Here is a 55919-nt window from a genome sequence, read left to right as displayed (position 1 = left end):
TTCCCCGGTTAACACCCATTATATTTATGCCAATGAGTTTTATTCCCATTCGTATTATTAAATAAACATTTTTATATTTACTTTTTGCAAATAACTTAATAACAACTTATAGTTCCGCTGTAATTAACTATTAACGAATTTGGGGGAGCGACACGATGCTGAAAGCACCAATGATCGAGAAATTAAATGAACAGATGAATCTCGAACTTTATTCTTCGCTGCTGTATCAGCAGATGAGCGCCTGGTGCAGTTTTAACAGCTTTGAAGGTGCCGCCGCCTTTTTGCGCCGCCACGCCCAGGAAGAGATGACGCACATGCAGCGCCTGTTCGACTACCTGACCGATACCGGCAGCCTGCCACGCATCAACACCGTCTCCTCGCCGTTTGCTGAATATGCCTCACTGGACGAACTGTTCCGCGTCACCTACGAGCACGAGCAGCTTATCACCAGCAAAATCAACGAACTGGCACATGCCGCAATGACCAACCAGGATTATCCGACCTTTAATTTCCTGCAGTGGTATGTGGCTGAGCAGCACGAAGAAGAGAAGCTGTTCAAATCCGTTATTGATAAGCTGACGCTGGCGGGTAAAAGCGGTGAAGGGCTGTACTTTATCGATAAAGAGCTGGCAACGCTCGATACCCAGAATTAATTACCGCGCAGCGGCGTATAAACGCCGCTGCCCATTAATGGCGGCAAATTTTACTTTCTGCGGTAGTAAAACCAGATTCCAGTGGAATAAACTTGCCCTTCTTATGCAGAAAAGCCACCAGTTCCCTCGCGCTCATATTTTCCGCCGAGCAGGTATGAAATCGTGCCTGAGTACCAAAGCGCTCATGAATAGCCGCTTCTAGACTTTCCAGACTGTATTGTTCGCCTGATGCCATCATCATATTCAGGACTTCGTGACCGTGAATAGAATTCATTTTTCCTCCCAATAAAAACACCAGGATAAACTGCATTTGTATTGCATGTTTTGCGCTAGCGCAGCTTTCCCGCGCCTTCATTTTTCGTAAACTTAAATGTACAGTGATTGTATTTGATATTTGACGAAACTGCGGGTTTAACATACTCTGCGCGGCATCTTTGGTTATGAATACGTTGTAAAGCAGAGGAAAGCGTGAAGAACCGTACCCTGGGGAGTATTTTAATCGTAGCCGGCACCACGATCGGCGCGGGCATGCTAGCCATGCCGCTGGCATCGGCGGGCGTCGGTTTTGGCGTCACGATGGTGCTGCTGCTGGGGCTGTGGGCGTTGATGTGCTATACCGCCCTGCTGCTGCTGGAAGTGTATCAGCATGTCCCGGCCGACACCGGGCTGGGTACGCTGGCACTGCGCTACCTGGGGCGATACGGGCAATGGATAACCGGCTTTAGCATGATGTTCCTGATGTACGCGCTGACGGCAGCGTATATCAGCGGCGCGGGCGAGCTGCTGGCCTCCAGCCTCAGTCAGTGGTTCAACGTTGAGATACCGCCGGCCATCGGCGTGCTACTGTTCACCGCCATTGGTGGCATGGTTATCTGCGTCGGCACTTCATTGGTCGATCTGTTTAACCGCTTCCTGTTCAGCGCCAAAATTATCTTCCTGATCGTCATGCTGGCGCTGCTGCTACCGCATATTCACCAGATTAACCTGATGACGCTGCCGCTGGCTCAAGGGCTGGCGCTGTCGGCGATCCCGGTTATCTTTACCTCGTTTGGCTTCCACGGCAGCGTACCCAGTATTGTCAGCTACATGAACGGTGATGTACGTAAACTGCGCGGCATCTTTATCGTCGGCAGCGCGATCCCGCTGGTGGCCTATGTGTTCTGGCAGCTTGCCACGCTTGGCAGCATCGACTCACCGGTATTCAGCGCGCTGATGTCGCAGCATAGCGGGTTGAACGGGTTGCTGCTGGCCATTCGTGAAGTGGTGGCTTCACCGCACGTTGAGCTGGCGGTACATCTGTTTGCCGATCTGGCGCTGGCAACCTCATTCCTCGGCGTCGCGCTGGGTCTGTTTGATTATCTGGCGGATCTGTTCCAGCGTAAAAATACCGTCCGTGGACGCCTGCAAACCGGCGGCATTACCTTCCTGCCGCCGCTGGCCTTTGCGCTGTTCTACCCGCGCGGTTTCGTGATGGCACTGGGCTATGCGGGCGTCGCACTGGCGGTACTGGCGCTGATTATCCCCTCGCTGCTGACGCTGAAAAGCCGCCAGCAGCACCCGCAGGGAGGCTACCGCGTAGCGGGCGGCAAGCCGATGCTGTGGCTGGTATTTGCCTGCGGAATTGCGGTGATATTGATTCAGGCGGGGATTGCCACCGGCCTGCTGCCGTCGGTGGGTTAACCCCCGACAAGCCGGTCTTCATGCCAGAAAAAGGGGCCAATTGGCCCCTTTCTTTATTTTGCTAAACAGCACTGCTTGTATTTCTTACCGCTGCCGCACGGGCACGGGTCGTTGCGACCCACCTTGTTTTCATTTTTGATCGGCTGCTTTACCGGCGCGTCCTTTGGGTTGTCCATCCAGTAATCGAACAGCGCCAGCGCCGCCGGGCGGATTTTATCGACGCTTTCCAGATACTGGTCAGCGCTAAAGCCCTCCAGCGCGGCGCTTTTTTCTTCGTCGCCGTGCAGCGCGATGCAGCCCAGCGCCGTCTGCTGTTCCTGCGGTAATCCGCTCCAGTCGCTCAGACGCACGCCACGCAGGTAGCCATAGCACCACTCTTCAACGATGGTCAGCTCCTGGCCTTCTTCGTCACGGGTGCCGAACAGCGGTTCAAACTGATCGGGATAGTCGTTTAAGCGATCGGCAATATCGCTCATGTGCTGCAACGTAAGATTGACGAAACGGTCGCGCTCGCGGTCGGTTGCCCAGTGCGGTACATGATCGGCCCCGCCCCAGACGGCGAACATCCACTCGGCGGGTTCAATCTCCAGCGGTGAGGAGAGGATGGCGGTCAGCATACCGTCCAGTTCAGACACGTCGATAATTGACGCGTCGGAGGCATACTTCGCAATGGTCTCGTCCAGCCATTCCAGTTCGCTTTCGGTTAAAGGTCCCGTTTTCATACTCAATCTCTATCGTGGTTAATGAGGAAGCTCAGTTCAGGCGCAATGATGCAGCAGTTTAGCGTTGAACTCCAGCCCGGCGTTGCTACACGCCGCCCAGATAGGCCTTGCGCACCTCCTGATTTCCCAGCAGTTCCTCACCGCTGCCGCTCAGGCGGATCTGCCCGTTCACCATCACATAGCCGCGATCGGACAGCTTCAGCGCATGATGGGCATTCTGCTCCACCAGGAAAATCGTCATGCCATTGCGCGCCAGTTCACGCAGCGTCTGGAAAATCTGCTTCACCACGATCGGTGCCAGTCCCAGGCTCGGCTCATCGAGCAGCAGCAGCTTGGGGCGGCTCATCAGCGCGCGGGCAATCGCCAGCATCTGCTGTTCGCCGCCGGACATGGTCATCGCCCGCTGTTTGCGCCGCTCTTTAAGACGTGGAAACAGATCGAACATGCTTTGCAGATCCTGCGCCGCATACTGATTGCCGATCGGGATGGTGCCCATCAGCAGGTTTTCCTCAACGCTCATATCCGGGAAAATACGCCTGCCCTCCGGTGCCTGGGCAATGCCCGCCGACGCCACATAATGGGTGGTGCGATGGCTGATATCATCGCCGCAAAACAGAATCTGCCCGCTGCGCACGCGTGGCTGGCCGAATATCGACATCAGCAGCGTCGATTTCCCCGCGCCGTTAGCGCCGATCAGCGATACGGTTTCGCCTTTATTCACCTGGAGCGAAACCTGCTTTAACGCCTGGATAACGCCGTAGAACACATCAACATCACGAAATTCCAGCATTGGCTCGCTCATAGGCTCACCTCGTCTTCGCTGGCACCAAGATAAGCGGCAATGACTTTTTCATCATGCTGAATTTGCTCCGGCTTGCCCTGAGCAATGACGTCTCCGTGGTCCAGTACGATAATATTGTCGGAAATCTCCATCACCATCCCCATATCGTGTTCAATCAATAGCACGGTGATTGCATGGTGCTCGCGCAGGAAGCGGATAATTTTACTCAGCGCCCGCGTTTCTACCGGATTCAGCCCGGCGGCGGGTTCATCCAGGCAGATCATCTCCGGGCCGGTGCACATAGCGCGAGCAATTTCCAGACGCCGCTGTTGGCCGTAGGACATCTCCCCCGCCAGGCGGTTGGCGCACTCTACCAAATCCACCACCTCCAGCCAGTAAAAGGCGCGGTCCAGCGCGTCACTTTCCGCCCGGCGGTAGGCTGGCGTATTCAGAATGCCGCTCAACAGATTACGGTTAACCTGCATATGCTGCGCCACCAGCAGGTTCTCCACCACCGACATTTCGCGGAACAAGCGGATGTTCTGGAAGGTTCGCGCCAGCCCTGCCCGGTTAACCAGGTGGGTGCCGCCAAACATTTTATAGAACAGCCGCTGACCAAACTGCGCCGGATTCACCCAATCACCCGGCTGGAATTTCTGCCCGAGAATCTGAATCACATTGGTCGTTTTGTCGCGCGTATTGAACAGAATATTGCCACCAGAGGCCTTGTAGAAACCGGTCAGGCAGTTGAATACCGTGGTCTTTCCCGCACCGTTAGGGCCGATTAGCGCGGTTATCGACCCCCGCTGTACCTCCAGATTGACATCATTAAGGGCCTTAATGCCGCCAAAATGCATCATCAGATGCTCAACGCTTAAAATCATATCCTGGCTCATGGCGCCACCCCTTTGCGCACCGCAAAACCGCTGCGGTTGATACGAATCAGGCCGCGCGGCCGCCAGATCATCATCACCACCATCAGCACGCCAAACAGCAGCACGCGGTACTCGGCAAAGCTGCGCAGCAGTTCCGGCGTGACGGTCAAGACAAAGGCCGCCAGCACCACGCCGATGGTTGAGCCCATCCCGCCCAGCACCACGATGGCGAGTATCAGCGCCGACTCAAAGAAGGTGAAGGAGGTCGGGTTCACAAACCCCTGATAGGTTGCAAAAAACACCCCGGCAATCCCGGCGGTGGATGCGCCGAGCGTAAAGGCTGACAGCTTCACCAGGACGTGGTTGAGCCCCATTGAGCGGCAGGCGATTTCGTCCTCACGCAGCGCTTCCCATGCGCGGCCTATCGGCATCCGCGTCAGTCGATGCTTAATGTAGAGCACCAGCAGAACCACCAGCACCAGCACCGCGTAGATGAAAATAAACTTCAGATTTGGGTTGTAGGTTAAATGGAAGAACTCGTGGAACGGTATGCCTCCTTCTTTCGCCCGTCGACCAAATTCAAGACCGAAGAAGGTGGGCGGCGGCGCGGAAATACCGTTGGGCCCGCCGGTAAAGCTCAGCCAGTTATTGAGGATCAGACGAATAATTTCACCGAAGCCCAACGTGACGATCGCCAGGTAGTCGCCATGCATTCGCAGCACCGGAAAGCCGAGCAGCGCCCCGGCGGCCGCAGCCATCAACGCCGCCAGCGGCAGCATCGACCAGAAACCGAGGCCCAGATACTGATACCCTAGCGCCAGGCCGTACGCACCGATGGCGTAAAACGCCACGTAGCCCAGGTCCAGCAGCCCGGCAAGGCCCACCACGATATTCAGCCCCAATCCCAGCAGCACATAGATTAGGCCGAGGATCGCCACCGTCAGCACATATTTGGTGGCCACAAACGGGAAGCAGACCGCCAGCGCCAGCACCAGCGGAATCACCCACCGCAGCTGGCTTTTATAGCCCGGAGCGCGGACATAGACGCCCGCGCTATCGCCTTCAAACCGCGAGGCAAACCGTCTGCCGACGCGGGTGGTCGCCAATGCGCTCAGCGCAAAGCGGCCGACCATTACGGCAGCAACAATCCAGACCAACCGCTGGCCTTCAAAGTTAAAGCTGTAGCCATCGAGCACAACGCCGACGATGGGACCAAAAATAATCAGCGCCACCAGCCCTGAAAATATCGCATCCAGAATGCAGCGCTTGAGTGAAAACGCATCGTGTGAAGCCGTTGAATGGGTCATCGTCCGCTCCTACACCTTGGCCACAATCGGGCGGCCAAGCAGCCCCTGCGGACGGAAAATCAGGATAACCACCAGCAGCCCGAACGAGAACACGTCTTTATAGTCTGAGTTGACCATCCCCGATAACTGCGCTTCAGCCACGCCCAGCAACAGCCCGCCGAGCATCGCGCCTGGCAATGAACCAATACCGCCCAGCACCGCCGCGGTGAAGGCTTTGATGCCGATAATAAACCCGGCATAGAAATCAAACGTACCGTAGTTCATGGTAATTAATACCCCGGCAAGCCCTGCCATCGCCGCGCCAATAACGAACACCAGCGAGATGATGCGATCGGTATTGATCCCCAGAATGGAGGCCATTTTACGATCCTGCTGTACCGCACGGCACATTCGCCCAAGACGGGTGTGGCCGATTATCCAGGTCAGCAGCAGCATCCCGGCAAACGAGGCCAGCAGGATAAAGATTTTGGTGTAGGTTATCTGCACAAATCCTTCACCCAGATGCAGGCGCAGTACGCCGTCCAACATCGTCGGCACGCCCTGCTGACGCGGCCCCTGGCTGATTTGCGCGTAGTTCTGCAAAATGAGCGACATGCCGATCGCCGAAATTAGCGGCGCCAGGCGTGTGGAGTTACGCAGGGGCTTATAGGCGATACGCTCAATCGTCCAGCCGTATACCCCTGTCACCACGATGGTAAACACCAGCGTGCCGAGGATCAGCAGAGGAAAAGAGTGCAGGCCGAAGAAGGACAGCAGCGCAAGCCCGATGGCGCAGAGATAGGCGGAGATCATATACACTTCGCCGTGGGCGAAGTTAATCATACCGATAATACCGTAAACCATGGTGTAACCAATGGCGATAAGCCCGTAGACCGATCCTAGCGTCAAGCCATTGACTAACTGTTGTAAAAAGAATGTCTCCATCTTCGCGCGCTCGTGTTATTGGCCATGTTATAAAGCGCCGGTATGCTGCCATACCGGCGCTGAGCGTGACTCCATCCGGTTACTCAACTTCCTTATACTTGCCTTTGTCATCCCATTGATAAACGACATAGTCGGAGACTTTCAGATCGCCTTTGCTGTCCCAGGCTTTTTTACCCATCACGGTTTCCACCGGATTGGCCTTCAGCCAGGCGCTGGCTTTCGCCGAGTCGGGTCCTGCGGTTTTAAACGCCGCTGCGATAGCCTGAATAGAAGCATAGGAATAGAGGGTATAGCCTTCCGGCTCGAACTTATTGGCACGGAATTTCTCAATCACCGCTTTACCGTCCGGGATCAGGCGCGGATCTTTGCCGAAGGTCATGTAGATGCCATTGGTGTACTGTGGTCCGCCGGCAGCGGTCACCATCTCTTCGTTCACAATGCAGTCACCGGAGAAGAATTTCGCCTGCACGCCCTGCTCACGCATCTGGCGTACCAGCGGTCCGGCTTCCGGATGACAGCCGCCGAAGAACACCACGTCCGGCTTCTGCGCACCAATTTTGGTCACCAGCGCGTTGAAGTCTTTCTCGCCGCGCGACAGGCCTTCATACATCACCTCTTTCACGCCGCGTTTGGCCAGCGCTGCGCGGGTGGCATCCGCCAGGCCCTGACCGTAGGTATCTTTATCGTGAATGATAACCACCCGTTTCGCCTTCAGCTTATCAATGATGAAGTTGCTGGCAACGTCACCCTGCTGGTCATCGCGGCCGCACATACGGAACATGTCATTCATACCGCGTTCGGTAATAAGCGGGTTGGTTGACCCCGGGGTAATCGCCAGCACCCCGGCATCGTTATAGACCTCGGAAGCCGGCATAGTAGAAGATGAACAGAAGTGGCCGACAACGGCCTGAACTTTATCCTGATCGACCAGACGGTTCGCTACCGCTACGGCCTGTTTAGGTTCACAAGCGTCATCGCCCTGCACCAGCTTAATCTTTTCGCCGTTAATCCCACCGGCGGCGTTAATATCTTCCGCCGCTTGAGTCGCACCGTGCCAATATTGATCGCCATAGGTCGCGTTAGGCCCGGTAAAAGGCCCGGCAACGCCAATAACGATATCGGCCTGGGCGGAAAACGCCGTCACCAGACACCCTGCCAACACAATCGAAAGCGGACTTTTTATTAATTTCAGCGACATTATTATCTACCTTAGCAAAAGAGGTTTATGCATTACGGTGTGAAGCCGAACCACCGGCGCATTGCGCCGGACAAACGACATCCTGACAATATCCTGCTGATAACGGCGAGGTTTCCTTACGCTTCTCAGGCCAAATCATTAAGCAAAATGGTTGCCAACTTTGCACAACCCGCGCTCGGATTTTGACAATTCTGAGTATAGAGCGCCGTTGCAGGGCCTCTGCACCGGCGAAGTGAAATTACGGGAGGGATCACATCTGCTTAACAATAAAGTACATAAATATTGCAATAGTCACGGTTTGTGCATTTTTGTTGCAAATTGTGCAACTTATGTTAACTAATGGTGCAACGGCCTGCCGCTGAGGGTCTGACGCTAACGTAACGTCAGATCACGCGTTGTCCCTGAACGTTTCCAGACGCTGAATTTGCCGCCCATGCGCATCAAAGTTAGTTTCAGCCAGCCAGGCACAGATGACCGCTTCGCAGCGCGCCCATTCACCGTCGATGATAGACAGATAGTCGCTATCGCGGGTGCGACCTTTACGGATCATCCGCTGACGCAGGCGCCCTTCCCAGCTAAACCCCAGGCGCTCGGCGGCGCGGCGGGATTCGAGATTCATCGAATCACATTTCCACTCCAGCCGTCTGTAGCCCTGTTCAAACGCATTTTTCAGCAGCAGCCACACGGCTTCGGTTCCCAGCGGCGTTTGTTTCATCAACCGCGACCACGTCACGTGGCCAATTTCTACCGACCCCATCTGGCGATCGATGGCCATAAAACTGACCAGTCCGACTGCCCGCTCGGTGCGTCGGTCGATCACCGCATAAGGCACCAGCGCAGCGTCATCAACTTTGACCTGCACCCACCGTTCGGTGGCGGCAAGAGAGTCGGGGCGCGAACTGGCAAGCCACGTCCAGTCGCTCTCTTCGCCCTGCGCGTAGGCCTCGTACAGATCGGCGGCGTGACGCGCTGCATTGAGGGGTTCCAGCCAACAAAAGCGGCCGTACAGCGGCGCACGCGCCAGCGCCCCGGCCCCCTGCCAGTCGGGGATACGATCGTTTACCCACTGGCCAAACTCATTGATTTCCGGCATAAACATTTCCTGTCAAAACGGTAAACTAAGGGTTATAGCAGAAAGACCACAAATGTTACACATTTGTAAATTTCACTGTGCGCAATAAGAATAATATCGTCCATAACATCATGAATACCCGGCGCGATATTCTGTATCCGGCCTGACACTCCCCGCCCCAACGATTGACGTGTTCCCCTGGCCATTCTGGAGCCCTCTGGATTTTGTCGTTATACTGTTTAAATAAACAGATACCGGAGGCCACTTGCCCTCACGCCCAACGTACCGCCCACAATTTTCCCCCGCCGCAATATACGCGTACCCCGAGCACCTGCGCCCGTTTATTTCGGCGATCCCACCCTTGCCCGGCGTGTATGTCTTTCATGGCGAAAGTGAAACGTTGCCGCTCTATATTGGGAAAAGCATCAACCTGCGCAGCCGGGTGCTGTCACACCTGCGTACGCCCGATGAAGCCGCCATGCTCTATCAGGCGAAAAGAATAAGCTGGACGCGCACCGCGGGGGAAATCGGCGCACTGCTGCTGGAAGCTAAAATGATTAAAGCACAGCAGCCGCTGTTCAATAAGCGCCTGCGCCGCAGCCACCAGCTGTGCGCGTTGCATATGCAGAACAGAAAGCCTGAGGTAGTGTACGCAAAAGAAATCGACTTTTCTCATCACGCTGGCTTATACGGGCTGTTCGCCAATCGTCGCACTGCGCTGGAAGCGTTGCGGTCTATTGCCGACGCGCACCGGCTCTGTTACGGATTGCTCGGCCTCGAACCGCTGAATAAAGGGCGCGGCTGTTTTCGCTCGGCGCTTCACCGCTGCGCCGGTGCCTGCTGCGGTAAAGAGACCCTCGACGCACACCACCACAGGTTGCTTTGTGCACTTGAGCAGCTTCAGCTCATCTGCTGGCCGTGGCGTGGGGCGATCGCATTGCCAGAGGAGAGCGATGATCTCATTCAGTATCATATTATCCGCAACTGGATGTGGCTGGGCTCGGTTGGTTCGCTTGCCGAAGCTGCAACCCTATCGCGCCAGCAGGCCGGTTTCGATCACGATGGCTATAAGATTTTGTGTAAACCGCTGATGTCAGGCAGTGCGGCCGTTATCGATCTGAGTGGGGAAAGCGATGGCTGAGGCGCAGTGAACACAAGGGACAAAAACAAAAAAACCACCCGTAGGTGGTTTCACGACACTGCTTATTGCTTTGATTATTCTTTACTTTCCCATGGTACCCGGAGTGTGTAGTGATCAACTAAAACTCGCCACCGATTTAAAGTTTTTGCTGTATCGGTTTTCCGATTCGTTTGGGGATAACCCACCGTTATAGTCATCCGGCCTTTGCGGGCGGTAATATACGACGATATAGTCAGTGATCGTATGATCAGCTTCGCTAAAGCTTATAGAACCTGTCACGGGCACCCATCGTTTTTCAGACTTCGGCAGATGCAAATGGAGTACAGGAAGCTCACTCACTGGATGCAATGTAAAACTATGCGGCCCAGTGGCAATCGTTTTATAATCCCAAACACCTAAATATGGCACTGAATGGCTAAACACGATGCAGCATATTCAGCGAATGTCCCTATTCTACTTATCACCTCCATTAAAATTGGGGGGATTACCCTAACTGTCCTGTTAATTGACGTTTCTGCGAAACGCGAAGAAATACAAGCCCTGGCGTTTTCCGAGCATGAGAGTAAATGATGAGCAAAGCAGTTAAATCCCTAGCGCTGGCGCTGGGCAATTCAAACAAAGAAGAAGCTACTAACGCATTTCGTCAGGCATTCAGCTATGCAGAGCGTGAAGGTGTACGCCTGAGTTCTCTGCATGTTATCCGGGAAGAAACCGCGCCTATTAGGGCAGATCGAGAACGCGAGTTAGTTGACAAGTACAATGCTCTTCTGGTCGAAGCCCGCCGTATCCGCGAACGTGCAACCTCATTGCAGGATGAGAAGATAGTCCTGAATGAGTCATACCAAAATGCACTTTCTGAACTCAGCCAATGTCAGATTGAGCTGTCGGAGGCGCAAAAAGAGATCGCCCGGCTGCAAACTATAGTCCTCGCTCTGAGTGCCGATACAACGACACCCGCAGCCACCAGCACGCAGAGTGATTCAGCATCAATGATCCGTGATCGCCTGAATGCCAAGAAGGCAAAGGTTGTCGATTTATCTAAACATCCCATGACGCTTAAAACGCGTGAGATTTTCGACGCACTACTTACAGAGCTACAAGATTCAGCTCGAGGCTATTTCGATTACCGGGAACCAAAGGAAAACACCCCTTATGGGGAAATTCACTATTACTGGTCACCAGGGGATACCTACCACATCTGGTGCAAATACACCGGGGAAGGCTTCAAGATTTCGACAGCAACATTTGGCCCACGCGGAGGAGAGAAAGGGACAGACCAATATTTTGTGAAAGATGCTGATGCGCTTTTAGACTGGTTAATGAATCGATGGGAAGTAATGCTCTAAGTCACGTCATAGTGCCATTCTTATAATACTAATGCCCATAATTCACTCTTCGTCAATACTTGCCTTTAGCATTTCGAAAGGGGGTAACAACTTTTATTCAGATTCAGAATCTTCAAACGCATCTAAACAACATGACTCGAAATCAGACCAGAACTGTACGCCCTGTTCTCTGTGTTTGAGGGGAATGAAGTGAGATCGCATTAACGTGCGTGGGAAAACAATTCATTGCACTCAGTGAGTACAGGATATGTACAGAGCGTGAATTTCAGGCGCAAAAAAACCACCCGTAGGTGGTTTCACGACACTGCTTATTGCTTTGATTATTCTTTACTTTCCCATGGTACCCGGAGTGGGACTTGAACCCACACAGCGCGAACGCCGAGGGATTTTAAATCCCTTGTGTCTACCGATTCCACCATCCGGGCTCGGGAAGAAAGTGGAGGCGCGTTCCGGAGTCGAACCGGACTAGACGGATTTGCAATCCGCTACATAACCGCTTTGCTAACGCGCCTTTAAATCTTAAACACCCGCTATTGCCGATGCTTTTAATTTGGAGCGGGAAACGAGACTCGAACTCGCGACCCCGACCTTGGCAAGGTCGTGCTCTACCAACTGAGCTATTCCCGCATTATCAAGTTGATTCGTTAACCACTTGATTTTGCTATCGTCTGGCAATCTGTGCTGCCGTTCGATGCGTTGCATTCTACTTATCTGACGCGGTGAGTCAACGGTATTTTTCGCAACTTTGTATCGTTTGCTGAAAATTGCGTCGAAACGATCACTCTTGAAGCAAATCACCGCGCGCCGCGTTCAAATATTGCAGCATAGACCACAGCGTCAGCACGGCTGCCACCAAGAATAATGCAATACCCGCCCACTCAACCCAGATATTCGGACGCCACAGCATCCACACCAGCGCGGTCATCTGCGCGGTGGTCTTCACTTTACCAATCCAGGAGACGGCCACGCTGCTGCGTTTACCCAGCTCAGCCATCCACTCGCGCAGCGCGGAAATAATAATTTCACGGGCGATCATCGTTGCCGCCGGTAACGTAACCCACCAGGTGTGGTAGTGCTCGGCTACCAGCACCATGGCGATGGCGACCATGACTTTATCGGCGACCGGATCGAGGAAAGCGCCAAAGCGGGTGCTCTGGTTCCAGCGACGGGCAAGGTAGCCATCAAACCAGTCGGTCACGGCGGCGACAAAGAAGATCAGCGCGCACGCGAACGGCGCCCAGACAAAAGGAAGGTAGAACGCCAGCACGAAAAATGGAATCAGGATGACGCGGAACAACGTAAGCAATGTAGGGATATTATATTGCATGGCGCGGTAACTATCTGTTGTTAGTAAATATTAGCCCTATGTTGCTACAGAGCCCCTAATGTTTCAACGAGTAGAAGATCTTTTCTGCTAAGCCAAGCGAGATTCCGGGCACTTTGGCAATTTCTTCGACGCTGGCCTGCTGTAAACCCTGCAGGCCGCCCATGTATTTGAGCAGCATCTGGCGCCGCTTCGGCCCTACGCCTTCGATGGTCTCCAGCGAACTGGTGCTCTTGACCTTCGCGCGCTTTTTACGGTGGCCTGAAATGGCGTGATCGTGCGACTCATCACGAATATGCTGAATAACGTGCAGCGCCGGCGAGTCCGGAGGCAGACTAAACCCCTCGCCTTCCGGTTCAAAGAACAGCGTCTCGAGCCCCGCTTTGCGGTCGCTGCCTTTTGCCACCCCCAACAGCAGCGGGTGATGTTTATCCCACGGCACATCAAGTTCGGCAAACACGGCTTTCGCCTGCCCCAACTGCCCTTTCCCACCGTCAATCAGGATAACGTCAGGAATTTTACTCTCATCAATCGCTTTACCATAGCGGCGACGCAGCACCTGGTTCATGGCCGCATAGTCATCGCCCGGGGTAATGCCGGTAATATTATAGCGGCGATACTCGGCGCGCAGCGGGCCGTTGGCATCGAACACCACGCAGGACGCCACCGTCTGCTCGCCCATCGTATGGCTGATATCAAAACACTCCATCCGCTTAATCGCCGGCAGCTTCAGCTCGGCGGCCAGCGCCTGCAGGCGCTGATGGACGGTGGACTGTTGGGAAAGTTTAGTCGACAGCGCGGTCACCGCATTGGTACGCGCCAGCTTTAAATAGCGCGCGCGATCGCCGCGCGGTTTTGTCTGCACCTGAATGCGTCGCCCGGCCAGCTCTGATAAAGAATCGGCGAGTAGCGTTTTGTCCTGCAGCGTAAAGTCGAGCAGGATCTCACCCGGCAGCGTGCGCACCTGGCTGCCCTGGAAATAAAATTGACCGACGAAGGTTTCCACCACCTCGCCCAGTTCAGTATCGTTCGGCACCTTCGGGAAGTAGCTGCGGCTGCCGAGCACTTTGCCCTGGCGAATAAACAGCACGTGCACGCAGGCCATACCGGCTTCAAAGGCCACGCCGATCACGTCCAGATCGTCACCGTTGTTGGAGACAAACTGTTTCTCGGTAACCCGGCGCACCGCCTGAATCTGATCGCGAATACGCGCCGCTTCTTCAAAGGCCAATGCCTGGCTGGCTTTTTCCATACGCGCAATCAGCTGCGTCAGCACCTGATCATCTTTACCGGCAAGGAATAGCCGCACGTATTCCACCTGCTGCGCATACTCTTCTTCGCTCACCAACCCCTTCACGCACGGCCCGAGGCAGCGGCCGATTTGGTATTGCAGGCAGGGGCGCGAGCGGTTGCGGTACACGCTGTTTTCACACTGGCGGATGGGGAAAATCTTTTGCAGCAGCGCCAGGGTCTCCCGCACCGCATAGCCGTTCGGGAATGGCCCGAAGTATTCGCCTTTCGCATGCTTAGCGCCGCGATGGGTCGCCAGGCGCGGGTGGGTATCGCCGCTGAGAAAAATAAAAGGATACGATTTATCATCACGCAGCAGTACGTTATAGCGCGGCTGATAGAGCTTGATGTAGTTGTGTTCGAGCAGCAGCGCTTCCGTTTCGGTGTGGGTCACGGTGACGTCAATTTGCGCAATTTGCGCGACCAGCGCTTCCGTTTTGCGCGAAGCAACCTGAGCACGAAAATAGCTGGAAAGGCGTTTTTTGAGATCCTTGGCTTTGCCAACATAAATAACCGTGCCGCCGGCATCATACATACGATAAACGCCGGGTTGGCTGGTTACGGTTTTCAGAAAGGCTTTTGAATCAAAAACATCACTCACTGACTTGCTAACGACTCCGCATTGCACAGGCCATGGCGAATTGCCAGGTGCGTCAACTCAACGTCACCGTGTATGTTCAGCTTGCTAAACATACGATAACGGTAGCTGTTGACCGTCTTGGGACTCAGATTCAACTGTTCTGAAATCTCATTCACCTTCTGACCTTTTGTGATCATCAGCATAATCTGCAATTCACGTTCAGACAAACTGGAGAACGGCGATTCCGTTTTTTCTGGCTCGATCTGGCTTAAGGCCATCTGCTGAGCGATATCGGACGCAATATAACGCTGGCCGGAGAACACGGAGCGGATAGCATTAACCACTTCCTGCGGCGCGGCGCCTTTGCTGAGATAGCCTGCAGCCCCAGCCTGCATCACTTTCGCCGGTAGCGGATTTTCCGTGTGTACGGTCAGCATAATGACTTTGGTATCGACCGCAGACCGCGCAATTTTGCGCGTAGCTTCGAGGCCGCCGATGCCGGGCATGTTCATGTCCATCAGCACAACGTCGACAGGGTTAGCACGGCACCACTTCACCGCATCTTCCCCGCAGTTTGCCTCGCCGGTCACTCTAATACCTTTTATATCTTCCAGAATGCGTCGTATCCCTGCGCGCACCAGTTCGTGGTCATCAACAAGAAGGACGTTGATCAAAGGAATAATCTCCAGAATAGGGATAACGCTACTACTGCTTAATTCCCCCATACTACCGGGTTTTATATCATCTGTGAAAGTCTAAAAATGCCAGAGCTTCGATTTCGATCTCGTTTTTGGAAATATTCATGTACAGATGCTGGAAAGCTCTTAAAAACAGTAAGATGCCAAAGGCCGTTATCAGTATGCAGGCGGTGATTATCGGCGTAAACAGGCGCTTTATCGTATATTTGCTAAATAGCCCCTATAATATGTAACAACTATTAACGATGCAGGAACCGTATTTAAACAATTTGCGGCTAAGCCACTGCCCATGCAGTCGAAAATAATAATTAATATCAACTCTGAGCAGCGCGCAAAAAACAGGCACTCCTTTTTTTCTCTCCGCTTGTGGTATACTGCGCCGCTTTCATCATCCGCATCGCGCATAATGCGCAGAAATTGTACGAGGCAATAAATGAGCACACCTGATTTTTCCACCGCTGAAAATAATCAAAATCTGGCCCAGGAACTCTCCTGCCTGAAGGCCATGCTGACCCTGATGCTGCAAGCGATGGGGCAGGCTGACGCCGGTCGTGTGATTATTAAGATGGAAAAGCAAATTGCGCAGTTAGAAGATGAAGCTCAGGCTGCCGTATTTTCCAGTACCGTTAAGCAAATTAAACAAGCTTATCGCCAGTAATTAAAAACCGGCCGTCGGCATCGCTGCTGACGGTCGGTTTGCCGTCTGGCACGCAGAACGTGTGAATACAAGTCAGATCAAACCAATCGCCGCCGCATAGCAGGCAATCTGCGTTTTATTAGGCGCATTGAATTTCTTCTGCATATTCTTTTGATGGAAATTCACCGTATTCTCTGAAATAGACAGAATCATCGAAATTTCCGCCGATGTTTTTCCTTCCGCAGTCCATTTCAGAATTTCTAATTCCCGCTTACTGAATTTCATCTCGCGCGGCATCACCATTTCGTCTTCGACGCGTAATAATGCCAGCAGGCTCATTTCCAGCAGAATCTGTAAGCGCAGCGCCATTTCATCCTCATCCTGAGCAACGCGCAGCACGCGTGAACGCGACACCGATAAGAAACCGTGCGCATGATTCGGCAACATCAGGCACTGCGTGGCCCCCGTTTGCAAACCATGCTCGCGCGCAGCGTGCCACAGCTCCTGGGCGTCGCTAAAGAGTTCATCATCCCAGCGCAAATGGCCCAGTGAGAAATTATCCGGTTTCAGCACCGGATCGATAGCCATATAGTTTGCCGACTTATAGTGCGACATCCAGGCATCTGGATAGGTGGTATACACCGAAATGCGGGGCCGGGTAAACGGCACCGGGTGACGAACGCACAGGGCGAAGAAATCATATTCCAGATATTCGGTTTGCTGCTGAAGTAACGTGTATATCTGCGCGCTTGCTGTCGCCGCCTGGAAAAGATGCAGCACTTCCCGCCGCCAACTGAAAAAATCATCGTCTCTCATAACAAACGAGAAACCCCCTGATCAACAATCATTTTTATGAATACTGAAACCTAACACATAAATCTTATTTATATGTATAAAATATCACGCTATCGCAAAATAATCTTAAATTGCCGCATTTTTGCAACGTAACACGCGATATAGCTGCAATCAGGCCCTTTACGCGCGCCCGTAATGAAATAATGTCCACCTATTAATAAGGCGAACTTAAGTAAAATTTTTCATTGAAAAGAGGATGCCCGCACGTGGTCATCCTTTGCGATATAAATTAAGTAGCCGCCGCCGCGCGCCGGTTGGGCTACCCGGCGCGCATTAGCGCTATTGCATGAGGAATTTTTCGAGGAACTGACGCGTACGCGCCTGCTGCGGATTGGCAAACAGGGCTTTTGCCTCCGCTTGCTCGACGATTCTCCCCTGATCCATAAAAATAGCCCGATCGGCCACATCACGCGCGAAGCTCATCTCATGGGTAACGATAACCATCGTCCGCTTTTCCTGCGCCAGCGCGCGAATGGTATTCAATACCTCGCCGACCAGTTCCGGGTCCAGCGCGGAGGTGGGCTCATCGAAGAGAATGACGTCCGGACGCATCGCCAGCGCGCGGGCTATGGCTACGCGCTGCTGCTGGCCGCCGGAAAGACGTCGCGGATAGCTCGCTTCCTTGCCTGTCAGCCCGACCTTCGCTAACAGCTCGCGAGCGCGGGCGATCGCACCGGGTTTATCCTCGCCTTTCACAATCACCGGCCCTTCAATAATGTTTTCCAGCACGGTGCGGTGTGGAAACAGGTTAAAGCTCTGAAACACAAAACCAACGTGCTGTCGCAGGCGGCGAATCAGCCCCTTCTGCTGGCTCATTGGCCGCGCGGTATCAATGGTTATCTCCCCCACGCGAATGGTGCCACTCTCCGGCTGCTCCAACAGGTTAATACTGCGCAGCAGCGTGGTTTTACCAGAGCCGCTCGGCCCGATAATCGCCACCACTTCGCCCTCTTTCACTTCAAGGTCAATGCCGTGCAGCACCGTCTGTCCGTGGAATTTTTTCACCAGGTTTTTGACTTCTATCGCGCTCATTTCGGATCTCGCTCCTGGCGGTTAAGCTGGTTTTCAAAATAGTTTTGCAGCATCGACAGCACCGTCGCCATCACCCAGTAAATCAGCGATGCGGCCAGGTACATGGTGAACACTTCCAGCGTGCGCGAAGTAATCAGCTGCGCCTGGCGGAACAGTTCCGGCACCTGAATGGTGGCGGCCAGCGAGGTATCCTTCACCAGGCTGATAAAGCTGTTCGACAGCGGCGGCAGCGCGACCCGCGCCGCCTGCGGCAGAATCGCCCGACGCAAGGTCTGCCACGGGGTCATGCCAATACTGGCGGCCGCTTCCCACTGCCCTTTGTCGATCGATGAAATCGCCGCTCGCAGCGTTTCGGCGGCATAGGCCGCGGTGTTAAGCGACAGGCCAATCATCGCCGACGGAATGGGGTCCAGCTCGATGCCAAACTGCGGCAGGCCGTAGTAAATCATAAACAGCTGGGCAATCAGCGGCGTGCCGCGAAAGATAGAGATGTAGCAGCGCGCCAGCCAGCGCACCGGCGCAATCGGCGACAGGCGCATCAGCGCGAGAATAAAGCCCAGCACCAGCCCGAAGAACATCCCGCCAATACTAAGCTGGAGGGTAAAGACCGCACCTTTGAGCAAATACGGTGCGGAATCAATCACTAATTGAATACTTTCTTGCATGAGCGCGTTCTATTTAGATGTGAGGATGATAGGCGAACAGCGCAGGCGCGCCGCCGGTGTGAACAAACAAAATGGGGCCTTCATCCTTAAAGCGTTTCTGGCTGATGCCATCAATAAGCCCGGCCATCGCCTTGCCGGTGTACACCGGGTCGAGCAGAATACCTTCCAGACGCGCCAGCAGCTTAACCGCTTCCATGCCGTCATCGTTAGGGATGCCGTAACCCGGCGCGAAGTAATCGTCCCACAGCGTAATGTTGGCCTTCGCCGTCAACTCAAGGCTACGGGCAATCTCCTGCTGAAGCGTCACCACTTTCGGCAACTGATCGGCAACCTTGCGCGAGACGGTTACGCCAATCAGTTCGGCTTCCGGCATGACCTGCTCCAGACCAACGGCGAGGCCCGCATGGGTACCCGCGCTACCGGAGGCGACCACGACGGATGAAATCGACACCACGCCTTCGCACTGCTGGGCGATTTCCAGCGCGCTCTCCACGTAACCCAGCGCGCCCAGCGCGTTTGATCCGCCTACCGGGATCACGTACGGACGAAAGCCCTGCGCCTCAAGGCGCGTCGCCAGCTCGGCAAGCTGGGCGTTCGGATCGTTCAGCGCATCGCACATTTCGACCTGAGTATTGAATAAATCCAGCAGCAGGCGGTTGCCGTTGCTGAGGTAGTTTTCCGCCGTGGTGCCCATCGGGTTTTCCAGCAGCGCCACACAGTGCAGGCCCAGTTTGGCCGCCACGGCCGCCGTCTGGCGCACGTGGTTAGACTGAATCGCGCCGGCGGTCACCAGCGTATCGGCCCCCTCGCGCAGCGCATCGGCGGCGAGAAACTCAAGCTTGCGCAGCTTGTTGCCGCCCATTGCCAGCGGCGTGACGTCGTCGCGCTTAATAAAGATATCGCGCCCGATGTAGTCAGAAAAGCGCGGCAGGTATTCCAGCGGCGTCGGCGCGCCAATAAATTCCAGGCGCGGAAAGCGGGTTAAATTTTGCAGTGACATAACATCTCCTTGGTCTCGTTTTTATTATGCGCCCAAAATAAAAAAAGGCGCCCTTTCAGCGCCTTTTTTCGATCGGAGCGATTACTGCGTCACGTCTGCGCCGAACCATTTTTCGGACAGCGCCTTCAGGCTACCGTCTTTATGCATGGCATCAATCGCACTATCAACCGCCTTCAGCAGGTCTTCGTTGCCTTTACGCAGCGCCACGCCCGATTCCTGGCGGGAGAACGCATCACCGGCAACGGCCAGCGTGTCGTTGGTTTTCTTCACCAGATCCAGCGCGGCCAGACGGTCAACCAGGATAGCATTGATGCGGCCTACGCGCAGGTCCTGATACTTGGTCGGGTCATCATCATAGGTACGAATGTCTACGCCCTGCACGTTCTGACGCAGCCACTCTTCGTAGTTGGTTCCCAGGCCGACGCCGACTTTTTTGCCTTTCAGATCGGCGGCGGTTTTGATGGTGCCTTCATTGCCCTTTTTCACCAGCGCCTGAATACCGGAGATGGTGTACGGGGTGGAGAAGTCATATTTCTTCTGACGTTCCGGCGAAATGGTGACCTGGTTAATCACCACGTCAATACGTTTGGAGTCCAGCGACGCCAGCATACCGTCCCATTTGGTCGGCTTCAGATCGGCTTTCACGCCCAGATGCTTCGCCAGCTCGTTAGCGAACTCGACTTCAAAACCGGTCAGCTTGCCATCATCGCCCTGGAAACTAAACGGAGGATAGGTGCCTTCCAGCCCAACGCGCAGCGTGCCGCGTTCTTTGACCTGGTTTAATAAATTTTCAGCCGCAAAAGCGTGAACGCTTGCGCCTGCGACCAGCGCAGCGACCATTACGCCCATCAGCGCCTGACGACCCAGAAACTTCAGCTTCATCATTCCCCCGAAAAACATCATTTTTTCAGTAGTGTAAACCGTTCATCATCAATGACAAACACCTATGCGATACATGTTATTCCAAATTAATATATATCAGAGGTTTCACAATCTGCGAAATCTTGTTCGCCGCTCCGGGGAGAGTGGCGCTGAAAACGCAGGTATTTACGCAGCGCAATGCGATAATTGTTGGTGCTGGTGTCCGGCAGCCAGGCTTCCAGCTTTTCATCCGCGTGGCGCTCTTGCAGCAATGTATGCGGCACCTGCTGTTCGGTGAAATGATTGCCCAAACGACGCAGGCGCACCACGTATTCGCGCACGGTGCCGGCGCTCATGTCGGTTTGTTCGAGAAGGTATTGTTTAAAGCCGATGATATTGAAGAAAGCGCTCCGCTCTTTGCAGTGCAGATCGCCACAGAAGCGGCACAGTGCAGACCACGCGCTACGCTCCTGCTGCCACGCGGCGTCATCCATCAGGGTATCGAGACGGGAAATCGCGATTTTGTTCACTATCTCCCCGTGGCGGACCAGCGTGATGCGATCGAGCAGTTTATGACAATGTGCGCAGTGCGTTTGGCTGTGTTTGAAGTCTTTCAAATAGCGGCTTAGCGGCCGTCTTTTTACCTGCATCATCATGATAACTCCGGGTTTTCATTGATTAATGCGGCATTTTTTGGTCAAACTTTACGTTATTCCAACCTACAACTTACCCAGCTTGATGCGTAAACGCTTGATCGCCTGGCTGTGCAGCTGGCTGACGCGCGACTCCCCGACTTCCAGCACCGCGCCAATCTCTTTAAGATTGAGCTCTTCCTGGTAATAGAGGGTTAACACCAACTTCTCGCGTTCCGGCAGGGCCTCAATGGCCTCCATCACGCGATGGCGCAGATCGCCTTCCAGCAGTTGATGCAGTGGGTTTTCGTGCTGATTCTCTTCCGTCACCAGTTCGATGCTGTCGCCGTACTCTTCCCGCCACTCATCGTAGGAAAAAAGCTGGCTGTTATTGGTATCCAGCAGCACCTGACGGTATTCCTCAACCGCAATCCCCAATCGCTGCGCGACTTCGGTTTCCGTCGCGTTTCGTCCCAGCTCTTGCTCCAGTTGACCCAGCGCTTGCGCAACTTCACGCGCGTTTCGCCTGACGCTACGCGGAACCCAGTCACGGCTGCGTAGTTCGTCCAGCATCGCCCCACGGATGCGCTGCACTGCGTAAGTGGTAAATGCCGTACCTTGCAGAGCGTCATAGCGTTCAACAGCGTTCAATAAGCCGATACCGCCCGCCTGGAGCAGATCGTCCAGTTCCACACTCGCCGGCAAACGCACCTGGAGGCGCAGCGCTTCGTGTCGTACCAACGGCACATAGCGTTGCCATAGCGAGTGTTTATCCATTACACCTTCAGCGGTATACATTGAATTCACGATAAACAGCCCTGCATCAATATGAGTTATCGGCACGATTATCCGTTTCTATAGCCGTTTTAATCGATGGAACAGTGGGGAAAATGTGGGGTTATTTGCAGAGTAAGTAAAATTTCAGCAACAAAAAACCCCGCCGAAGCGGGGTTGAGTCAGGTTGAGAGCGATTAGCCCTGCAGCAGAGACAGAACCTGCTGCGGTACCTGGTTAGCTTTTGCCAGCACGGAGTTACCGGCCTGCTGAATGATCTGCGCTTTAGACATGTTGGACACTTCGGTCGCATAGTCGGCGTCCTGAATACGGGACTGCGCTTCAGACAGGTTGGTGGTGGTGTTGTTCAGGTTGGTTACCGCAGAATCCAGACGGTTCTGAATCGCACCCAGGGAAGAACGGAATTTGTCGATGGAGCTGATTGCGGCATCCAGGGCAGCCAGAGGATCTTTGGTTGCGGTGCCCGCGCTTGTGGTTTCGGTAGTTAATTTACCATCTTTGCTTACATAGGCATCGGCACCTGCAACGGCTTCAAACTTGCCTGTACCGGTACCAGATACTACCTTCACAGCACCAGTATCAGCGTTTACCGAATAAGTTGTATCATAAGAAGAAGTTGAAGTGAGCTCATTATTACCGTCAACGTATACTGCTTTAGCACCGGCAGCAGCAACTGGTGTAGTGCCCGAAGTCATACCATCAGCAGTACCTTTACCATTGGTAAAGGTCGCAGAACCAGCCATAACGCCAGATTTATAGTTTACAGTTGCAACAGTGTCACCATTTGCTGCGGTGGCGGCGGCTTGACTGGCAGACTGCAGCTGAGCAAGAATCACGTCTTTTGATACTGTTGCAGTAAAGGTCACACCGGCAGCAGCAGTAACATCAGCTGGGACAGTAACATTCGCAGCCGCTTTGAAGTTATAAGAGGTATTATCCAGCGTAACGGTAGCAGTTCCGTTATTACCCAGAGATTTACCGTTACCAGCAAGGGTAAATAAACCTTTCAGAGTAGCTGATGTCGCACCACCAGAGTTGTTTGTAGTCAGGTTGCCATCAGTTGTCAGGTAAGCTTGCTGACCACCAATCGTCAGATTACCGGTAGCATCAACAGTAAAGTTAACATCACCAGAAGCTGCTTTATAAGTACCAGTTTTTGTTTGACCTGCGGCAGGCAAAAGAGTGTCAGCCAAAGAACCTGCAGTTGCGCTAGTTTTATTCGCGGTATTGTTATAGGAAAAATTACCGGCTGTTGCGTCATATTTATAGCTAACAGTAGAGCTTGTACCACCAGCATAGGTCGCAATATCTACAGTATCACCATCACTCAGTTTGCTTAATGCCTGAGAAGCAGTCAGCGCAGCATTACTTGTTGTAACTGTGTAGGTACCATTACCATTATCAACTGCTTTCTGAGCGGTTAAATCACTGATTGTTGCTGATTTATTTGCGATAGTTCCAGAGCCATTCACGTTAAAACCGTTCAGGCCCAGGGTATCAGAGTCAATTTTTTTCAGGTCGATGGAGATAGTCTGGCCATCGTTCGCGCCAACCTGAATTTTCAGGGAACCGTCTTTAGACAGTACGTTCACGCCGTTGAACTGGGTCTGGCCGGATACACGGTCAATTTCAGACAGGCGGGATTTGATTTCGTCCTGGATAGAAGACAGGTCGGAATCGGAGTTAGTGCCGGTGGTTGCCTGAACGGTCAGTTCACGCACACGCTGTAAGTTGTTGTTGATTTCAGACAGTGCGCCTTCCGTGGTCTGTGCCAGGGAGATACCGTCGTTGGCGTTACGCGCAGCCTGAGTCAGGCCTTTAATGTTGGACGTGAAACGGTTAGCAATCGCCTGACCCGCAGCATCATCCTTCGCGCTGTTAATACGCAGACCTGACGACAGACGCTCAATAGAAGTCGACAGAGCAGACTGGTTCTTGTTGATGTTGTTCTGAGTGATCAGCGAGAGGCTGTTGGTATTAATGACTTGTGCCATGATTCGTTATCCTATATTGCAAGTCGTTGATTACGTATTGGGTTTCCACCCGTCGGCTCAATCGCCGTCAAACTTGTTATCGTCTGCCGTAAACCAACCTTTAGAATTTTTTTTCGCAATCACGCATTTTTTTAGCCGCCGAATTACTCTTTTCTCTTGCCCTTATTCCTGCCATTAAAAAAAAACAATTAAGCGTAAACTTTGACGCATTCAGGCCGATAACCCAGACATTCATTCTACGTGTCGACAAATCAAGGAATAACAATGGCAAGCATTTCTTCACTAGGAGTTGGATCGGGCCTGAATCTGAGCGACATTCTGGATAGCCTTACCGCTGCACAAAAACAGACGCTGACGCCGATTTCTAAACAACAGTCTTCCTATACCGCAAAGCTGAGCGCCTACGGCAGCCTGAAAAGCGGGCTCGAAGCATTCCAGACCGCCAACACCGCGCTGTCGAAAGCCGATCTGTTCACCGCGACCACTACCGCCAGTTCGACCACCGCGTTTAGCGCCACCACGACCGGCAGCGCCATTGCGGGAAAATACACCATCAGCGTCACGCAGCTGGCGCAGGCGCAAACGCTGACCACCAAAACCACCCAGAGCGATAGCAAGACCGCCATTGCCACCGGCGACAGCACTTTAACTATCCAGCAGGGCGGCGATAAAAAGCCGGTGACCATCGATATCAGCGCCGCTAACTCGTCGTTAACCGGTATTCGCGATGCCATCAACAATGCGAAAGCGGGCGTCAGCGCCAGTATTATTAACGTCGGCAACGGCGCCTATCGTCTGTCGATCACCTCGAACGATACCGGTTCAGATAACGCCATGACCTTAAGCGTCAGCGGCGACAGCGCGCTGCAAAGCTTTATGGGCTATAACGGCACCAGCACCGATGCCAGCAACGGTATGGAACAGAGCGTTAACGCGCAAAACGCGAAGCTGACCGTCAACAACGTTCCGATTGAAAACAGCAGCAACACCATCAGCGACGCGCTGGAAGACATTACGCTGAACCTCAACGATGTCACCTCCGGCAACCAGACGCTGACTATCACTCAGGACACCAGCAAAGCGCAGAGCGCCATCAGCGCCTGGGTGACCGCCTATAACACCCTGCTCGATACCTTCAGCAGCCTGACAAAATACACCGCTGTAGACGCGGGCGCAGACAGCCAGGATGCCAACAACGGCGCACTGCTGGGCGACACCACGCTGCGTACCATTCAGACCCAGCTGAAAAGTATGTTAAGCAATTCGCTGAGCTCCTCTTCTTACAAAACGCTGGCGCAGATCGGTATTACCACCGACCCGAGCGACGGTAAGCTGGAGCTGGACAACGATAAACTGACCGCGGCGCTGAAAAAAGATTCTTCCGGCGTGGGCGATCTGCTGGTCGGCGACGGTAAAAAAACCGGCATCACCACCACCATTGGCACCAACCTGACCAGCTGGCTGTCCACCACCGGCATCATCAAGGCCGCTACCGATGGCGTCAGCAAAACGCTGAACAAATTGACCAAAGACTACAACGCGGCCAGCGATCGTATCGATGCCCAGGTCGCACGTTATAAAGAGCAGTTTACCCAACTGGATGTGTTAATGACCTCGCTGAACAGCACCAGCAGCTACTTAACCCAGCAGTTTGAGTCGACCAGCAGTTCCAAGTAATCATCGTTAACCGGGAGAAAGCGCATGTACGGGGCAAAAGGTACGCAGGCCTACGCACAGATTGGAGTGGAAAGCGCCGTCATGAGCGCCAGTCAGGATCAGCTCGTCACGATGCTGTTCGACGGCGCGCTGAGCGCGCTGATCCGCGCCCGCCTGTTTATGCAGGACGGTAACCAGCAGGGAAAAGGTCTTTCTCTGTCGAAAGCCATCAACATTATCGACAATGGGCTGAAGATTGGCCTTGATGAAGACAGCCGCGATGAGCTGACGCAGAACCTGCTGTCGCTCTACGCTTATATGGTCAGACGCCTTCTGCAGGCCAACCTGCACAATGATGTTAGCGCCGTTGAGGAAGTTGAGGCATTAATGCGCAATATCGCCGAAGCCTGGAAGGAATCTTTACTTACGCCCAATACGATTCAGGATGCCGTCTAATGAGCTATGCATCGCACCTTTACCTCTCATACCAACAGCTGGTTGAAAAAAGCAATATGATGCTGCGGCTTGCCACGGAGGGTCTGTGGGACGAACTGATTGCCAGTGAAATAGAGTACGTAAATGCGGTGCAAAAGATTGCTCAATTGACGCGAGATAGCGATCCGACCGATCCGCTTCAGGAACAGCTGCGTCCTTTGCTACGCAAAGTGCTGGATAACGAAAACACCGTCAAGCGCCTGCTGCAGGGGCGGATGGATGAGCTGGCAAAACTGGTGGGTCAATCGTCGATGCAAAAGACGGTCATGACCACTTACGGCAATCAGGGCGGTCACGTGCTGGTGCCACAGGACAACGTCGACCTCAACCATTGACGAAAAGCGCTCCGGCATGGTGCATGTCGGAGCGTCAATGGCTTACGGCAGCGTCGACTTCAGCGGCGTTTTCGCCAGCGCCTTCTCGCACTCTACCGTCGGACGCGCCACCCGCTGCAGCGTCATACCGTCATAGCTCAGCGAATTCCCTTCCCGCTCGATCGCGTAAACATCCAGCTTATGCGTGACGTTATAGACGTCTTTGTCGCGCAGGGTCAGTTTACCCGGCAGAGCAATTACGCGCTGCCACTGGCGGCAGTCGAGAGTGTCGCCGTCGCGAGTGATGATCAGGCTCGCCATCGCCTGCGGACTCACCAGCGCGCTCTGTGGCCCCATGGTCTGCCAGTAGCCGGCCAGCCCTTCCGGTGCAGGCGCTTTCACCACCGTTGAGTAGTTGTCAATCTGCGCACAGCCCGCCAACGTCATCAGCGCCGCCACAATGGCTAATTTTTTCATTATTCATCCTGTTCGGGGAGAAAAAACAGAAACATTATAGCGTTAAACACGCTGGCGTTTCACGGGAAATGACGATGCAGAGCGATAGCCCTGAAGAGAGAAAACGACTTTATGGATTAACGCCAGGCAGGCACAACGCCAGCGTCAGGCTCAACGGCAGCCGCGACGAGCCAACAAAAAAGAGGTGAGAGGAATGGTGGTGGCGAACGTTTCGCCACCCATACAGTCGCTACACTTGCATGCCCATCACGTCCTGATAGGCGCTTACCAGCTTATTACGCACCTGAATCCCCATTTGCAGCGACACGGACGCTTTTTGCAGATCGGTCATCACATCGTTCAACGCAATACCCGGTTCCCCTAAGGTGAACTTCTCTGCCTGCGCTTTGGCGCTGTTTTGCGCGTTGCTCACGCGGTCCAGCGCCGCGGTCAGCTGACCGGCAAAGCTAATGTCAGGCTGCACATCAACGCTTTGATTGCGCGCCATCGCCGCCGTGGCCTGCATCTGCGACAGCACGCCCTCAATACCCTGAATCGCCATATTGACTCCAGATTGTTTTTACCTGTGAACGAGCTTATCAGTTTGTCAATAAGATAAAGGCGTTAAATAGCGCTATAAAAACGGGTTATTTGGCCCATCAAAATTTCTGAAGCATCAAATAATGTCATGGCTGTCTTTATACGTTTTGCGCCAGGGAGTCTGCTTTGTTTTCGTTTACGTTTAACGCCATTGATCAGGATCGACGAGGTGCGCAATGAGCGCGAGTGCTACGGCTACGCCACAAAATAAAACGATAGAATGGGTCAATCGCCTGCGCGCTAATCCTAAAATCCCGCTGATGGTGGCCAGTGCCGCCGCGGTGGCTATTCTCGTGGCGATGGTACTGTGGGCCAAATCCCCGGACTACCGCACGCTGTTCAGCAACCTGTCCGACCAGGACGGGGGGGCCATCGTCACCCAGTTGACCCAGATGAACATCCCCTACCGTTTTGCCGATAACGGCGGCGCGCTGGAAGTGCCGGCCGATAAAGTGCATGAACTGCGCCTGCGCCTGGCACAGCTGGGCCTGCCAAAGGGCGGCGCGGTCGGTTTTGAGCTGCTCGACCAGGAAAAATTCGGCATCAGCCAGTTCAGCGAGCAGGTGAACTACCAGCGCGCGCTTGAAGGTGAACTGTCGCGCACCATTGAAACCCTGGGGCCGGTGAAAAGCGCCCGCGTGCATTTAGCGATGCCGAAGCCGTCGCTGTTCGTGCGCGAACAAAAATCCCCTTCTGCCTCCATTACCGTCAACCTGGAACCGGGCCGTGCGCTCGATGAAGGGCAAATTTCGGCCGTTGTCCATCTGGTCTCCAGCGCGGTCGCCGGGCTACCGCCGGGTAACGTGACGGTGGTCGATCAGGGCGGTCATCTGCTGACGCAATCCAACACCAGCGCCCGCGACCTCAACGATGCCCAGCTGAAGTACACCGCCGACGTAGAAGGCCGCGTCCAGCGCCGTATTGAAGCGATTCTCGGCCCGATCGTGGGCAACGGCAACGTCCACGCGCAGGTCACCGCACAGGTTAACTTCGACAACAAAGAGCAGACCGACGAGCAGTATCGTCCGAACGGCGATCCTAACCAGACCGCGATACGTTCGCGCCAGGTCAGCGAAAGCGATCAGATTGGCAGCCCGTACCCGGGCGGCGTACCGGGCGCACTGTCAAATACGCCAGCGCCAGCGCCGTCAGCACCGATTTCCACTCCGCCGGCGAACCAGGGCAACCAGGCTAACGGCCAGAACACCAATACCCGCACGACCGCGACGACAAGCGGCCCGCGCAATACCCAGCGTAGCGAGACCAGCAACTTTGAACTCGACCGCACCATTTCGCACACCAAAAAGAACGTTGGCGACGTCCAGCGTCTGTCGGTGGCGGTGGTAGTCAACTATCGCAATCTGCCTGATGGCAAGCCGCTGCCGCTGACCAGCGATCAGATGAAGCAGATTGAAGATTTAACCCGCGAAGCCATGGGCTTCTCCGGGCAGCGCGGCGACACGCTGAACGTGGTCAACTCGCCGTTTAACAGCACCGATGAAAGCGGCGGCGAACTGCCGTTCTGGAAGCAGCAATCGTTTATCGATCAGCTGATGTCCGCCGGACGCTGGCTGCTGGTACTGATCGTTGCCTGGCTGCTGTGGCGTAAGGGGATTAAACCGCAGCTGGCGCGCCGCGAACAGGTTGCTCAGGCCGCCGAGGAAAAAGCCAAAGCGCAGCAGGAAATTCAGGAAGCCGTTGAGGTTCGCCTCAGCAAAGATGAGCAGACGCAGCAACGCCGCGCCAACCAGCGCCTGAGCGCCGAAGTCATGAGCCAGCGTATTCGCGAAATGTCTGATAACGATCCGCGCGTGGTGGCGCTGGTCATTCGCCAATGGATGAATAACGACCATGAGTAATCTTTCTGGAATCGACAAAAGCGTCATTTTGCTGATGACCATTGGCGAAGATCGCGCGGCTGAGGTGTTTAAACACCTCAGCACCCGCGAAGTTCAGCAGCTCAGTACCGCCATGGCGGCGGTCAAGCAAATCTCGAACAAGCAGTTAACCGACGTGCTGGCTGAATTTGAGCAAGAGGCCGAACAGTTCGCGGCGCTGAGCGTCAACGCCAACGAATACCTGCGTTCGGTGCTGGTGAAAGCGCTGGGCGAAGAGCGCGCCTCCAGCCTGCTGGAAGACATTCTCGAAACCCGCGAAACCACCAGCGGCATCGAAACGCTCAACTTTATGGAGCCGCAGAGCGCCGCCGATATTATCCGCGACGAACACCCGCAGATTATCGCCACCATTCTGGTGCACCTCAAACGTGGCCAGGCGGCGGATATTCTGGCGCTGTTCGACGAGCGTCTGCGTCACGACGTGATGCTGCGTATTGCCACCTTCGGCGGCGTGCAGCCGGCGGCGCTGGCGGAGCTGACCGAAGTGCTGAACGGCCTGCTCGACGGCCAGAACCTCAAGCGCAGCAAAATGGGCGGCGTGAGAACGGCGGCCGAAATTATCAACCTGATGAAAACGCAGCAGGAAGAGGCGGTCATTACCGCCGTACGCGAATTCGACGGCGAGCTGGCGCAGAAAATTATCGACGAGATGTTCCTGTTCGAAAATCTGGTCGAGGTCGACGATCGCAGCATCCAGCGCCTGCTGCAGGAAGTGGATTCCGAATCGCTGCTTATCGCACTCAAAGGCTCCGAGCCGCCGCTGCGCGAGAAGTTCCTGCGCAATATGTCCCAGCGTGCGGCCGACATTCTGCGCGACGACCTGGCCAACCGCGGCCCGGTTCGTCTGTCTCAGGTGGAAAACGAGCAGAAGGCCATTCTGCTTATCGTTCGCCGCCTGGCCGAAACCGGCGAGATGGTGATTGGCAGCGGAGACGACACCTATGTCTGATACCACACCGTGGAAAATCTGGCAGCCTGACGATCTTGCGCCGCCGGTGGAAATGGAGTTCGCCCCGCTCTCCCTCGACGAGCCCGACGTGGAGCAGGCAGAAATTTCCGCCGAGCAGCTGCAACAGCAGCAACTGGCCCAGTTGCAAATCCAGGCCCACGAGCAGGGCTATCAGGCCGGGCTGCGGGAAGGTCACGCCGCCGGCCAGCAGCAGGGTTATCAGGAAGGGCTGGCGCAGGGACTGGAACAGGGGCTGGTGCAGGCCAGACAAGAGCAGGCCCCTATTCATGCCCGTATGCAGCAGCTGGCAAGCGAATTTCAGCACACGCTGGACACGCTCGACAGCGTGATTGCCTCGCGCCTGATGCAGATGGCGCTGGAAGCCGCGCGGCAAATCGTTGGCCAGGTGCCAGTGGTCGATAACACCGCGCTGATTAAACAAATTCAATCGCTGCTGCAGCAGGAGCCGCTGTTCAGCGGTAAACCACAGCTGCGGGTGAGCCCGGAAGATCTCCCGCGCGTGGAAGAGATGCTGGGCGCGACCCTGAACCTGCACGGCTGGCGGCTGCGCGGCGATCCCACGCTGCATCCCGGCGGCTGTAAAGTCTCCGCTGATGAAGGCGATCTTGATGCCAGCGTGGCCACCCGCTGGCAGGAACTGTGCCGCCTGGCGGCGCCGGGAGCCTGCTGATGACCGTGCGCCTGACCCGCTGGCTGAACACGCTCGACAATTTTGAGGCGCGCATTGCCCAGCTTCCGGCCGTGCGTCGCTACGGCCGCCTGACCCGCGCCACCGGACTGGTACTGGAAGCGACCGGTCTACAGTTGCCGCTCGGCGCCACTTGCATTATCGAACGCCAGCAGGGCGCTGAGATGCAGGAGGTCGAGGCCGAAGTCGTCGGCTTCAACGGCCAGCGCCTGTTTTTAATGCCGCTGGAAGAAGTGGAAGGCATTCTGCCCGGCGCGCGCGTTTACGCCCGCAACACCGTTGGCGACGGCCTGCAAAGCGGCAAACAGCTGCCGCTGGGCCCGGCGCTGCTCGGCCGCGTGCTCGACGGCAGCGGCAAACCGCTTGACGGTCTGCCCGCACCGGACACCACCGAAACCGGCGCGCTGATCACCCCGCCCTTTAACCCGCTCCAGCGCACGCCGATTGAACACGTACTGGACACCGGCGTACGGCCGATTAACGCCCTGCTGACCGTGGGTCGCGGCCAGCGTATGGGGCTGTTTGCCGGTTCCGGCGTCGGTAAAAGCGTGCTGCTCGGCATGATGGCGCGCTATACCCGCGCCGACGTGATCGTCGTGGGGCTTATCGGTGAACGTGGTCGTGAAGTGAAAGATTTTATCGAGAATATTCTCGGTACCGAAGGCCGCGCGCGCTCGGTGGTGATTGCCGCACCGGCAGACGTGTCGCCGCTGCTGCGTATGCAGGGCGCCGCCTACGCCACCCGTGTGGCGGAGGACTTCCGCGATCGCGGCCAGCACGTGCTGCTGATTATGGATTCACTCACTCGTTACGCGATGGCGCAGCGTGAAATCGCACTGGCGATCGGTGAACCCCCGGCCACCAAAGGCTATCCGCCGTCAGTGTTCGCCAAGCTGCCCGCGCTGGTTGAGCGGGCCGGAAACGGGATTACCGGCGGGGGGTCAATCACCGCCTTTTATACCGTGCTAACCGAAGGCGACGATCAGCAGGACCCGATCGCCGACTCCGCGCGCGCCATTCTCGATGGCCACATCGTACTGTCGCGGCGTCTGGCCGAAGCCGGGCACTATCCCGCCATCGACATCGAGGCATCCATCAGCCGCGCCATGACCGCATTGATCAGCGAGCAGCACTACGCGCGGGTGCGCAATTTCAAACAGCTGCTCTCCAGTTTCCAGCGTAACCGCGACCTGATTAGCGTCGGCGCGTACGCCAAAGGCAGCGACCCGATGCTGGACAAAGCCATTACGCTCTGGCCGCATCTGGAAGCATTTTTACAGCAAGGCATTCTTGAAAAAGCAGACTGGGAATCGTCAATCCAGGCGCTGGAATTGATTTTCCCCACGTCATAGTGAAGCAAGAGGATCACGAATATGGCGCAGCATGGTGCATTAGCAACGCTTAAAGAACTGGCAGAAACCGACGTCGACAACGCCGCCCTGGTACTGGGCGAGATGCGCCGCGGCTGCCAGCAGGCGGAAGAACAGCTCAAAATGTTGATGGACTACCAGCTTGAATACCAGAACAGCCTGAACAACGACATGACGCAGGGCATTGCCAGCCTGCGCTGGCAGAATTACCAGCAGTTTATTCAAACGCTGGAGAAAGCCATCGATCAGCACCGTCAGCAGCTTGTTCAGTGGAACAACAAAGTGGAGCAGGCGCTGAACTTCTGGCGCGAGAAAAAACAGCGTTTGCAGGCATGGCAAACGCTTCAGGACCGGCAGGCTTCCGCAGCGCTGCTGGCGGAAAACCGCTTGGATCAGAAAAAGATGGATGAATTTGCCCAACGCGCGACCTTGAGGAAACCCGAATGATCACACTGCCTAATCTTGCCGTCAGCGATACAAACCTCGCGGGTGCCGATACCGCGGCAAAAACGTCAGGCGGTGCCGAGGATTTTCTGGCTCTGCTCGCCGGCGCATTAAACCCAACGGCTAACGCCGTGAGCGGCGAAAAAACGGCGCTGCTCACCAGCGATGAAACATCCACACCGCGCGAGCTCAATGCGAAAGGCCAATCGCTGACCGAGTGGCTGGTACAGCAGGAAGCCACGCGTACCGGCGTCGCCGCCGACGCCGCCACCGCAGAGATAACGCAGCAGAGCGATGCGCAAAGCCTGCTGAGTTCACTGGCAGCCCATCTTAAGGGCGAACTGTCGGTCGGCAAGGATAAAGAGAATGACACCGCCAAAACCAGCGATGATGATGACACCGCGCTGAGCGAGGAGCAGCTAAGCAGCCTGAACGCGCTGATGGCCATGTTGCCCGCACCGCTGCAGGCACCGCAAACCGTCGAACGTTCCGCTGCTGCGCCCGCTGGCGATACGCTTGCCAACCTCACGACATCACTGAAACACGGCGGTGCGAAAACCGACGGCCCTGTGGAGATGAAGAGCGCTGCCGCCGCACAGCTGCAAACCGACGTGCGCGCCCTGCCCGCCGATTCGGCCTTTGTCCTTCCGGCGCAAAAGGCAGAGGCAGAAAGTACGCCAAGCCCAGCCGCGCCAACGGCCGCGCTGTCACCAGTTGCCGCACCAAGCAGCACAACGCTTGCCACACCAGCGTCCGTCAGCGCCAACATCCATGCTCAGTTAGGTACGCCGGACTGGCAGCAAAATGTCAGCCAGCATATCACCCTGTTTACCCGTCAGGGCCAGCAGACCGCCGAGCTGCGTCTTCACCCGGAATCGCTCGGCCAGGTGCATATTACGCTGAAGGTCGAGGATAACCTCGCGCAGATTCAGATGGCCTCACCGCACGGCCACGTGCGCGCCGCGCTGGAAGCCGCGCTGCCGGTGCTGCGCACCCAGCTGGCGGATAACGGCATTCAACTGGGGCAGAGCAACATCAGCAGCGACGGCTTTGCCGGGCAGCAACAGCAGCCCTCTTCACAGCAGTCGTTCGCCTCCCGCGCTGATGCCAACGGCAACGATACACAGGAAGACGACGCGCTTCTGGCTGTGCCTGCGGCGCTTCACGCCGCATCTCGCGGCGATAACGCCGTAGACATCTTCGCTTAAACGCCAGAGGTAACATGATTATTCCCGTCTTTTCCACGCTTTGACCCGCGCGGGAGACGGGATAATCAGAGGATAAGCAGTAGTAAAAAGGAAGACCGCATCAGATGACTGACACCGCTATCAATAAAAAGAGCAAACGCTCTCTCTGGATCCCACTTTTGGTGCTGGTAACGCTCGCCGCCTGCGCAACCGCAGGCTACAGCTACTGGCGCATTGAGCATCAGAGCGCCACCGCCGCTGCGCCGAAAGAAGCCCCGCCGCCGCCTGCTCCGGTCTTTTTCCCGCTGGACACCTTCACCGTGAACCTGGGCGATGCGGACCGCGTGCTTTACGTGGGCGTGACGCTCCGCATGAAAACGGAAGCCGACCGCGCGCGTCTGAATGACTATCTGCCGGAAGTGCGCAGCCGTATGCTGCTGCTTTTATCGCGCCAGGATGCCACAAAGCTGGCGACCGATGACGGTAAAAAACAGCTGGCGAATGACATCAAAGAGACGCTCAGCGCACCGTTGATTGCCAGCCAGCCGAAACAGGACATCACCGATGTTCTGTACACAGCTTTTATTCTGCGGTAGAGCCATGGGCGACAGTATTCTTTCTCAGGCCGAAATCGATGCGCTGCTGAACGGCGACAGCGACAATCCCACAGAACCGCTGGCAGGCAAGTCGGGCGAAGACGATATTCGCCCCTACGATCCCAATACCCAGCGCCGCGTGGTTCGCGAGCGGCTACAGGCGCTGGAGATTATCAACGAGCGTTTTGCCCGTCATTTCCGTATGGGGCTGTTCAACCTGCTGCGCCGCAGCCCGGACATTACCGTGGGGGCGATTCGCATTCAGCCCTATCACGAATTTGCCCGCAACCTGCCGGTGCCAACCAACCTTAACCTGATCCACCTTAAGCCGCTGCGCGGTACCGGGCTGGTGGTCTTTTCGCCGAGCCTGGTGTTCATCGCAGTAGACAACCTGTTCGGCGGCGACGGCCGCTTCCCCACTAAGGTGGAGGGACGCGAGTTCACCCATACCGAGCAGCGGGTCATCAACCGGATGCTGAAGCTGGCGCTGGAAGGCTACAGCGATGCGTGGAAAGCGATTAACCCGCTAGAGGTCGAGTACGTTCGCTCGGAGATGCAGGTGAAGTTCACCAACATCACCACCTCGCCGAACGATATCGTGGTCAACACCCCTTTCCATGTGGAGATCGGCAACCTGACCGGCGAGTTCAATATCTGCCTGCCGTTCAGCATGATTGAACCGCTGCGTGAGCTGCTGGTGAATCCGCCGCTGGAAAACTCCCGCCACGAAGATCAGAACTGGCGCGAGAACCTGGTGCGTCAGGTACAGCACTCTGAGCTGGAGCTGGTGGCGAATTTCGCCGATATCTCACTGCGGCTATCACAAATACTCAAACTCAAGCCCGGCGACGTTCTGCCGATTGAGAAGCCCGATCGCATTATTGCCCACGTAGACGGCGTACCGGTTCTCACCAGCCAGTACGGCACGATTAACGGGCAGTATGCGCTGCGCGTAGAACATTTGATCAACCCGATTTTGAATTCGCTGAACGAGGAACAGCCCAAATGAGTGATATGAATACTCCACCCGATGACAACAGCGGATCCGTGGACGATCTGTGGGCTGAAGCGCTGAACGAGCAAAAAACCACCGTGGGCGGCAAAAGCGCCGCCGATGCGGTATTCCAGCAGCTGGGCGGCGGCGACGTCAGCGGCACGCTGCAGGATATCGATCTGATTATGGATATCCCGGTTAAGCTGACCGTGGAGCTGGGGCGCACGCGCATGACCATCAAAGAACTGCTGCGTCTGACGCAGAGTTCGGTGGTGGCGCTGGACGGTCTGGCGGGCGAACCGCTGGATATTCTGATTAACGGCTATCTGATTGCTCAGGGTGAAGTCGTGGTCGTCGCCGACAAGTACGGCGTACGCATTACCGACATCATTACGCCGTCAGAACGTATGCGCCGTCTGAGCCGCTAAGATGAGCGCCCCCCATTCCGCCTCCGTCGTGACGCCTTCGCACGCCGCGCCGGCCAGCCATAGCGCGACACCGGTCACGGTGGCGCACGCCAACGAACCGATGACCTCGCCGCTGATTCAGGTTAGCGGCGCGCTGCTGGGCATTATTGTGCTGATTCTGGCGGCGGCATGGGTCGTTAAGCACGTCCTGCCCGGCACCGTCCAGGGCCGGTCAGGCAGCAATCTGAAAGTCAGCGCCAGCGCATCGCTGGGCGCACGCGAACGGGTCGTGATTGTGAATGTTGAAGACGCGCGGCTCGTTCTGGGCGTCACCGCGCAGCAGGTCACGCTGCTGCACACGCTGCCGCCCGCGCCGCCGGAAAGTTCACCGCCGCCGGCCGCCTCGCCCGAGTTTGCGGTACTGATGAAAAACATGCTTAAGCGTCCCGGGAGATCCTGATGCGCCGTTGTTATTCCCTTGCGCTGAGCGGGCTGTTATTGCTCTCCCCCTCTGCCTTTGCCCAGCTTCCGGGCTTGATCAGCCAGCCGCTGGCTAACGGCGGCCAGAGCTGGTCGCTGCCGGTTCAGACGCTGGTTTTTATCACCTCGCTGACCTTTATTCCGGCGATTTTGCTGATGATGACCAGCTTTACGCGTATCATCATCGTTTTCGGCCTGCTGCGCAACGCCCTCGGCACGCCGTCCGCGCCGCCAAACCAGGTCCTGCTGGGGCTGGCGCTGTTCCTCACCTTTTTCATTATGTCGCCGGTTATCGATAAGATTTACACCGATGCCTATCAGCCTTTCAGCGAAGACAAAATCACCATGCAGGAAGCGCTGGATAAAGGTGCGCAGCCGCTGCGTGAGTTTATGCTGCGCCAGACCCGCGAGGCCGATCTGGCGTTGTTCGCTCGTCTGGCTAACAGCGCGCCCATCCAGGGGCCGGAGGCAGTACCCATGCGTATTCTGCTGCCCGCCTACGTGACCAGCGAGCTAAAAACGGCCTTCCAGATTGGCTTTACCATTTTTATTCCGTTCCTGATTATCGACCTGGTGATCGCCAGCGTGCTGATGGCACTGGGGATGATGATGGTGCCCCCTGCCACCATCGCCCTGCCGTTCAAGCTGATGCTGTTTGTACTGGTGGACGGCTGGCAGCTGCTGGTGGGCTCGCTGGCGCAAAGTTTTTACAGTTAAGGAGTAACCATGACCCCTGAATCCGTCATGATGATGGGCACCGAAGCGATGAAAGTGGCGCTGGCGCTGGCGGCCCCGCTGCTGCTGGTCTCGCTGGTCACCGGCCTGATAATCAGCATCCTGCAAGCGGCAACGCAGATTAACGAAATGACCCTGTCGTTTATTCCGAAAATCATCGCCGTGTTTATCGCCATTATCGTCGCCGGGCCGTGGATGCTCAATCTGCTGCTCGACTACGTGCGTACGTTGTTCAACAACCTACCCTATATCATCGGATAAGCACCATGCTGCATGTGACCAGCGACCAGTGGGTTTCCTGGCTCGGCCTTTACTTCTGGCCGCTGCTGCGCGTGCTGGCGCTGATTACGACCGCGCCTATTCTCAGCGAGCGCGCCGTACCCAAGCGGGTCAAGGTCGGTCTGGGGGTGGTTATCACCGTGGTGATCGCCCCTTCACTGCCGCCGGTAGATGTTCCTGTTTTCTCCGCTGGCGCGCTGTGGCTGGCGCTCCAGCAAATTCTCATTGGTATCGCGCTGGGCTTTACCATGCAGTTTGCATTCGCCGCGGTGCGCACCTGCGGTGAAATCATCGGCCTGCAAATGGGGCTCTCTTTCGCCACCTTCGTTGACCCGGGCAGCAATCTCAACATGCCGGTACTGGCGCGCATTCTCGATATGCTGGCCATGCTGCTGTTTCTGGTCTTTAACGGTCATCTGTGGCTCATTTCACTGCTGGTGGACACCTTCCACACCCTGCCCATCGGCGGCGAACCGATTAACAGCAACGCTTTTCTGGCGCTGACCCGCGCCGGAGGAATGATCTTCCTTAACGGTATGATGCTGGCGCTGCCCATTATCACCCTGCTGCTGACGGTTAACCTGGCGCTAGGCATGCTCAACCGCATGACGCCGCAGCTGTCGGTGTTCGTCATCGGCTTCCCCATCACCCTCACCGTTGGCATTTTGCTGATGGCCGCATTAATGCCGCTGGTTGCGCCGTTTTGCGAACATCTATTTAGCGAAATATTCGATCTATTAGCTGATATTATCAGTGAGTTGCCACGTATAAATTCTCCATAGTACCAACCTGGTTATTATGAGGAAAATCCTAAAGTAAAAGCGGAAAAACATTCACCAGCATATCGCTGGCGCGGGTTATTTGTTTTTACGTTATTCACATAACCTAACATTTACTTTACTTTGGGATGATTCCTGGCAAATTATACGTAACTTTACGGGATAGTTGATGCCGCCTGAACGTCTTCATTCTCTATTTTTATATTCAACAGGTTCATTGCGACGATGAAGTGCGAGGGGAATGGGTTAATTATCGTTACGCATTGAGTGAGGGTATGCCATGTCAACGATTATTATGGATCTATGCAGTTATACGCGGCTAGGGTTAACCGGATACCTGGCCAGTCGTGGGGTAAAAAAACGAGATATAGACAATGTTGAGAGCGTAGAAGGGCTTACTGAGGTCTGTGCAAGCCGCCAGCCGTCTGTAGTGTTTATTAATGAGGACTGTTTCATTCATGACGTGCAGAGTAGTCTGCATATCAAGCAGATCATTAATCAACACCCCAAGACGTTGTTCATTGTTTTCATGGCGATTGCCAATATTCATTTCGACGAATATCTGATGGTGCGGAGTAATCTGTTAATAAGTTCCAAATCGATAAAACCGGAAACGCTGGACAGTATTCTGGGGAATTATCTGAAAAAAGAAAAAACGGACGTAAAGCAAACTAATATGTCTACTTTGTCATTAAGCCGGACAGAGTCAAGTATGCTGAAAATGTGGATGTCGGGACAAGGAACGATTCAGATTTCCGATCAGATGAATATTAAGGCAAAAACGGTATCATCGCATAAGGGTAATATTAAGAAAAAAATAAAAACGCATAACAAGCAGGTTATCTATCATGTTGTGCGGCTGGCAGAAAACGTCACTTCCGGCATTTTTGTTAACATGCGCTAGCGCCTGCAGCGATGAAACTGGCGGTAGGACTACCGCCAGACGATTCGCCGCTATTCGCTTTTCTCAACGAAGATACCGTCAGGGTGGCCCGATTCGTTAAAGAACCAGATACCCAGCGGATAATCTTCCAGCGCCACCAGATACATCGTCCCTTCATTGAACGCTTCAATGGCCAGCACCACACCGGAGCGACGCGGGCCCCCATCGGTCTTGACCGTCACACGATCGTTAACTTGCATAAACGCCTCTCCTGATTGGTTTAGCCCAGTGTAGAACAAAATCACCCTGCTGACAGCGGCCCAGCTTGCCAACCGGTGAATTATCCACCAACCTCAAAATAGCGCAAAAAATGAGCAATCCGCAGCCACCGATGTATACTTATGGGTCTTCCCCGATCATGGTGGGAAGGCTCAGAACGCCATATTCAGCTTTCCGTAGTGGAACATCACCCCCAGTTTAAAGCGCTCCCGGTTTCGGTATCCCCTGGCTTTTATCCTCAGCAGCCTGATCTTGCTGTTAAGTGCCTCCGCATTTCCGTTTGAGACACTGTGTCGCATCGCATTCAGGATCCCGTACAGCCTTTTTCCTATCGTTTTCGCGGCATTTTTCATCATGGGAACGTCACTGTTAGCCGCCAGCGCCAACCATCTCTGCCAGTCACTCCGTCTTTCCTCGCTCCATGGCCTGTTCCAGATATCCTTTGCCAGCTCTTTCAGCGCCCAGCACTGGCTCGTCAGCTTCATCTGTGCACGCAGCCACATCAGCTTTTCCTGCCGGGATTCGGTCATCCACTTATCGCTGTACTGCCACAGGAAGCGGGTTCCTTTTGCCTGGTGTCGGCTTTCAACAGGGAGGTGCGGATGTTCATTCTGACGGGTTTTATCAACTACCTCGCCCAGTTGCTTCGCCACATGGAAGCGGTCAAAGGCGATTTTCTCAACCGCACTGGGTAAGTGGATACGCGCTGCTCTTATATAGCCCGCGTTCATGTCCATTGAGAGCGTTTTGATAGCCAGCAACTGCCCATCAGTGAGCGTGCGAAGATAGCCGGCAAGACTCTCTGTGCCGCGATCATCCGTTAAGGCCAGCGCCCGACCATCGCGATCGGAGATCACCGTTATGTAACGATGTCCTTTTTTAAAGGCGACCTCATCCACATTCATATGACGGGCGGATAATGGCTTTTTTATCCGGGCAAGACCTCGCTTAACTGCCCGGGTCATAATGCCGTCAACCGCATTCCAACTGAGCTTAAGTTGCTTCCTGACAGCATCAACGGTGCTGATTTTCAGCCATGAGAGAACGAACGATTCGAATAGCAACGTATACCGGCTTCCGGGGCCAGCCCACGGAACAGGCAACGTCAGGCAGCCATGCTCCGGACACATAATTCGTGGAACATCGGCTTCAACAATAGTGGTGAACTGGCAGGTATCAAGATGGCGCCATTTACGATGACGGTGATCGTGAACAGAACAGGATTTACCGCAGGTCGGACAGGCTAGCCGGGTGTTTTCAGCGATCTCAATAGTGACAGTAACAGAACCGGCATTTTCATCGAGAGAAAGGGACTTTACCTGCCACGGATCGGACAGGTTGAGAATATGAGCGTAGAGGGACTTTTCGTCCATGGCGGTGACCTCTGGCGATTAAATACACCATTATCATGCCTTCAGCCACCACAACAAGGGAAGACCCATACTTATACAGGGAGAGGAACAAAGGGTACCTGTGATGAAATCAGCAATCGACCCTCGCGGGGTAAACGTAGATGCGCTGCTGGCGGCGATCAATGAAATCAGCGAAAGCGAAATCCACCGTTCGTCGAACGACCCTCACCACGTCAGCGTGGACGGTCGTGAATACCACACCTGGCGCGATCTGGCGGAAGCATTCGAACTGGACATTCATGACTTCAGCGTGACTGAAGTGACGCGTTAGCGGTAAAAAAAATCCCGACACGTCTGCGTCGGGATCAACCTTGCCGAAGCAAGAAGCATTGAAATATTCGTTACATCAGGAAACCTGACGTGATGAAACATTATCTGTGTTTATTTCGGATGACAAGAATTATTCACCTAAGAAATATGTATGACTTCGTAGTCATGCTTACTCGCTGCGCTTCCCAACACAGAGATAAATCAATCAGATGGCGATTCGAGGCGATCGCGATCACGCTTTGTTTTTTGAGACTTTTCTTATTATATTTCTTATCCATAAGTTAAATTTATGAATTTTAGTACTATTGTACGTATCGCTTAATCTTCCGTACATACCTGATTACGCCCGTTCTGCTTCGCCAGGTAGAGACGGCTGTCGGCAATCGACTGGAGATGTTCAAAGTCATAGCGCTGCAGCTCCTCGCTGCTGCACACGCCCAACGAGGCGCTGACACGCAGCGTCTGGTTACGGCTGATTAAAATCTCCCGTCGATAAATGCTCTCCCGAATGCGCTCGGCGATAACGCTCGCCTGCTCAAGCGACGTTTCTGGCAGCACAATACAGAACTCTTCGCCCCCTACGCGTCCGGCGATATCCGTTTTACGGACCTTGTTAAGAATGATCCGCCCGATATGGCTCAGCACCCGATCCCCAGCCTGATGACCATAGCGATCGTTGATGCTCTTGAAGTGATCCAGATCGAGCTGGATCACCGACATCGGTTCGCCTGCCTGCTGGCAGGCCGACAACGCTTTACCTGCGCGTTCAAACAGCGCAGCGCGGTTGTACAGCCGGGTGAGCATATCGTGCCAGGCGCGCCATTCTAAGGAGTCCTGGAGCGTTGACATGTTGCGGACCATACGGCGGATCACCGCCCACGAAATGAGCAGCATCGTGGTAAACAGCAGCCACAGCAGCGTCAGCGCAATACTGATGCTACCGAAATCGCCGCGAATCCCCTCTTCGAGACTGTGGATACGCAGCAGCACGCCGTCAAAATTGCGCAGCTTTTCCCAGCTGATATAGCGCGAAAGCTGGCGTAAACTGCCCTCGTTATTGTGCTCATAAGCGTGCGCCAGCTGCGCCTGAATCTCCTGCGAGAGCACGGTACGTTTAGCCGGATCCTGCTCCGAGGAGGCGATCAGATTCATACGACGGTCATAGAGCTGGTACTCGCCTTCGTCTTCCCCCTCCACCGACTGCATCAGAAACTGGGTCATCTCGTTCACCGAAAGTTGAATCGCCAGTACGCCAAACCAGTAGTTATCGTAATCGAGCGGCACTGCGGCGGTGACTTTCTGTGCCACCGGCACCTTGTCGTGGCTGAAGCTGGTGCGCCACTTTACCCCGCGATTGGGATTATCCCGCTGCGACTGCTGAATAAACCACGGGCTGGTTGCCAGGCTGTAATAGTGTTCAGTAATGCTCTTTTCATGCCCTTGCTCGGTCGTCAGGTAAAAACCCGCGCGGGAAACGTACAGCATTTCGGTTTCAAAGCGGGAAAGATGCTGGTGCGTAAGGGCGGAAAGACGTAGCAGATAGCCAAGTTCGATGGTGGCCATAAACTCATTGCCCAGCAGCGCATTGTCGCGCGAGAGCAAATTCGTATGTTCGACGAAGTCATCGGAAACGCCGTACAGCGGCAGCGTACGGTTGTTATTGAGCGAAATATGCCAGTCGGGAAGCCCGCGCTTATGCTCAAACTCCAGCTCTGCGGTGCGTAGCACCTCGAAGGCCAGCGGAATTTGCAGCGCCGATGCCATACCGTTACGGAAAAAAAGTAGCCTGTCGGTATTAAACTGCAGCTGCGCGTCCATATCGTTGGCCACATTTTTCAGGTTGTTGCGCTGACTGGAAATGTAGGCTTCTTCCAGCACGATGGTTTCGCGCCAGGTCAGCAGCGTGGAGGTCAGTAGCACCACCACAAAACAAATAGTGACCACACGCTCCGGCCGAATCCGCCGGGAAAGCCGCGCCCACCATCCTGAGGACGCCACCGGACTGACGGTTACGGGACGCACGTCCACCTCCTGATGCGCATTCCACTGCCCTCTACCCGACCGCTGTGCTGCTGATAATTCATGGTGCTCCATTGCGCATCAAAACGCCCGGCAAAACGCCGGGCGTAAACACGAAAGTTACGTCTGCTGTGGTTTGCGGATGTTGCCGGGCTCCAGCTCATCTTCACGAAATGCTTCGCGTTTGACGCCAAAACCATCATACCAGCGGCATTCAACCATCCCGCCGGCATAGCCCGTTACCACCATCCGCGGCCCGCCGTTTTTGGGCCGAACTTCATCACTGACCAAAAAGACCATTACCGCCTCCGGTATCAGGGTGAAACAGTTTCACATTAGCTTATTCGCACCCGGTTTGCGTAGCAGACTCGGATTATTTCCGCAGTCTGGCGATCAGATTTACCCCTGCCAGCACCAGCGCACCGAGGATAAAGCCCAGCACCAGATTCGCCAGCGTCGGCAGCACCATGGTTAGCCACGCGCCCTGCTGTGCCGCAAAATCTTCAATAGCATGGTGCAGCGGCGCCACGCCGTGAACCACGATACCGCCGCCGACCAGGAACATAGCCAGCGTCCCGACGACCGAGAGCGTTTTCATCAGCCACGGCGCGACCACCAACAGACCTTTGCCGAGCCCCTGCGCCAGCATGCTGCGCTTCTCAGCCAGCCAGTAGCCCATATCATCGAGCTTGACGATTACGCCAACGATGCCGTACACGCCAACCGTCACCAGCACCGCGATGCCGGATAAAATCAGTACCTGATTCAGCAGCGGTGCCTGCGCCACAATGCCGAGCGTGATGGCGACAATTTCCGCCGACAGAATAAAATCGGTGCGAATCGCCCCTTTGACTTTGTCACGCTCATAGCTGCCGGGGTCCTGCTGCGCCAGCGCCTCCAGACGCTGCTGACGCGCGGCGTCATCGTCCTTATGTTTACGCGCATGCAGGGAATGGAGCACTTTTTCCACGCCCTCAAAGCACAGGTAGGCCCCGCCAATCATCAGCAGCGGCGTCACCGCCCAGGGAATAAACGCGCTAATCAACAGCGCCAGCGGTACCAGAATCACTTTATTTAGCAGCGAACCCTTGGCAACGCTCCACACCACCGGCAGCTCGCGATTCGCCCGCACGCCGGAGACCTGCTGTGCATTCAGCGATAAATCATCGCCGAGCACGCCTGCGGTTTTCTTCGCCGCCAGTTTGCCCATCATCGAGATATCGTCCAGCAACGTGGCGATGTCATCTAAGAGAGTTAATAAGCTACTTCCTGCCACTCGCGGCATCCTTCCGTTTTTGTTAGGGATAACAAAGTATGAAGCAAAATGACGACGGAGGTAAGAGATACATATTTGCAACACAAATATAACATCAAGCCCTTAATTAAAGCACTCGCCAGCACGGTCGTTTTGGCGTTTACTATCAGCCTGCTTGCTATTTTGCCGTGAGGAAGTATGCGTTTTAATCACCTGTTACCGCTGGTCGGCGCGCTGTTTGCGCTGTATATCATTTGGGGGTCAACCTACTTTGCCATCAGCATTGGGGTGGCCAGTTGGCCTCCGCTAATGATGGCAGGCGTGCGTTTTCTGGCGGCGGGCGTGCTGCTGATGGCGTACCTGCTGGCCACCGGGCACCGTTTACCGGCGCGCGGACCGCTGCTGAACGCGGCGCTGATAGGCGTGCTGCTGCTGGCCGTGGGTAACGGTATGGTAACGGTCGCCGAACACCAGCACGTTCCCTCCGGCATTGCCGCCGTGATGGTGGCAACGGTACCGCTGTTTACCCTGTGCTTCAGCCGTTTTTTTGGTATCGCCACCCGTAAACTGGAGTGGCTGGGAATTGCTATCGGTCTGGCGGGCATCGTCCTGCTGAACAGCGGCGGCAACCTGAGCGGCAACCCGTGGGGCGCGCTGCTGATTCTGATTGGTTCTCTGAGTTGGGCATTCGGTTCGGTTTACGGCTCACGCATTACGCTGCCGACCGGCATGATGGCCGGTGCCGTGGAGATGCTGGCGGCCGGCATTGTGCTGATGCTCGCCTCGGTGCTCAGCGGTGAACGCTTGACCACGCTGCCGAGCCTGCACGGTTTCCTCGCGGTGGGCTATCTGTCCATTTTCGGCTCCATCATTGCGATTAATGCCTATATGTACCTGATTCGCAACGTAACGCCTGCGGTGGCCACCAGCTATGCCTACGTCAACCCGGTGGTCGCCGTACTGCTTGGTACCGGCTTCAACGGCGAACATCTCTCCGGCACCGAATGGCTGGCGCTGGCGATTATTATTGCCGCGGTCGTGCTGGTTACGCTGGGTAAATATCTGTTCCCGGCAAAAGCGACGGTTACGCCCTGCCCGGCAGAAAAGTAACGTCGACGCTCGTCATTCCCTGAATACCGATCTGCGCGCAGCCTTCGCCGCCGCAGATCCATTCCTCCAGCCTTTCAGAGAGCGCGTCGTCGGTAAGCTTGTGTCGGCCACGCAGCGCACACTCCCACACCACCATCACCCGCCACCCCAGCGCCACCAGCCTTGCTCTATCGCGCAGGTCTCGAGTCGCGTTGGCGTCGATTTTCTGTCGCCAGAAATCAGTTCGGGTCGCCGGCAGCGTAAATAGATAACAATCGTGATGGTGCCAGAAGCAGCCGTGGGTAAAGATGACGCAGCGATACGCAGCCAGTGAAAAATCAGGCCGACCCGGCAGGCTCGTATCCTGGGGTTGATAGGACAGGCCCAGTCCCTCCAGCAGGCCTGCCAGCCGTTTTTCAATAGCCGTATTCTGCGCGCGGATGGCGCGCATATTTTTACTGCGGGTGGCCTTATCGTGAACGTCCGCCATCGGCTGTTTCCGCCTTGCGCTGCTCTACGGCCTGTAAAATACGCGACTCCAGCAGCCTGGCGACGGCGGCAAAAACGGGAACAATGACCGAATTGCCAAACTGACGGTAGGCCTGAGTGTCCGACACCGGAATACGGAAACGGTAACCCTGCGGCGATTCAAAGCCCATCAACCGAGCGCATTCACGCGGCGTCAGGCGTCGCGGGCGATGCTGTTGGTTGTGCGGATCGTCAAAGTGTTTCTCGCCCAGCTCGCGGTCCCAGCCACGATCGATAAGGATCTCGGCACCGTCCTTGTAATAGCGCGCCGACAGCGTTCGCGCAACGCTCGTCGCCCGCGTCGGGTCCACCATCCCGTAGCCAAAACCGTTGCCCTTTTCCTGATGTTTGCGGGCATAGCGATAGAGGTATTTCCACAGTACCGGGGTCAAAATAAACTTGGCGTCGACGTTCGGCTCCAGCAGTTCACCAAAGGTGGGGCGTCGCTGCGGGTAGAGCGCCGGAATATCGCGCAGGGTAAATCCGTGATGCAGCGCGGAATCCCGACGGAAACCCACCAGCACAATGCGTTCGCGGTGCTGCGGCAGAAAATGCTGACCGTCGATAATTTTCGGATCGTCAGCTCCCATGTCCGCCGCATCGGCCACTTCATAGCCCAGTTCATCAAGGGTCTGCATAATAATACGGAAGGTTTTGCCGTTGTCGTGGCTTTTCAGGTTCTTGACGTTTTCCAGCACAAAAATAGGCGGCCGACGGGCGTCAATGATCCGCACCACGTCGAAAAACAGCGTTCCCTGCGTATCGCAGGCGAACCCGTGCGCGCGCCCCATGGCGTTCTTTTTCGACACGCCAGCGAGTGAAAACGGCTGGCAGGGAAAGCCCGCCAGCAGTACGTCATGCTGTGGGATACAGTCGCGGATATGCGCCTGCGCTTCGGCGTCGCTCACCTCGGCACGCCCGCTGAGGGTGACGTCACGAATGTCAGCGTTAAAACGGTGTGCCTGCGGATCGCAATACCAGTTGGCTTTATAGGTGCGCACCGCGTGCTTATTCCACTCGCTGGTGAAGACGCACTGACCGCCGATGGCTTCAAAGCCGCTGCGGATCCCGCCAATACCGGCAAACAGGTCGACGAAGCGGAAAGCGTAGTGCGGATGATGCGCCGGCGGCTTCGGTAGCAGAGAAGCCAGGTGCGCACGCTCATTTTCACTCAACCGGGTATTGGCCCGCCCGAGCGTGACGACGCGCTTAACAATAGCCGGGCTCCAGTGCTGCTCGCCGACCGCGGCAAGCTCGGCGACAACGGTCTTAAGATCGTAAATCTCCAGAATATGCTGCAGCAGCGCCTGAGCATCCGGCTCATCGAGCGGCACGGCTTCGTGTGATAAGACTCGTTGTTGCATAAATTTGACCAGATACAGAAAAAGAAAAAGGAAATCGCCAATAAAATCGAGATTATCACAGTTTGGCAGATTCTTGTGGCGCGAATCGCCGCAGTATCTCTGTATCCAGACGCTGCGGTTCCCCCGCCAGCTCGGCGCTTAATTTCGCCATAAAATGCACCAGAAAATCGGCGTTTTGCTGCGCCATTTCGCGCCCTTTCTCTGTCTGCATCGTGGCCGGCAGACGCAGCAGCTTGGTCTGAAAATGATCCAGCGCGAAGGCTTTATCATCCAGCGCGCGACGGTCGGCAAACGGGTCTGCGGCGTCAAACAGCGCAGTATTCATCGCACCGGCAACCGCAAACACCCGCGCTAGCCCAATGGCCCCCAACGCCTCAAGCCGATCGGCATCCTGCACAATACGTGCTTCAAGGGTTTGTGGCGGCACGTTGGCGCTGAAGCTGTGCGCCGCAATCGCGTGGGCAACGGCGGCGTAGCGTTCAGGAGGGAAATGCGGGAAATCGCGCTGAAGGATAGCGATCGTTTGCTGCGCCGCCAGCTGTGAGGCGCGGGCGCGATCCGGATGGTTTTTGGGCAGGCTGACCAGATCGTGAAAATAACTGGCCAGCAGAATGACGAGCAGATCCGCCGGTTGCCCCCGCGCTATCTGCTGCGCGGTGTGCCAGACGCGGCGAACATGGGCAATATCATGCGCGGCATCGCCGCTAAACTCGTGGGTTTCAAACCAGAACTCAACGTCCTGCTGCCATGCGGTTAAATCCATTTTCAATTTGCCTGAGTGAACACGTGCCCCTCAGCATAGCAAGTTTACAGGCCGTCTTCCTGCCCAACCTGGCGCGGACGCGTGTACCACGCAATCCCTCCCAGCAGGCCGCCGACGATACTCAGAACCAAGAATCCCAGCAGTGCGCCAAGCCATTTACCGCTGGTTGAGCCAATTTCACCGTCAATGGTTGCCCCTGGGATGCTCTGTACATCGCTGATCACCCAAATGTAGTGGCCCATGGCCCAGACAAAATAGCCGCAAAACGCGTAAAAGACCCACAGCGCCAGTTTGCCTCCTGGACCGCGGTCAATCCGATCTTCCATAAAAACACTCTCATCACGCCAATCGTTCAAACAACCGCCACGCCAATGGTGTGACGTAAATCACATTATAGCAATTTAAGTGCCGTGAGATAGTCTCCCGTGCGTCGTCCTGGTGACGAAGTGGCGCTGTTTTGCTCTCCGTTAAGTTTACTCATGACCTTTCGCCCTATCGGCGAGCGTATTCTCGCAGGCCGCATTATTCGTGCCCTTCGTGAGAAGGGCTATTTTGTGGAAAATTTCAGCGCACGCATCACCGTCTTTATTTATACAAAATAATATTTAATTAAATTTATTTAATTCATTATAGTAATATTAAAAATATCACCAGGGTTCTTTCTTTTTTATTTTTGGCATGTCATTATCTTTCCCGTTATTAGCCTTTTGTTTATGCATCAAGTTTTATATTTATGACCTTCCCGACTGTATGCCAGTGCAGTCGGGATTTTTTTCGCCCTAAGAATAATTATAAACCTCATCAATACCCCCCCCCGCAAAGCATATAAAACACAAATAACAAGCTGAATAATATGGATATTTTAAATATCAAATGCGGATTAATATAATCAAGTTAATAAAAGAAATATTTTGAAATATTTAATATATCTTTATTACATTTATATCGTGAGATAAATTGAACTCCACATATAGTATTCAAACTCGTAACGCCGGATGACGTTACTATATTCACATGCGTTATCATGCAAAGGAAAATATAATGAAAATGAAAGCACTGGCACTGCTGGTTCCTGCTTTATTAATGGCGGGCGCCGTAAATGCAGCAGAAATGTATAATAAAGACGGCAACAAAGTTGACCTGTATGGCAAAGTGGATGCGCGCCATACTTTCTCTGACAATGCTGGCGATGACGGCGATGAAACCTACGCACAGATCGGTTTCAAAGGTGAATCCCAGATCACCAACGATCTGATTGGCTACGGCCAGTGGGAATACAAAACCTACGCCAACGACACCGAAGGTGCCGGCGATAAATCCTTCAACCGCCTGGCGTTTGCCGGCCTGAAGTTTGCTAACTTTGGCTCTTTTGATTACGGCCGTAACTACGGCTCCGTGTAGAGCGGCGAAATGTTTTGCACTGATTTGCGGAGTATTTTGCACTGCTCAAAACCAGCCATTGTTAGCGATTTTGCACAGTGCAAAATATAATGCAAAAATAGCTATTTGGTACTGTCTATATTTTGGGCTAATTCCCTGTGTTTTTTAAGAAGCTCCCAGCCGTATCGATCGGTGAACCCATATTTAGGCGGTAATTCGCGCATGCATTTCAATGACGAAGCTCCTGCCTGCCTCATTGTATGATATTCCTTGAGGAATACACGATTACGGATTTCACGTAAAGCACGATCACATCTAGGAAGATATAGAGGAACCCCAGCAAAATAATTTGATAGCTCTTTTATTTCAGCCTCACTAAGGATAGTTCTCAACCTGTTGGCATTAGGGCCACCAAGAAAGCGAATTCCCTTACCAATAGGGAATGTTGTTCCACCAAAGGACTTAATCAGTTTCATGGTTGAGTTAAGGCCAATAAGAGCAATTATCTCTATCACCATATCCGGGAGTTTCGACACCAAATCAGGATCAAGGGGGTCTTCTTGCATCGCATCAATGCCTGTATCTTTGCTATCTGTGCCGATATCATTGGGTGCGATTGAGTCTATTGCGCTTACTAAAACTTTGGTAGTCAATGATGCTATATTCTCAAGCATTTCAAGAATGTTTTTAGCATCATCCTCGGTAAAATAAGTGCTATTGTTACCCATCAGATAAGTCAAATCATCAGCGGCAGAGTTAATCTTTACCGTAATGTCTGTTATCCGATTAAAAAAATCAGCTTTCTGTTGTTCCGACTTATCTTTTAACACCGCAAAGCCCCTCTATGCATGGACAACACAGAACATTTGCAAGAATATACTGCATTGTGATTATTTACTTAAGTTCGCAACATCATGATCGCTTTTGTTGAAAGGGTCAACCCATCACCTTTACATATCATCAATAGATTGATTTCGATATACTTAAGTTATGTTCTAATATCTAATAAAATATATATTCACTGCGAACTACTCGTAGAACCGCGGTTCGACTGTTCACCGTTGTACTCATTGACTCCCTGAGCTATTTCCCGCTGATCCAGCATCACTTTGGTAATGATTGTGACAGGCTGGTTTTTTTGCTGCTGGGGAAGTAAATATGAAGGTACGCCTGTTGTTGCTGGATTTAACTGACCGATGGTTGAAGGCGGACTCCACCATGAACTAATAGCCCCACCAAAATCAACATCAAAGAGTGGTTTTTTGTTCTTGTTCCGTTCTTGCATCTTATTGGCAAGGTATTCACCAGTATTCATTCCATTTTTTTTGGCATCGTCACGAGCATCATCAAAAGTATTATTAAGGTCATAGGCTGCGTAGGCGGCAGCGAGAGGTCCAGCAATACGCCCGCCTCCATTACTGAGGAAACGCCAGGTTCGCCCCAGAACGCCGCCAGAACCAGACCCACCCCCTGGAACTTTAAGACTTCCGCCAGTAAGAAGACTTAATCCGGCAAACGCCACAGCGGCTGTTGACATTGCTTTAATCGCCGTAGTTGCTCCGGAAACCGCTGTGGTTAATTCTGGATATTCTTTAGAGTAGTTGGTTAATTTAGAAGCAAGGTCGCCATACATATCAGCCAAAGGTTTCATTGCATCCTGTTCAGAAAACATTTTCTCAGATTCAAATTGCTGGGATTTAAAATCAGGTGTTGATGAAATTACGTCAAATGATGCCTCTCCAGCGCCTTTTGAGTTCCGAGTTCCTGATATCTGGTTTTTGATATAGTCCTTTTGTAGGATATTTGTCGCCAGTGCTGCACCCGCTTCTCTGTCGGCAATGATTTTAGATGTAATGGAAGAAATAAGAACCTTTAACGCAGCATCTGCATTATTACCTCTTTCTGTCCCTTGATACTGTTTTGACTCAGCCCTTAATCTCTTAACACCTTTATTGGATGAAACAATGCTATCTACAGCATTCATAAAGGCATCTGAGATATTTATACCTTTTTCTCGTTGTTGTGTTAAGTACTCAGTATAAGGAACAGCCTTACCATTCTTACCCCGAAAACGATAATCTTTCATAGCATTTTGAGTATCAGAACTGGTTATTTTATTTAAATATCCTTCAACGTTAGTTGCCGCTGAGTCTGGTGTGCCGGACGTCAATACATTAGCCTGATTCATTGCCAGTAATTTATCATAATCCTGAAGCCCCCTCATACCCAGCTTACTTGCTGCTGACATCTGCGTTGATAGTTTCTTCGCCATATCAGCTAATTCAAAACCGCCATTTTCACTGGAGCGAACAGACTTATCAAAAAACTCAGGTAAATCCTCTGGTTTGATACCAAAGTTTGCAATACCAGCAGATGCAATTTCTGCAAGGTCTTTTGGGTCAGCGCCTGTTGCATTGGCATACTTCATAATGTCCGGAAGTATTTTCATGGCGGTATCACTGTCTACCTGTCCTTTACCAAATAATGAACCAAGCGCCAACTGAGCGGATTCCGGAGTCCCGCCACTGCGACGAACTGTTTCACGAATAGCATTATTTATTACCGGGATTTTTTCCTTTCTCTCGTCGGCCGATAATTCATTAAACGCTGTATTAGAAAGCTCGGCATTCTTACGTTCAAATGCCATCTGACGCTGAACTGGGTCTTTAATGATCATCGTCGCTGCTGTCACTCCACCTGCTATAGCAGCAACCGTAGACCCCACCGCCCGCAGACGTTGAATTTTGGTCATTGTTTCGCTGACACCAACTAGCTCAGTACGCAACTTGCTAACACGTTCAGTCATGCCTCTGAATGCACGGTTCTGTTCATTAGCCGACATCGTACCCGCTCGGGTTAGTCGATTATAGGCGGCTTGCGTCTGCTGAATTTCACGCCGAATCTCACGTTCAGAACGAATGCCAAGTGTTGAGCGAGCTGTACTGGCTCGGCGATATTCTTCAGTCAGGCGTTTTGATGCCCTGACACCTGTTTCACTGGTTCTTTTTGTGCTTGCTTCAAACTCTTCATTTTGTTTTTTCATCGCCTGCATAGCGGCGCGTAGCACTTTAGATCCACTGTCTTTTGCGGTAAGACTCAGTGCTAATGCAAGATTTCTGGCCATATCGGTTACCTGTAGGAGTTAGTTGTAGAACGGCAGGAGGATGAGTGAAGCACTACCAAAAAATGAGATGAAGAACCAAAGGATGAATAGGAGGTGGGAAATCTGTCTCGGGACCATTTTTAAACCCCTTTTAAATCTTTCTGTGTTGCGTTCAGTTATAAAAAATGATGAACCCTACAGGGAGTGTTTATGAGTCGCTTAGAATGGCGTGCAGGCATTATCAGATTTTGCCTGCACGCCACCATTTTTCAACAGTGCGTTTAAGCTATTCAGTCGAGGAAAGGAGTCACGATTACTTCAACCAGACCATAGTTAGGGTTCGGTTTCATATTGTCCAGCGTCTGGGCTTTTGCAATATTGAATGCAGCTTCGCGATTCTTCACGCCAGTAAGTAGAATGGTTGGCTTAACACGCAATGGTCGACCCGCGTCATTCTTTTGGGAACTCATGCGATTGTACAAATCGTTGAAGTTTTCAGTAGTCAGCTCTTTCTTGCTCGCAAATGCCATCTGCCAGAACCCGTATCCCATATTCCCACGACCACGGACACCATAATAGTACTCGTCATTAATAAATGTTCCCGTATCATCAGAACTGGTCAGCTGTTGAACCTGATAAGGAATACGCTCTTGCCAGATAAAAGGATTGATAGGGCGCGTTGTGTCCAGTAGTAACCACATCGGCTTTTCATCAGCAGTTGTAGTCGGAACCTGAATATTGGACACAAATGATTCATTCGTACCAATAACGACTGGATGTTTATCAGAGAAAAACGGTTTTCCGTCATAGCACTTATTGTGGAAACCGTTCTTAATCAATTCGAAAAGCAACTCATCTGGATGGTGTGCCGCAGCTTCTGCCATATCAGAAACCATGCTTTTAACCATACCAATATTATCATCTTCAATATCTTCACGCGAAATACTAATCGTTGATTCAAATTTCCTGTTTTCAATTGAGAATTTATATGTGGTAAGGCTTTTAATTACTCGCTCACCAATCCATTCACGCAAACTCGGAAAATACCCCAAGAAAGGATAATCAGTCGTTTTTGTTGAAGAGGAGATTTTAGTTGATATTTGTGGGTAAAGCGGAGTCGCTTCCTCAGCACGCTTTGTGAAAATGGCCTTTACGTTTACATAAATGCTGTTCAGATTCTGCTTATTAACAATCATGATTCATCCTGTGTGCAATTTTTAAATGGTTTATCGTTAAAACAACTGAACTATCTCATATTGAAAAAATGAAAACATTCTGAAGAGGTTCAGTTCCAACAGAGAAGAAACATGAAAAAGCCCATCAGACTTTAGCCTGATGGGCTTTGAGTACAGGAAGAATTACTTGAACAACACAAAGTTAAGATACTTTAAACCCCATGTCTAACTGATGGAGTTCAGTTAAGTGTTTTGATTCTTCTCGTTACAACCATCTATCAGGGAGTCCATAATACTAATTAACTCAATTGAACTACTAAGAAATCTTCCGAGTTCGGATAAATCCATCGAACCATAACTTTTACCGAACTTAGACTGAGCGCCAGCATCATCCAACTCACGTCCCAAAAAGGAGATACCACCCAACAATGCTGATTTGTATCCATCTGCATCAGACCTAAGATCTGACAAATCACATGTTTTTGAACTGAGTGCTTGCTGAAGGATGCTTCCGATCGTGGAATTTATCATACTGATTCCCCCGTATTCGGGAGCTGGGCCATGAAGATGGCAACCATGCCGCAAGGCATCATTTCACGCGCGGCGTGCTCTGTCGCGGTAGTAATGCGAATCACTTTTACATCTTTGGCACCTAAAGCGAGAAAGCGCCATGTAAATTGCCGATGATTTTCTGTATGCTTGAATTTAGCCATGACTGTTACCCCAAGTAACGGTTTGTGGTAAGACGCCTCGTGGTGGTTCCAAGCACCGCGGGGCGTCGCTATTATCGACCTAAGATACTGTAGGTGTTAGTACACCTTACGCGTGGTGTTAGGGCACGTCAATGCTTTTTTTTCATACGTTGTTCATGTAAGGTGTAGTAACACTTTACAGGGGGCATTATGGCAACGAGAGCTATCAACAATAAATCAGCAACAAAGGGAATTCGCTTTCCCCATGAAATGATTGAACTGATTGAGTCATGTATTGAGCGAGAAAAAAACAGTAATCAGAGCGCCAATTTTTCAGCTTGGGTACTGGATGCATGCGAGCAAAAAATCAAAGCTATAAAATGTAGCAACCGGACAAATAAATAATAAATTTAACTGTAACTGGCTGTGTTTGCTTCTGCGGCTATACAGCCTTTTTATTTGAGAACGAGCATATGAATTATGTAGCTTATGGGGAGTACATTGCTTATTCGAGGCAGTCACGCGATGCAGCTGGTCGACGTTCTGCATTGATAGGCAGTATGTTTTCAATACTCCAGGCTTATACTGAGAATCCATCCCTTGTTCCTGACATCCAGCTCTTGCAACACCTTATAGCCCAATACGCTATATCAGACAGAGAAATGCGGGCCGCTTATTTGCGAGCAAACCAGAGTGCTGCTCTTTGCGGTGAACACAAAATGACGCTGACAGAACTGTCTTCACCAATTAAACCTCTACTGTCAGGATGCCAAGCCGCTTCCCCTACAGTGCAAAAATAAATGCAAAAAAGCATCTAACTTACCCGCATAATACATGACGCTGTTACTTGTTATTTGAAGCGGTGAATAAACCGAAAAGCAAAAATTCAGCGTTCTTTTACTGGTTTTTTTGTTCTATGGAAAGCACGTCCATAACAATCTGGAAAAAAGATCTTTTTCAATGAGTTACGTAGAATAAACCGCGAAAAGAAAAAGAGTATGTTTTTTTCTTTTCACGCAAGGATAAAACAACGACACTTGATGCGGCTGTTAGTCGGTCAGCGCCCACCTCTTAAAATAAGGTAGAAGCTGTAACTATATGAAAATGATCATTTTATTAATGAATGCTCAGGGCAGCTTAAACGCCGCTTAAAAACATTTAAACCATGCTCATTCCAGTGCAGAATAAAATACAAAAAATACTATTTTTGCTCGTTTTTTTCTGAACAGTGCAAAATACCTAAATCCCTCCCTAACCCTTGTGTATCAAGGCGTCCGGCGAATTTCTTCGCTCATAT

The 55919-nt window shown here is 53.6% G+C and carries 60 protein-coding genes, 3 tRNA genes and 2 pseudogenes; 26 read left to right on the top strand and 39 right to left on the bottom strand.

Annotation, left to right across the window (positions count from 1 at the left end; genetic code table 11):
- Positions 1 to 155: 155 nt before the first annotated feature.
- Positions 156 to 653 (top strand): non-heme ferritin, encoded by a 498-nt coding sequence (gene ftnA, locus H7R76_RS09770; protein WP_106927857.1) that lies wholly within the window; start codon positions 156 to 158, stop codon positions 651 to 653.
- A 34-nt stretch (positions 654 to 687) separates the two neighbouring features.
- Here ftnA and H7R76_RS09765 read toward each other — a convergent pair whose 3' ends face one another.
- Positions 688 to 927 carry a YecH family metal-binding protein gene (locus tag H7R76_RS09765; RefSeq protein ID WP_182967942.1) on the bottom strand — a complete coding sequence of 80 codons (240 nt, stop codon included), beginning with the start codon at positions 925 to 927 and terminating at the stop codon, positions 688 to 690.
- Positions 928 to 1121: 194 nt separating this feature from the next.
- On the opposite strand from H7R76_RS09765, the gene tyrP reads away from it, so the two are divergent.
- The gene (gene tyrP / locus H7R76_RS09760; protein ID WP_182930403.1) at positions 1122 to 2333 is read left to right on the top strand and encodes a tyrosine transporter TyrP; all 1212 of its coding nucleotides are present in this window, start codon (positions 1122 to 1124) and stop codon (positions 2331 to 2333) included.
- A gap of 53 nt (positions 2334 to 2386) precedes the next feature.
- Here the strand turns inward: tyrP and H7R76_RS09755 are convergent, their stop codons facing one another.
- The 7 genes from H7R76_RS09755 to H7R76_RS09725 all read right to left on the bottom strand — a co-directional run bounded on the left by H7R76_RS09755 (position 2387) and on the right by H7R76_RS09725 (position 9233).
- Positions 2387 to 3055: a YecA/YgfB family protein gene (locus H7R76_RS09755; RefSeq protein WP_182967632.1), complete on the bottom strand. Its 669-nt coding sequence runs from the start codon at positions 3053 to 3055 to the stop codon at positions 2387 to 2389.
- Positions 3056 to 3140: 85 nt separating this feature from the next.
- Complete coding sequence (locus H7R76_RS09750) at positions 3141 to 3857, bottom strand: ABC transporter ATP-binding protein (protein ID WP_106927863.1); 717 nt, start codon at positions 3855 to 3857, stop codon at positions 3141 to 3143.
- Positions 3854 to 4732, bottom strand: a complete 879-nt coding sequence (locus tag H7R76_RS09745; protein ID WP_106927865.1) for an ABC transporter ATP-binding protein — start codon at positions 4730 to 4732, stop codon at positions 3854 to 3856. Before H7R76_RS09745 ends, H7R76_RS09750 begins: the two co-directional genes overlap by 4 nt.
- Positions 4729 to 6018 carry a high-affinity branched-chain amino acid ABC transporter permease LivM gene (gene livM / locus H7R76_RS09740; RefSeq protein WP_106927867.1) on the bottom strand — a complete coding sequence of 430 codons (1290 nt, stop codon included), beginning with the start codon at positions 6016 to 6018 and terminating at the stop codon, positions 4729 to 4731. Before livM ends, H7R76_RS09745 begins: the two co-directional genes overlap by 4 nt.
- Before the next feature lie 9 nt (positions 6019 to 6027).
- The gene (locus H7R76_RS09735; RefSeq protein WP_182967630.1) at positions 6028 to 6942 is read right to left on the bottom strand and encodes an ABC transporter permease subunit; all 915 of its coding nucleotides are present in this window, start codon (positions 6940 to 6942) and stop codon (positions 6028 to 6030) included.
- Positions 6943 to 7021: 79 nt separating this feature from the next.
- Positions 7022 to 8140, bottom strand: coding sequence for a branched-chain amino acid ABC transporter substrate-binding protein (locus H7R76_RS09730; protein WP_182967628.1), 1119 nt, complete (start codon positions 8138 to 8140; stop codon positions 7022 to 7024).
- 388 nt (positions 8141 to 8528) lie between these two features.
- Positions 8529 to 9233, bottom strand: a complete 705-nt coding sequence (locus H7R76_RS09725; protein ID WP_182967626.1) for a GNAT family N-acetyltransferase — start codon at positions 9231 to 9233, stop codon at positions 8529 to 8531.
- 244 nt (positions 9234 to 9477) lie between these two features.
- Between H7R76_RS09725 and cho the strand changes: the two genes are divergently transcribed.
- Complete coding sequence (gene cho, locus H7R76_RS09720; RefSeq protein ID WP_182930401.1) at positions 9478 to 10353, top strand: excinuclease Cho; 876 nt, start codon at positions 9478 to 9480, stop codon at positions 10351 to 10353.
- 114 nt (positions 10354 to 10467) lie between these two features.
- On the opposite strand, the pseudogene H7R76_RS09715 reads toward cho, so the two are convergent.
- Positions 10468 to 10650: pseudogene (locus H7R76_RS09715) on the bottom strand (IS3 family transposase); the annotation flags it as partial.
- A 269-nt stretch (positions 10651 to 10919) separates the two neighbouring features.
- On the opposite strand from H7R76_RS09715, the gene H7R76_RS09710 reads away from it, so the two are divergent.
- Positions 10920 to 11699: a hypothetical protein gene (locus H7R76_RS09710; protein ID WP_182930400.1), complete on the top strand. Its 780-nt coding sequence runs from the start codon at positions 10920 to 10922 to the stop codon at positions 11697 to 11699.
- Between the two features lie 338 nt (positions 11700 to 12037).
- On the opposite strand, the gene H7R76_RS09705 is transcribed toward H7R76_RS09710, so the two are convergent.
- The 6 genes from H7R76_RS09705 to uvrY form a co-directional block, all read right to left on the bottom strand.
- Positions 12038 to 12124: transfer RNA gene (locus tag H7R76_RS09705), tRNA-Leu, on the bottom strand.
- A gap of 12 nt (positions 12125 to 12136) precedes the next feature.
- Positions 12137 to 12210 (bottom strand) — tRNA-Cys (locus H7R76_RS09700).
- Positions 12211 to 12250: 40 nt separating this feature from the next.
- Positions 12251 to 12326 (bottom strand) — tRNA-Gly (locus tag H7R76_RS09695).
- A 151-nt stretch (positions 12327 to 12477) separates the two neighbouring features.
- Positions 12478 to 13026, bottom strand: coding sequence for a CDP-diacylglycerol--glycerol-3-phosphate 3-phosphatidyltransferase (pgsA, locus tag H7R76_RS09690; RefSeq protein ID WP_182930399.1), 549 nt, complete (start codon positions 13024 to 13026; stop codon positions 12478 to 12480).
- Between the two features lie 55 nt (positions 13027 to 13081).
- Entirely contained in the window at positions 13082 to 14914 is a 1833-nt protein-coding gene (uvrC, locus tag H7R76_RS09685; protein ID WP_106927881.1) for an excinuclease ABC subunit UvrC, read from the bottom strand.
- Positions 14911 to 15567 carry a UvrY/SirA/GacA family response regulator transcription factor gene (gene uvrY / locus H7R76_RS09680; protein ID WP_064544562.1) on the bottom strand — a complete coding sequence of 219 codons (657 nt, stop codon included), beginning with the start codon at positions 15565 to 15567 and terminating at the stop codon, positions 14911 to 14913. Before uvrY ends, uvrC begins: the two co-directional genes overlap by 4 nt.
- Before the next feature lie 457 nt (positions 15568 to 16024).
- On the opposite strand from uvrY, the gene H7R76_RS09675 reads away from it, so the two are divergent.
- A complete protein-coding gene (locus H7R76_RS09675; RefSeq protein ID WP_035894108.1) occupies positions 16025 to 16249 on the top strand; it encodes a DUF2594 family protein in 225 nt (74 codons plus the stop codon).
- A gap of 72 nt (positions 16250 to 16321) precedes the next feature.
- Here the strand turns inward: H7R76_RS09675 and sdiA are convergent, their stop codons facing one another.
- From sdiA to H7R76_RS09635, 8 genes are all read right to left on the bottom strand, one after another.
- Positions 16322 to 17044, bottom strand: a complete 723-nt coding sequence (sdiA, locus tag H7R76_RS09670) for a quorum-sensing transcriptional regulator SdiA (protein ID WP_106927883.1) — start codon at positions 17042 to 17044, stop codon at positions 16322 to 16324.
- A gap of 318 nt (positions 17045 to 17362) precedes the next feature.
- The gene (gene tcyN, locus H7R76_RS09665) at positions 17363 to 18115 is read right to left on the bottom strand and encodes an L-cystine ABC transporter ATP-binding protein TcyN (protein ID WP_182930398.1); all 753 of its coding nucleotides are present in this window, start codon (positions 18113 to 18115) and stop codon (positions 17363 to 17365) included.
- Entirely contained in the window at positions 18112 to 18780 is a 669-nt protein-coding gene (gene tcyL / locus H7R76_RS09660; RefSeq protein ID WP_106927887.1) for a cystine ABC transporter permease, read from the bottom strand. Before tcyL ends, tcyN begins: the two co-directional genes overlap by 4 nt.
- 13 nt (positions 18781 to 18793) lie before the next feature.
- Positions 18794 to 19780, bottom strand: a complete 987-nt coding sequence (gene dcyD / locus H7R76_RS09655) for a D-cysteine desulfhydrase (RefSeq protein ID WP_182967624.1) — start codon at positions 19778 to 19780, stop codon at positions 18794 to 18796.
- 81 nt (positions 19781 to 19861) lie between these two features.
- A complete protein-coding gene (tcyJ, locus tag H7R76_RS09650; protein WP_182967622.1) occupies positions 19862 to 20662 on the bottom strand; it encodes a cystine ABC transporter substrate-binding protein in 801 nt (266 codons plus the stop codon).
- Between the two features lie 86 nt (positions 20663 to 20748).
- A complete protein-coding gene (gene fliZ / locus H7R76_RS09645) occupies positions 20749 to 21300 on the bottom strand; it encodes a flagella biosynthesis regulatory protein FliZ (protein ID WP_182967940.1) in 552 nt (183 codons plus the stop codon).
- 60 nt (positions 21301 to 21360) lie between these two features.
- Positions 21361 to 22080, bottom strand: a complete 720-nt coding sequence (locus H7R76_RS09640) for an RNA polymerase sigma factor FliA (RefSeq protein WP_106927920.1) — start codon at positions 22078 to 22080, stop codon at positions 21361 to 21363.
- Between the two features lie 164 nt (positions 22081 to 22244).
- A complete protein-coding gene (locus tag H7R76_RS09635) occupies positions 22245 to 24062 on the bottom strand; it encodes a FliC/FljB family flagellin (RefSeq protein ID WP_182967620.1) in 1818 nt (605 codons plus the stop codon).
- Between the two features lie 264 nt (positions 24063 to 24326).
- Here H7R76_RS09635 and fliD point away from each other — a divergent pair, with 264 nt between their 5' ends.
- From fliD to fliT, 3 genes are read left to right on the top strand one after another with little or no spacing between them, the layout of a single operon-like run.
- The gene (fliD, locus tag H7R76_RS09630) at positions 24327 to 25739 is read left to right on the top strand and encodes a flagellar filament capping protein FliD (RefSeq protein ID WP_106927895.1); all 1413 of its coding nucleotides are present in this window, start codon (positions 24327 to 24329) and stop codon (positions 25737 to 25739) included.
- A 24-nt stretch (positions 25740 to 25763) separates the two neighbouring features.
- Positions 25764 to 26174, top strand: coding sequence for a flagellar export chaperone FliS (gene fliS, locus H7R76_RS09625; protein WP_106927897.1), 411 nt, complete (start codon positions 25764 to 25766; stop codon positions 26172 to 26174).
- The gene (fliT, locus tag H7R76_RS09620; protein ID WP_106927899.1) at positions 26174 to 26548 is read left to right on the top strand and encodes a flagella biosynthesis regulatory protein FliT; all 375 of its coding nucleotides are present in this window, start codon (positions 26174 to 26176) and stop codon (positions 26546 to 26548) included. Before fliS ends, fliT begins: the two co-directional genes overlap by 1 nt.
- 42 nt (positions 26549 to 26590) lie before the next feature.
- On the opposite strand, the gene yedD is transcribed toward fliT, so the two are convergent.
- Together yedD and fliE are read right to left on the bottom strand one after the other, a co-directional pair.
- Positions 26591 to 27004, bottom strand: coding sequence for a lipoprotein YedD (yedD, locus tag H7R76_RS09615; RefSeq protein WP_106927901.1), 414 nt, complete (start codon positions 27002 to 27004; stop codon positions 26591 to 26593).
- A gap of 229 nt (positions 27005 to 27233) precedes the next feature.
- Positions 27234 to 27545, bottom strand: a complete 312-nt coding sequence (fliE, locus tag H7R76_RS09610; protein ID WP_106929938.1) for a flagellar hook-basal body complex protein FliE — start codon at positions 27543 to 27545, stop codon at positions 27234 to 27236.
- Between the two features lie 214 nt (positions 27546 to 27759).
- On the opposite strand from fliE, the gene fliF reads away from it, so the two are divergent.
- From fliF to rcsA, 14 genes are all read left to right on the top strand, one after another.
- Complete coding sequence (gene fliF, locus H7R76_RS09605; RefSeq protein ID WP_182967618.1) at positions 27760 to 29442, top strand: flagellar basal-body MS-ring/collar protein FliF; 1683 nt, start codon at positions 27760 to 27762, stop codon at positions 29440 to 29442.
- Positions 29435 to 30430: a flagellar motor switch protein FliG gene (gene fliG, locus H7R76_RS09600; RefSeq protein ID WP_182930393.1), complete on the top strand. Its 996-nt coding sequence runs from the start codon at positions 29435 to 29437 to the stop codon at positions 30428 to 30430. The genes fliF and fliG overlap by 8 nt, the downstream gene beginning before the upstream one ends.
- Complete coding sequence (gene fliH, locus H7R76_RS09595) at positions 30423 to 31121, top strand: flagellar assembly protein FliH (protein WP_106929944.1); 699 nt, start codon at positions 30423 to 30425, stop codon at positions 31119 to 31121. Before fliG ends, fliH begins: the two co-directional genes overlap by 8 nt.
- Complete coding sequence (fliI, locus tag H7R76_RS09590) at positions 31121 to 32491, top strand: flagellar protein export ATPase FliI (RefSeq protein WP_182930392.1); 1371 nt, start codon at positions 31121 to 31123, stop codon at positions 32489 to 32491. The genes fliH and fliI overlap by 1 nt, the downstream gene beginning before the upstream one ends.
- Positions 32492 to 32512: 21 nt before the next feature.
- Positions 32513 to 32956 (top strand): flagellar export protein FliJ, encoded by a 444-nt coding sequence (gene fliJ / locus H7R76_RS09585; RefSeq protein ID WP_106929946.1) that lies wholly within the window; start codon positions 32513 to 32515, stop codon positions 32954 to 32956.
- Entirely contained in the window at positions 32953 to 34161 is a 1209-nt protein-coding gene (locus H7R76_RS09580; protein WP_106929948.1) for a flagellar hook-length control protein FliK, read from the top strand. Before fliJ ends, H7R76_RS09580 begins: the two co-directional genes overlap by 4 nt.
- A gap of 104 nt (positions 34162 to 34265) precedes the next feature.
- A complete protein-coding gene (fliL, locus tag H7R76_RS09575) occupies positions 34266 to 34736 on the top strand; it encodes a flagellar basal body-associated protein FliL (RefSeq protein ID WP_182930390.1) in 471 nt (156 codons plus the stop codon).
- Positions 34737 to 34740: 4 nt separating this feature from the next.
- The gene (fliM, locus tag H7R76_RS09570) at positions 34741 to 35745 is read left to right on the top strand and encodes a flagellar motor switch protein FliM (RefSeq protein ID WP_106929952.1); all 1005 of its coding nucleotides are present in this window, start codon (positions 34741 to 34743) and stop codon (positions 35743 to 35745) included.
- On the top strand, positions 35742 to 36158 hold the full coding sequence (gene fliN / locus H7R76_RS09565; RefSeq protein ID WP_182967616.1) for a flagellar motor switch protein FliN: 417 nt from the start codon (positions 35742 to 35744) through the stop codon (positions 36156 to 36158). Before fliM ends, fliN begins: the two co-directional genes overlap by 4 nt.
- Positions 36159 to 36258: 100 nt before the next feature.
- Positions 36259 to 36597, top strand: a complete 339-nt coding sequence (gene fliO / locus H7R76_RS09560) for a flagellar biosynthetic protein FliO (protein WP_182967938.1) — start codon at positions 36259 to 36261, stop codon at positions 36595 to 36597.
- A complete protein-coding gene (gene fliP / locus H7R76_RS09555; protein WP_106929956.1) occupies positions 36597 to 37334 on the top strand; it encodes a flagellar type III secretion system pore protein FliP in 738 nt (245 codons plus the stop codon). The genes fliO and fliP overlap by 1 nt, the downstream gene beginning before the upstream one ends.
- A gap of 9 nt (positions 37335 to 37343) precedes the next feature.
- Positions 37344 to 37613 carry a flagellar biosynthesis protein FliQ gene (gene fliQ / locus H7R76_RS09550; protein ID WP_035896987.1) on the top strand — a complete coding sequence of 90 codons (270 nt, stop codon included), beginning with the start codon at positions 37344 to 37346 and terminating at the stop codon, positions 37611 to 37613.
- Between the two features lie 5 nt (positions 37614 to 37618).
- Positions 37619 to 38413 carry a flagellar biosynthetic protein FliR gene (gene fliR / locus H7R76_RS09545; protein ID WP_106929957.1) on the top strand — a complete coding sequence of 265 codons (795 nt, stop codon included), beginning with the start codon at positions 37619 to 37621 and terminating at the stop codon, positions 38411 to 38413.
- 277 nt (positions 38414 to 38690) lie between these two features.
- Positions 38691 to 39314, top strand: coding sequence for a transcriptional regulator RcsA (gene rcsA, locus H7R76_RS09540; protein WP_182930389.1), 624 nt, complete (start codon positions 38691 to 38693; stop codon positions 39312 to 39314).
- A gap of 50 nt (positions 39315 to 39364) precedes the next feature.
- Here rcsA and dsrB read toward each other — a convergent pair whose 3' ends face one another.
- Complete coding sequence (gene dsrB, locus H7R76_RS09535; RefSeq protein ID WP_181358039.1) at positions 39365 to 39553, bottom strand: protein DsrB; 189 nt, start codon at positions 39551 to 39553, stop codon at positions 39365 to 39367.
- A 171-nt stretch (positions 39554 to 39724) separates the two neighbouring features.
- Complete coding sequence (locus H7R76_RS09530) at positions 39725 to 40945, bottom strand: ISL3-like element ISKox3 family transposase (RefSeq protein ID WP_000343760.1); 1221 nt, start codon at positions 40943 to 40945, stop codon at positions 39725 to 39727.
- A 103-nt stretch (positions 40946 to 41048) separates the two neighbouring features.
- Between H7R76_RS09530 and H7R76_RS09525 the strand changes: the two genes are divergently transcribed.
- Positions 41049 to 41255 (top strand): YodD family protein, encoded by a 207-nt coding sequence (locus H7R76_RS09525; protein WP_182930388.1) that lies wholly within the window; start codon positions 41049 to 41051, stop codon positions 41253 to 41255.
- Between the two features lie 317 nt (positions 41256 to 41572).
- On the opposite strand, the gene dgcQ is transcribed toward H7R76_RS09525, so the two are convergent.
- The 3 genes from dgcQ to H7R76_RS09510 form a co-directional block, all read right to left on the bottom strand.
- Positions 41573 to 43276, bottom strand: coding sequence for a cellulose biosynthesis regulator diguanylate cyclase DgcQ (dgcQ, locus tag H7R76_RS09520; protein ID WP_227673958.1), 1704 nt, complete (start codon positions 43274 to 43276; stop codon positions 41573 to 41575).
- 117 nt (positions 43277 to 43393) lie between these two features.
- Positions 43394 to 43573 carry a YodC family protein gene (locus H7R76_RS09515; RefSeq protein WP_182930386.1) on the bottom strand — a complete coding sequence of 60 codons (180 nt, stop codon included), beginning with the start codon at positions 43571 to 43573 and terminating at the stop codon, positions 43394 to 43396.
- A 73-nt stretch (positions 43574 to 43646) separates the two neighbouring features.
- Positions 43647 to 44549: a DUF808 family protein gene (locus H7R76_RS09510; protein WP_146145738.1), complete on the bottom strand. Its 903-nt coding sequence runs from the start codon at positions 44547 to 44549 to the stop codon at positions 43647 to 43649.
- A 177-nt stretch (positions 44550 to 44726) separates the two neighbouring features.
- Between H7R76_RS09510 and yedA the strand changes: the two genes are divergently transcribed.
- Positions 44727 to 45638, top strand: coding sequence for a drug/metabolite exporter YedA (gene yedA / locus H7R76_RS09505; RefSeq protein ID WP_106929971.1), 912 nt, complete (start codon positions 44727 to 44729; stop codon positions 45636 to 45638).
- Here yedA and H7R76_RS09500 read toward each other — a convergent pair.
- The 4 genes from H7R76_RS09500 to drpB are packed head-to-tail and all read right to left on the bottom strand — an operon-like array spanning position 45613 to position 48598.
- The gene (locus H7R76_RS09500; protein ID WP_182930385.1) at positions 45613 to 46107 is read right to left on the bottom strand and encodes a very short patch repair endonuclease; all 495 of its coding nucleotides are present in this window, start codon (positions 46105 to 46107) and stop codon (positions 45613 to 45615) included. The genes yedA and H7R76_RS09500 overlap by 26 nt on opposite strands.
- Complete coding sequence (locus H7R76_RS09495) at positions 46088 to 47509, bottom strand: DNA cytosine methyltransferase (RefSeq protein ID WP_182967613.1); 1422 nt, start codon at positions 47507 to 47509, stop codon at positions 46088 to 46090. The genes H7R76_RS09500 and H7R76_RS09495 overlap by 20 nt, the downstream gene beginning before the upstream one ends.
- A gap of 55 nt (positions 47510 to 47564) precedes the next feature.
- Entirely contained in the window at positions 47565 to 48272 is a 708-nt protein-coding gene (locus H7R76_RS09490; protein WP_182930383.1) for a phosphohydrolase, read from the bottom strand.
- A 44-nt stretch (positions 48273 to 48316) separates the two neighbouring features.
- Positions 48317 to 48598 (bottom strand): cell division protein DrpB, encoded by a 282-nt coding sequence (drpB, locus tag H7R76_RS09485; protein WP_106929979.1) that lies wholly within the window; start codon positions 48596 to 48598, stop codon positions 48317 to 48319.
- Between the two features lie 715 nt (positions 48599 to 49313).
- Here drpB and H7R76_RS09480 point away from each other — a divergent pair.
- Positions 49314 to 49670 (top strand): annotated as a pseudogene (locus tag H7R76_RS09480) (porin); the annotation flags it as partial.
- Between the two features lie 104 nt (positions 49671 to 49774).
- Here the strand turns inward: H7R76_RS09480 and H7R76_RS24860 are convergent.
- The 5 genes from H7R76_RS24860 to H7R76_RS09455 all read right to left on the bottom strand — a co-directional run bounded on the left by H7R76_RS24860 (position 49775) and on the right by H7R76_RS09455 (position 54643).
- Positions 49775 to 50482, bottom strand: coding sequence for a hypothetical protein (locus tag H7R76_RS24860; RefSeq protein WP_227673957.1), 708 nt, complete (start codon positions 50480 to 50482; stop codon positions 49775 to 49777).
- A 188-nt stretch (positions 50483 to 50670) separates the two neighbouring features.
- Positions 50671 to 52776: a phage tail tape measure protein gene (locus H7R76_RS09470; RefSeq protein ID WP_182967611.1), complete on the bottom strand. Its 2106-nt coding sequence runs from the start codon at positions 52774 to 52776 to the stop codon at positions 50671 to 50673.
- 269 nt (positions 52777 to 53045) lie between these two features.
- A complete protein-coding gene (locus H7R76_RS09465) occupies positions 53046 to 53951 on the bottom strand; it encodes a Mu-like prophage major head subunit gpT family protein (RefSeq protein WP_182967609.1) in 906 nt (301 codons plus the stop codon).
- A 222-nt stretch (positions 53952 to 54173) separates the two neighbouring features.
- Entirely contained in the window at positions 54174 to 54461 is a 288-nt protein-coding gene (locus H7R76_RS09460; RefSeq protein WP_182967607.1) for a hypothetical protein, read from the bottom strand.
- Positions 54458 to 54643, bottom strand: a complete 186-nt coding sequence (locus H7R76_RS09455) for a host cell division inhibitor Icd-like protein (RefSeq protein WP_182967605.1) — start codon at positions 54641 to 54643, stop codon at positions 54458 to 54460. Before H7R76_RS09455 ends, H7R76_RS09460 begins: the two co-directional genes overlap by 4 nt.
- Positions 54644 to 54832: 189 nt before the next feature.
- On the opposite strand from H7R76_RS09455, the gene H7R76_RS09450 reads away from it, so the two are divergent.
- The gene (locus H7R76_RS09450) at positions 54833 to 55027 is read left to right on the top strand and encodes a YlcI/YnfO family protein (protein ID WP_182967603.1); all 195 of its coding nucleotides are present in this window, start codon (positions 54833 to 54835) and stop codon (positions 55025 to 55027) included.
- The last annotated feature ends 892 nt before the right edge of the window (positions 55028 to 55919 follow it).

Source organism: Klebsiella sp. WP8-S18-ESBL-06, from assembly GCF_014169755.1.
GTDB lineage: Bacteria > Pseudomonadota > Gammaproteobacteria > Enterobacterales > Enterobacteriaceae > Kluyvera > Kluyvera ascorbata_B.
The sequence above is the reverse complement of the archived record's forward strand: the minus strand, read 5'-3'. Positions and strand labels throughout refer to the sequence as shown.

What these genes read in the sequence shown, in the direction of transcription:
- fliO (WP_182967938.1), top strand. Translation starts at nt 36,259, where the DNA reads ATGACCTCGCCGCTGATTCAGGTTAGCGGCGCGCTGCTGGGCATTATT.
- rcsA (WP_182930389.1), top strand. Translation starts at nt 38,691, where the DNA reads ATGTCAACGATTATTATGGATCTATGCAGTTATACGCGGCTAGGGTTA.
- fliP (WP_106929956.1), top strand. Translation starts at nt 36,597, where the DNA reads ATGCGCCGTTGTTATTCCCTTGCGCTGAGCGGGCTGTTATTGCTCTCC.
- yedA (WP_106929971.1), top strand. Translation starts at nt 44,727, where the DNA reads ATGCGTTTTAATCACCTGTTACCGCTGGTCGGCGCGCTGTTTGCGCTG.
- H7R76_RS09515 (WP_182930386.1), bottom strand. Translation starts at nt 43,573, where the DNA reads ATGGTCTTTTTGGTCAGTGATGAAGTTCGGCCCAAAAACGGCGGGCCG.
- dsrB (WP_181358039.1), bottom strand. Translation starts at nt 39,553, where the DNA reads ATGCAAGTTAACGATCGTGTGACGGTCAAGACCGATGGGGGCCCGCGT.
- fliM (WP_106929952.1), top strand. Translation starts at nt 34,741, where the DNA reads ATGGGCGACAGTATTCTTTCTCAGGCCGAAATCGATGCGCTGCTGAAC.
- H7R76_RS09490 (WP_182930383.1), bottom strand. Translation starts at nt 48,272, where the DNA reads ATGGATTTAACCGCATGGCAGCAGGACGTTGAGTTCTGGTTTGAAACC.
- H7R76_RS09725 (WP_182967626.1), bottom strand. Translation starts at nt 9,233, where the DNA reads ATGCCGGAAATCAATGAGTTTGGCCAGTGGGTAAACGATCGTATCCCC.
- H7R76_RS09470 (WP_182967611.1), bottom strand. Translation starts at nt 52,776, where the DNA reads ATGGCCAGAAATCTTGCATTAGCACTGAGTCTTACCGCAAAAGACAGT.
- sdiA (WP_106927883.1), bottom strand. Translation starts at nt 17,044, where the DNA reads ATGAGAGACGATGATTTTTTCAGTTGGCGGCGGGAAGTGCTGCATCTT.
- pgsA (WP_182930399.1), bottom strand. Translation starts at nt 13,026, where the DNA reads ATGCAATATAATATCCCTACATTGCTTACGTTGTTCCGCGTCATCCTG.
- H7R76_RS09495 (WP_182967613.1), bottom strand. Translation starts at nt 47,509, where the DNA reads ATGCAACAACGAGTCTTATCACACGAAGCCGTGCCGCTCGATGAGCCG.
- yedD (WP_106927901.1), bottom strand. Translation starts at nt 27,004, where the DNA reads ATGAAAAAATTAGCCATTGTGGCGGCGCTGATGACGTTGGCGGGCTGT.
- H7R76_RS09730 (WP_182967628.1), bottom strand. Translation starts at nt 8,140, where the DNA reads ATGTCGCTGAAATTAATAAAAAGTCCGCTTTCGATTGTGTTGGCAGGG.
- fliD (WP_106927895.1), top strand. Translation starts at nt 24,327, where the DNA reads ATGGCAAGCATTTCTTCACTAGGAGTTGGATCGGGCCTGAATCTGAGC.
- H7R76_RS09500 (WP_182930385.1), bottom strand. Translation starts at nt 46,107, where the DNA reads ATGGCGGACGTTCACGATAAGGCCACCCGCAGTAAAAATATGCGCGCC.
- H7R76_RS09530 (WP_000343760.1), bottom strand. Translation starts at nt 40,945, where the DNA reads ATGGACGAAAAGTCCCTCTACGCTCATATTCTCAACCTGTCCGATCCG.
- fliL (WP_182930390.1), top strand. Translation starts at nt 34,266, where the DNA reads ATGACTGACACCGCTATCAATAAAAAGAGCAAACGCTCTCTCTGGATC.
- H7R76_RS09455 (WP_182967605.1), bottom strand. Translation starts at nt 54,643, where the DNA reads ATGGCTAAATTCAAGCATACAGAAAATCATCGGCAATTTACATGGCGC.
- H7R76_RS09525 (WP_182930388.1), top strand. Translation starts at nt 41,049, where the DNA reads ATGAAATCAGCAATCGACCCTCGCGGGGTAAACGTAGATGCGCTGCTG.
- H7R76_RS09580 (WP_106929948.1), top strand. Translation starts at nt 32,953, where the DNA reads ATGATCACACTGCCTAATCTTGCCGTCAGCGATACAAACCTCGCGGGT.
- ftnA (WP_106927857.1), top strand. Translation starts at nt 156, where the DNA reads ATGCTGAAAGCACCAATGATCGAGAAATTAAATGAACAGATGAATCTC.
- H7R76_RS09745 (WP_106927865.1), bottom strand. Translation starts at nt 4,732, where the DNA reads ATGAGCCAGGATATGATTTTAAGCGTTGAGCATCTGATGATGCATTTT.
- fliR (WP_106929957.1), top strand. Translation starts at nt 37,619, where the DNA reads ATGCTGCATGTGACCAGCGACCAGTGGGTTTCCTGGCTCGGCCTTTAC.
- tcyL (WP_106927887.1), bottom strand. Translation starts at nt 18,780, where the DNA reads ATGCAAGAAAGTATTCAATTAGTGATTGATTCCGCACCGTATTTGCTC.
- fliS (WP_106927897.1), top strand. Translation starts at nt 25,764, where the DNA reads ATGTACGGGGCAAAAGGTACGCAGGCCTACGCACAGATTGGAGTGGAA.
- tcyN (WP_182930398.1), bottom strand. Translation starts at nt 18,115, where the DNA reads ATGAGCGCGATAGAAGTCAAAAACCTGGTGAAAAAATTCCACGGACAG.
- H7R76_RS09675 (WP_035894108.1), top strand. Translation starts at nt 16,025, where the DNA reads ATGAGCACACCTGATTTTTCCACCGCTGAAAATAATCAAAATCTGGCC.
- fliE (WP_106929938.1), bottom strand. Translation starts at nt 27,545, where the DNA reads ATGGCGATTCAGGGTATTGAGGGCGTGCTGTCGCAGATGCAGGCCACG.
- livM (WP_106927867.1), bottom strand. Translation starts at nt 6,018, where the DNA reads ATGACCCATTCAACGGCTTCACACGATGCGTTTTCACTCAAGCGCTGC.
- fliI (WP_182930392.1), top strand. Translation starts at nt 31,121, where the DNA reads ATGACCGTGCGCCTGACCCGCTGGCTGAACACGCTCGACAATTTTGAG.
- H7R76_RS09710 (WP_182930400.1), top strand. Translation starts at nt 10,920, where the DNA reads ATGATGAGCAAAGCAGTTAAATCCCTAGCGCTGGCGCTGGGCAATTCA.
- fliF (WP_182967618.1), top strand. Translation starts at nt 27,760, where the DNA reads ATGAGCGCGAGTGCTACGGCTACGCCACAAAATAAAACGATAGAATGG.
- drpB (WP_106929979.1), bottom strand. Translation starts at nt 48,598, where the DNA reads ATGGAAGATCGGATTGACCGCGGTCCAGGAGGCAAACTGGCGCTGTGG.
- fliJ (WP_106929946.1), top strand. Translation starts at nt 32,513, where the DNA reads ATGGCGCAGCATGGTGCATTAGCAACGCTTAAAGAACTGGCAGAAACC.
- tcyJ (WP_182967622.1), bottom strand. Translation starts at nt 20,662, where the DNA reads ATGAAGCTGAAGTTTCTGGGTCGTCAGGCGCTGATGGGCGTAATGGTC.
- H7R76_RS09765 (WP_182967942.1), bottom strand. Translation starts at nt 927, where the DNA reads ATGAATTCTATTCACGGTCACGAAGTCCTGAATATGATGATGGCATCA.
- H7R76_RS09735 (WP_182967630.1), bottom strand. Translation starts at nt 6,942, where the DNA reads ATGGAGACATTCTTTTTACAACAGTTAGTCAATGGCTTGACGCTAGGA.
- H7R76_RS09750 (WP_106927863.1), bottom strand. Translation starts at nt 3,857, where the DNA reads ATGAGCGAGCCAATGCTGGAATTTCGTGATGTTGATGTGTTCTACGGC.
- fliQ (WP_035896987.1), top strand. Translation starts at nt 37,344, where the DNA reads ATGACCCCTGAATCCGTCATGATGATGGGCACCGAAGCGATGAAAGTG.
- H7R76_RS09450 (WP_182967603.1), top strand. Translation starts at nt 54,833, where the DNA reads ATGGCAACGAGAGCTATCAACAATAAATCAGCAACAAAGGGAATTCGC.
- fliT (WP_106927899.1), top strand. Translation starts at nt 26,174, where the DNA reads ATGAGCTATGCATCGCACCTTTACCTCTCATACCAACAGCTGGTTGAA.
- H7R76_RS09755 (WP_182967632.1), bottom strand. Translation starts at nt 3,055, where the DNA reads ATGAAAACGGGACCTTTAACCGAAAGCGAACTGGAATGGCTGGACGAG.
- H7R76_RS09635 (WP_182967620.1), bottom strand. Translation starts at nt 24,062, where the DNA reads ATGGCACAAGTCATTAATACCAACAGCCTCTCGCTGATCACTCAGAAC.
- dcyD (WP_182967624.1), bottom strand. Translation starts at nt 19,780, where the DNA reads ATGTCACTGCAAAATTTAACCCGCTTTCCGCGCCTGGAATTTATTGGC.
- H7R76_RS09465 (WP_182967609.1), bottom strand. Translation starts at nt 53,951, where the DNA reads ATGATTGTTAATAAGCAGAATCTGAACAGCATTTATGTAAACGTAAAG.
- H7R76_RS09460 (WP_182967607.1), bottom strand. Translation starts at nt 54,461, where the DNA reads ATGATAAATTCCACGATCGGAAGCATCCTTCAGCAAGCACTCAGTTCA.
- fliH (WP_106929944.1), top strand. Translation starts at nt 30,423, where the DNA reads ATGTCTGATACCACACCGTGGAAAATCTGGCAGCCTGACGATCTTGCG.
- fliN (WP_182967616.1), top strand. Translation starts at nt 35,742, where the DNA reads ATGAGTGATATGAATACTCCACCCGATGACAACAGCGGATCCGTGGAC.
- fliG (WP_182930393.1), top strand. Translation starts at nt 29,435, where the DNA reads ATGAGTAATCTTTCTGGAATCGACAAAAGCGTCATTTTGCTGATGACC.